The sequence below is a fragment of the Natrarchaeobius chitinivorans genome (genome assembly GCF_003841505.1).
GTDB classification, from domain to species: domain Archaea; phylum Halobacteriota; class Halobacteria; order Halobacteriales; family Natrialbaceae; genus Natrarchaeobius; species Natrarchaeobius chitinivorans.
Genome location: NZ_REGA01000007.1, coordinates 115,343 through 172,246, shown reverse-complemented (window position 1 = coordinate 172,246; position 56,904 = coordinate 115,343). Strand labels below are relative to the sequence as shown.

The following is a 56,904-nucleotide window of genomic DNA, read 5'->3' as shown; positions in this document are numbered from 1 at the left end:
ATCAGTCAAGGACTGCGGCCTCGGGCGAACGCACGCCCGAGGCCGCGTCCACGCACGAGCGCAGGTGTTCCTCGCGCTGTGCCTTCGCCTCGTCGTTGCAATTACCAACTACGAACGCGGAGACAATCCGGGAAGTACGATCATCACGGTGTGACAAGAGTTCTATGACACCCTCAGACTCGGCTCGATCTCTATTCGCGGAAGCGGTTCACGCTCCGGCAACACGTTGTCCTGCTCTGTCTCAAGGTGAAAAAGACAACCGCGTACCGCGACCTCGTCGATGAACTCATCGAGATGCCCAGCATTCGTGACGCCCTTGATCTCGACTCGATCCCTGCACCCTCGACACTCTGCAAAGCCTTCGACCGCTTAGGGATGACCGTCTGGCGAGTGTTACTGAACGTCTCGCTCGCGGACTTGCCGCTGAACGGTGTCACCGGCATCGATGCGTCCGGGTTTGAGCGGGCGCATGCCTCAACACACTACACGAAGCGAACGAACCTCACCATCCAGCAGTTGAAGACAACGCTATTGGTCGATACAGCTACCAACGCCGTTCTCGATATTCACGTGACGACAGCGCGAAAGCACGATATGTAAATTGGGCCACAGGTAGTGAAACGGAACGCAGAGTCCATCGCAGTCTTGACCGCTGATAAGGGATACGACGATCAGAAGCTTCGGCAGTTCGCCAGCGACCACAATATTCGACCACTAATCAAGCATCGTGAGTTTACCTCACTCCACAAAGCATGGAATGCACGGCTGGGCAGCGATCTCTACCATCGGCGGAACATGAACGAGACAGTCAACGCAGCGATCAAACAGAAATTCGGTGCATTCGTGCGGTCACGCCTCTGGCTGAAGCAGTTCCGGGAACTCGTCATCAAGTGTCGTTCACAACCTCGAACGAGTGCTCGCTATTGCATCCGAGGAGGGTGAATGCAAGTAATTCCGAGAGGGAGGGCTGCTGAATATAGAGGATGGATGCAGCAAACCGACTTCGTGGGCTGTGGGTTAGTGACGATAGTATCGATCCACCGACCCTCATGCCACGTCCCTTGAGTTCCGAAGCGTCGCCGAGTAGCATCGAGGCCGACATCACCGTATCAGGCCACGACAGGCGCTGGCGTGTGGCGGACGACAAACACAGCCCCACTGGCGTTCGTTCGCCAACGAACCGGTTCATTCGCCGGATTCGGACACAGATGCCGGTATCTCGTCGCTGACGACCGACCGACCAGGAAGCTCCGCAGTCGGTTTCCGGCCCAGCGTCAGAAGGCGCTCTGTGAGGGTGAGCTCTTCTACGGTGGGGTCGGCCTTGTGGATCTCTTCGTACTCAACTGCCACACCGTCTGGCTCCGAGGAGATGCGGACGACACACAGTTGGTAGGACGGGTAGAACACCGGCGGAAGCACCCCGGCGATGACGTCCCGGCGGTGCAGACGCTTCAGCCACGTCCCTGTGTTGATGATCAAGCGATCCCCGACCTCGGTCATCGTCGGGCGGTGGGTGTGGCCGTAGCAGAAAACTGCCGTCTTCGGGTGCTCCTCGAACACCTCTCGGGCGGCTTCCTCGTAGGGTTCGGCGGGGTCAACGGTGAGATCGGTCTCGAACACACCGAACCGGTCGACGGTTTTCCCGACGTCACGGAGAATGAGGTACAGAGGAATCGCCGCGAGGAGGAGCACGCCGGTGACTGCCGCAGTGACCACGAGGATGAAGTGAACTGCCTCGCCAACCAGACCAATCTGGGCGAAAATCGCATCCGCCGTCTCGACTGGCATCGTCCAGATGCCAGCCACGTCCAGCCCTGCCAGAACCGCGAGGATGACGCTGAAATTGAACAGCAACAGAAACGGGATCACCGCATAGCGCAAGAGAGGACTCATCTCGCGGTAGAAGTACTTCGAGACGAGCCAGCGCGGGACACGCTCGGTCGGCGTGACCGCCTGGACGTCCTTCAACCAGTTGTACCGCCCACGCCTGGACAGTTGGCCCGCACGGCTCGTCACGAGCGAGTTGTAGTAGTATCCAAGCGGTGTCTCGTAGGGGTTGCCGAAGTCTTCGAACCGGTTGTTGGAATCCTGCTGGTGACCGTGTTCGAACCAGATTGTGCGACCGCCGACTGGCCGGGTGATCGACTCGGACTGGACGAGGTCGACGTTGTACTCGGCTAATCGCTCGACGTACTCGTCGTACGCGGAAAGCTCGTGGTCGTGGTTGCCCGGCAACAGTGTAATCGGGATTGACTCGCCCGTCGCGCGCAGCTGATCGAATAGCGCTGGATACCGCTCGGTCAGGACGTCGAATTTCGCTAGCCCGTCGATGTCGGTGAACTCCCACAGCCCGAACGCGTCGCCGTTGATCAGTAGCTCCGCGTCTTCGTCGACCGTCTCCAGGCGTCCGAGAAAATCGAGTAGTTCGTCGAGAAAATCGATCTCACCCAGCTGTTCGTCGCCGCCCATGTGGAGATCACTGATCACGTAGTAGACAGGGCCATCGCCATCGTTGACCATAGCGTCCGACATCCAACTCCAGCATGTATAATGTTAATCCCGGCATCACCCGTGATGTGTCGCCTGCACGGTGAACAGCTACGCACCATCGTACCGATAGCAGTCGTGGGACGTGCTGCATTCGCGCTGTGTATTCAGCACAGCCTCTGAAAACGATCACCGTCAGAGGGTTTCAACAAGACCATTCGAACTGATCCCGTCGAGGGTCTCCGCTGCCGTAGATTCGATCCGTCGAAGCGTTCGTTCTATTTTTTCGATGAAATCCGTATCGGTGATGTACTCGAGATTTGTTCGAACGGTTAACACGGCGGCCTCGAGTGCAGCGTCGACAAATAAGATTCCAGCGATCGCATCTGTGAGGGCAGGGTCGCTGCCTTTCGCCGTCACCACGGTAGCCGACTCGAGAACGGTTAGACACGCCTGGGCGATTGTGAGCGGAACACCGATCGAGCGTTTCATTTTGCGCTGGCGATTCTCGCCAGGGGCCTCGAGTAGCTCCTCAACCACTGTGGCGTCCAGGTTGGCAAGCTGGAGCAGTTGCCCACGACACGTCGTGAGGGTAGAACGCGTCGATCTCAGTTCGGACTCGACATCGCTGTACCCGTCTTTTCCGATCGTGTGGATGCACGTCATCTCACAGAGCGACGTGCCGATGGCTCCGACGACGGCCGCACTCGATCCTCCGGCTGGTGCGACCTGTTGTGATGCGATCTCCGAAAGAAATGTATCGAGTGTCGTTGTTTCGTATGACATAGTTACCCGTAAGGGGGAAACGGCCATTATTACTTCCCGTCCGCAGGGCAATTCGTCACGGGCGTACGACACCGGCGTCCAGTACCGTCACCCTCTCTCGAGCACGATCGCGTCCTGACGGTGGACCAAACGGCGTCTCTCATACGGATTACTGTACCTGTGTACCGGCACACCCGTCGCCTGGGTCGCGGGTGCGCCGGTAATGATTTACAGCAAACCGTATCAGTCTTCGATCCGTAAGAGTACCAATTCCTTCGCAGTATCGTCGTCCGCAAACGGCGTCTCGCCGATCAGAATCTCCGAAACCCATTTGATGCTCTCCCAGTAATCGCGATCGTCCTCGAGCGGAACCAGCCGGGCCGGTCCGCCGTGTTCGACGGGCAACGGTTCGCCGTCGAGTTCGAGCGCGAGGACCGCATCAGCGAGTCGCTCGAGCGGGAACGAACAGGCGTACTCGCCGTCCATTGCGCGGACGAGCGCGTATTCGCTCCCGTCCGTCGGCCCAGCGCGCTCGAGAAGCGTTTCGACGCGGATACCACGCCACGAGAGACCCTCGGCGACCCACCCCTCGGCGCATGCGAAGTCTTCGGTCGCCGACTTGAGGGGATACGACACGAGGTCGTCCTGATCGACCCGAACCGACGTATCGACCGTACCACCGATGCGAAGCACCCATTCGTCGGGATCGCTGGATTTTCCCGAGGTCCAGGTCTCGAGACGGTCGCCAGATGCCTCGTACGGTCCGCTGTACGTCATTACCGGCACAACTGCAGACGGGTCGTGGCCCACCGACGGATCGGTACAGCAATCCGTATCACTCCGCACAGGCAGTGACGAAACAGCGCCCAGAATCCGGTCGAATCCGATCGCAGGCGTCGTCGCGTGGGTTCTCGACTCGGGTCTCTAACCGCTCGATCGCCTCGAGCGGGAGGCTGAACCCGATTCGGTAGGCGGTCCGTCCGTCGATCTCGTAGCCGAGGACGTGATCGAAAAACGCGACGACGACACACTGTCGCCACGCGAGCGATTCGGCGATCCGTACGCCTCGGGTCGTCGTCTCGACGCCGGCGTACTTTTCGTGATGGACGAGGTCATCCGTCGACAGCTTCCTCACCATCTCGGTGACGCTTCCCGGTTCGATATCGAGTTCGGCTGCGAGTTCTCCATTTCGGACGCGGGCGTCGTTCGGACTCGAGAGCCAGTAGACGGTAAGCAGGTACCAGCCTTCGGTCTCGTTCAGCGACTCGGGTAGGGGAGTTTTCCCACCGACATCCGTCGACGAATGTGTGGTAGCCATCGTTCGATACAACGTGGTGTGGGAAGCCGTGAGTCTCATTTCCCGAACACCTTCGCTGGCGTCGTCGGTCAACTACCCCGCACACGGCGGTACAGGGGTTGTCATTGAATCGGATGCTACAGAGTCACAGAGTCGCCGTTCGCGATACCGATACTCGACTGTCCCAGAGAAGGCCCGAAAAACCAGCTGCACCTCGTTCACTTCGTCATTTTTGCGGTTTCCGCGCTGGTTTACCTTGTATCAATCCAGCTCGAGTCAGGGCTGTAAGTGAGAGGATTCGGCGCCGGTCTGGGATTGCTTGCCGTCTCCCCTCACGGCGAATCGGTCGAAAAGGATTCCCAGAAGGGGTTGTGGACTGTGTCGCCGCACGACGAGAACCATGTTCGCGGCGAAAATCGCGGCTCCGGCGATCACGGCACCACCGCCGACGACAGAAACCGTCGTGGGGAGGGAAATGACGTCCGTCAGAACGACGATGCCGAGCCCGACGGTGAGCAACGCGAAGTCAGCCGCCGCCAGCCTGTCGTCGTAGAGGTCGTCGATCATCGGGACGTCCTCGAGGCCGAGGAGGTCGCTGTACCGGTGGACCCAGATAATAAACGGGATAATGTGATAGAGCGTTCCCAGAACGACGAACCCGATCAGCCCAAACGCCAGCAGGTGGACCGACCCGGGGGCGCCAAAGAGCGTCGTCGGATCGAGCGGATCGCGAACCCAGTAGACTCCAGTCCAGAGCGGCCAGAGCACCATTGCCGTCGCGACGACGACGTACCGGCTCAGCATCGGAGTCCACGGAACCTGCGCTTCGTACAGTCGTCGAGCGAGGAGGACGCCGAATCCGAGGACGCTCGCGAGGATCAAAATCCCACCGACGCGGGCGACCAGCCCGATCTCGAACAGCCGACCGCCGGCCAACGCGACCACGCCGATCGGAAAGCCGATCTCCTCGAGGCGCTGGATGGCGTGGTCGATACCGTGGAGATCCGATTGCGTGAACATCGTCGCCAGCTGATACAGCGCCCCGAAGACCGTCGTCAGGACGGCCCCGTAGACCGCGAGCGTCGCGTGGGCCAGCCGCACGCTCCCGTGTGAGACCGGCCAGCTGCGAAAGACCGGGGAGACGAATCCGATCGCCAGCGTCACGCCCAGCGTGGTCAACAGCACGAAGAAGCCGAGCGCAATCGCGAAGTGACGTTCCGTGACGTCCCACGGCCGGGCGGACGCGAGCGTTCGACCGACGTTGTAAACGAAGACCCAGAATCCGAGCAACATCACCACCCCTCCAACGGGGAGCCACCGGTACGTCCCCGTCAACAGAGCGATAGCGAACACCGCCAATCCGACGGTGACGATCCACAGCTGTGTTTTCGCGAGGCGTCTCGAGTGTAACTCGACGGCGGACCACACAGGAACGAACTGTGTCATCGCGCCCATGATCGTCACGCACACCCAGCCGGCGAGCAACAGGTGGACGTGTGCGAGCGAGAGGGTAGCAGAAAATACGCCAATCGCACTCAACGGTCCGACGACTGCACCGACGAGGAGGAATCCGATTCCGACGAGGAAATGTCGAAGCGGAACTGTCAGTGGCGGGCTCTGGTCAGCATCGATATTCCCCAGTATCGCGCCCATATTGATGTCCTTGGAGCGGGGTCTACGTCCCAGTACCTCCGAACATCTTCACTCGCGGTCGGAGAAACCGGGCCTAACCGGTTCGGACAGATACATACTGCCGGACAGAACTATTTGACGATCGGTCGCTTCCTTGCGGCCGTCTTCGACGTCGACGGCCACGAATTCGCGACCGACGTCTCACTGACTTCTGTCCGACGGTAACACTCAAAACGGCGCGTCCGGATTTCCGCGGCTTGGCCCCTCGCTTTGCATCGCCCGCTCCATGGGGTTCGATCCGACGTCTCCGTCGGGTTGGTGCTGGACGGAGCCGGTCTCGAGGTACGCCTCCTCGAGTTCCTCGAGTTGTTCGTTGATCGACTCGCTCTGGTGGTGCATCGGCGCGGTCCGAACGCGAACGAGGTCGTACTCGTGCTCTTCGGAGAGCCCGTTCCACGCGCGGAACGATCCGATGGTGAGAGTGTGTGCCTGGGGACAGAACGGCGTCGTCGGCGTGAACTCGGCCCGGAGGACGGACGAATCGTCCGTCGCTTCCGCGTAGCGGTATCCCGCACCCGGATGACGCGTATCGAGATTGAGCCGTGCCAGGTTGTAGTTGAACGTCATATCGTAGACTTTCCGCTCCTCGAAGAGGTCGCGGGTCCGCGTGTGGAACTCGGCGTGTTCGTCGTCCGTGAGGACGCGATGTGCCTCGAGGAACGGTCCGGGTTCCGGGAGGTGGTCCGGGACGAACTGGTCGTACTCGTCGAACAGTCCGCCCCCGTCGTCGCCCCCGAACGGCGATGAAAACGAAACCATACGTCGGGTTACGATCCGACCTGACCTATTATTGGTCCCGGAGATATTCGGCCGAACCCACAGCCGGGTCACGAGGAGTCGGTCTCTCTCACGCATAATTCGGCTCGAGGTCCGGCTCCGAGCGAGGTGGCACTCGATCCATGGATAGCCCCGAGAATTACCTCAGAGGGAGTACACCACCACGCATGGACGTACTGGTTACCGGATCCTACGGACGATGCGGGACGGCGCTCATCGACCACTTACACGGGACGGGCGGCTACGAGTTCACGTATCTCGATCGCTCCGATCCCGACGAGGACCACGAATACGGCGAGTACGAGACGGTCGTTGCCGACGTCGCGGACGAGGAGGCGGTCCGGGACGCAATGGACGGACAGGACGCCGTCGTCCACCTGGCTGGGTATCCACGGGTCGAAAGTAGTTTCGACGACGTCCTCGAGCCGAACGTCGTCGGGACGTACAACGTTCTCGAGGCGGCGCGTCGAGCCGAGGTCGAATCGGTCGTGTTCGCCTCGTCCAATCACGTCGTCGGCGGGTACGAGGCGAGTTTCGCGCCGGAAATCTACGAACCGGAGGCGGGAATCGTCGTCGACCACACGGACCCGGTCCGCCCGGACTCGTTTTACGGCGTTTCCAAGCGCTTCGGTGAAGACCTCGGACGGTTCTACGTGGAAAACTGCGAGTATCCAGAGCGGTTTTACGCCCTCCGGATCTGTAGTGTCCGCCACTCGGAGTACGATCACCCGTACGGCGATGCCGAAAGCGGGGTCGACGACGGGGAGTGGAGTCGTGACAGCGACGAGTACGAGGAGATGGTCGCGCGGATGAAGGCGATGTGGCAATCCAGACGCGACTTCGCCCACCAGGTCGAGTGTTGCTTACACGACCGATGCGTCGATTACGGTGTATTTTACGGCGTAAGCGACAACCGACGCCGGTGGTTCGACCTCGAACACGCCCGTGCGACGATCGGGTACGACCCGCAAGACGACGGGGAAGAGTGGGACGCACCGCCGGAGTGAAAGAGTGGGACGCACCGTTGGAGTGAGGGCGTGAGCCAGTTTCGGGGACGAGACGACGAACGACTACGCGGTCGACGGCGGACGATCGATGGCGCTCGAGGCGATCAGCAGTCGATACCTTTCGAGGCGATCAGCCGTCGGTGGATCCGATTTTCCACTGCGAACACTTCGATAGAGGGGTCCGTCGATGACTGATACGGATTGCTGTCACTGTGTATCGGAACGACCGGGTGCCATTCCGCGGTCGCTCCGGTACTGACTTGGAGTGAACTGTATGAGAGCAAAGACGATCCCGACAGAAGCGAAGCTACGTCAGGACTTCTGGCGAAGTCGGGATTTGACGACCGACTGGACCTCGCTCGAGGAGACCGAGTCGAGACGGGAGTCCTCCCGGAGCGTCTCGAGGATGGTCTCCGGTCGCTCGCCGAACTGAAACTCGAGGAACATTCCCGAACTCGGTCCGTGACTGCGGCGTTCGAAGTCGACCAGCGAGTATGTCGTGAGTTCTTTCATCTTGTTGACGTACGTCTCCTGGTGGTACTGATCCGCCCCGATCGTGTCGGTCAGGAACTCGTAGACGCGGTAGCCGGTCGTGCTTCGAGCCGTTCCGCCGTCGGTTTCACCGGCGACGGCCGCCGTGGCGTACAGACAGAGTTTTTTCTGGGTACTGATACCGCGAACGACCTCGAGAACGCGGTTCTTCTCGACTTTGTCCTGGGCCTGCCTGACGTGTATCTCGCGGACTCGTTCGTTCCCCTCTCGCTCCGCGAGTTCTCCGGCGACGCGCATCAGGTCGATCGCTTTTCGCGCGTCGCCGTGTGTCTGTGCGGCGAACGCAGCAGCCAGGGGGATGACGTCGTCGTCCAGTACGCCGTCGTAAAAGGCGTCCTGCCGTCGTCGGAGGATGGCTTGCAGTTGATTCGCATCGTAGTCGTCGAAGTGGACGTCTTCGGGCGTGAACGAACTCAACGCTCTGCTGCCGACCGACTCCATCATTTTCGTGTCGTTCGATATAGCGACAAGCGATATATGGGCGGTGAGGTCGTCGTTGGCTCCGGCGCGGGAAAGCTGATAGAGAAGGCGGGAGAACGCCGGTTCTTGTTTGTCTCGGCGTCCCACGAGCATGTCGAGTTCGTCGAGGACGAACACGATCGAATCGAAGTTCTCGTTTACGATTCGGTACAGTTCGTCCCACTTCTCTTTCGTTGCGACGCCGTGTTTCGGAACCTCGACGCCGACGCCGGCTTCCTCTGCAGCACGGCCGGCGAGTTCGTACACCGCAACGCCGAGTGTGTCGAGATCCTGGCAGTTGACCTCGATCGTTCCGAACCGGATGTTGCGGGACTCACAGATCTGGCTGATGTTCTTACAGACGGCTTTCGTGATGAGGGATTTCCCGGTCCCGGATGGTCCGTACAGAAAGAGGTTCGGCGGTCGGTTGTCCCCGAGCGCGACTCGGAGCATCTTCGTGACTTCCTGAAGCTGGTGGTCCCGACCGACGATCCGATCCTCCTTGACGATATAGTTCGGATCGAGCAGCGTCCGATCGCGAATCAACCCTTCCTGATCGTCGAACTCGAGGAGCATCTCCTCGATCGACTGGGAGTTGTCCCCGTGGCCGTCGAGAGCCGGTCTTCCGTCGGAGGACGAACTATCCGCTGTCGATGGCATCGACGATTCCGGCTCGGACGGTGTCTCACTCATCTGACCGAACTGCGGCGGCGGGACGTCCGATCGGCCGTCGCCGATCGACTCAGTTGCCTCGCTCGAGTTTTCCCCTTCGTTTTCCTCGGTAGGGCGCTCGTTCGAACGGCCCTCACTGGGTTTCTCAGTGGAGCGCTCGATCGGGTTTCCGCCCGCGGAGCGATCCGGAAGGTCGAGATCGGTGTACTGGTCCAGTGACCGTTCGTTACCGGACGAATCAGACGAAAAACTCGATTGTGTCGTACTCTCATCCTCCGAGTCCCTCTGTTCACCGCGAGAAATCTCGGAGTCGTCAGTACCCATAGTAGGGCCCACTCAGGGAGGGGTCAAAAAAGTTCCTCACCTCTATCGAAGTGAGATCCGTCACTTCAGTCGGTAAATAGAGACGAATCGGCGGTTTCGGTCGAATACGACCGATTCGGACGCTAAGCGGTGACGAAGTGTTAAAAGAACTAGTACCCTCCCAGGCGTCGACTGATGATCGAACTCCTGGGGAGGTATCCGATTTCGCTCAGCAGTTGACGGCTGGAACGGTGCTCCGACGGCTGGACCGGGACCAGCGAGAGAAGGGCTGTCCCTCGCCGGCGACACACCCCTGTATCGAAGTGTTCGAAGTGTTAGAGTGGGTGTGGATAAAAGGAGGACGAGGCGAGCGAGACGTCACCGACTGATAGATAGCAGGGAGTATATGGGCTAAAGCTGCGACTTTTGGGAGATCTGTACGGGAGATCGATCGACGACTAGCAGGCTGATCTGTCGTTTCAACGACCACACAATCCAGGTGGAGGCTGAACAGATCGAACACATCGATAGAGGTGTGTGTGTGAGTGTTCTAGCTAGAAGACTAGAAGAAGAGACATCGACCGACTCATCTGGACTCACTCGCATCGGGCTCAGCATCCCTATCGGAGCACATTCTTCCTGTTTCGACCTCGAGCCACTCTTTGAGGAACCGGTCGGTCGTTTCGACGTCGGGAATTACCCACCCGTTCTTGGGAGTTCGAACACATCGATAGGGGGGTGTCTGGGTCGGCCGAGTACGTGAATTGTACCGGGACATTTATGAAGGATCCGACAGCGGGGTTCGACTGGAACCTACATTCCCTCGGAGCTGGAAAACACTCCGATAGAGGTGTGTCCCGTTCACAGGGGGTGATGCGTTCGGTGGGTCGATGGAGCGTGTCCTGGCCAGTCACACTACGGTGATGGGCGAAACGAGTGACTCACTCCTCGAGGCTCCGGCGCGTTCGGTGCTGGCGTGGGATCGTGAGCGAGAGTGCAAGGAGTACGACCACTCTACCCCCTCCCAGTGCGTCGACCACTGAGCGAAATCGGACCACACCGGCTGGGGTCGCCTCTCAGTTCAGGTTTAGAACGCCGGAGAGTTCCGACAGGTTAGAACGCCGTTCCCTGTGATGGATCGTATTCGCCGACGATTTGTGTTGCAGCGAGGACCTCTCCTTCCATCAGACCTCTCAACTGGACGACCGCCTTTCGTGCTTCGGGTTCCAGGTCGAGTTCGGTGTCGAGTGCGACGAGTTTGAATCGGTAGCCGTGAGTGCCGTCCGGGGGCGAGGGCCCGTTGTACTCGTCCTGAACGAAGTCGTTGTAACCCACGGTTGCTTCGTCGCTCGACGGATTCCAACCCCGGGGAATCGTTTCGATGTCTGGATCGATGTTCCAGACCAACCAGTGATCGTACGTGAAGCCGACTGCCCCCCGTGCGTCTGGATCGTCACAGATGAGGATTAACGATTCGGCTTCCTTGGGGACGTTTTCGATCCGGAGCTCCGGGTTTTCGTCTTCGTTTACGAATCCGACGTAATCCGGCATCCGCTCCCCGTCGTCGAAATCAGGTGCTTCTATCGAGAGGTCTCCGAGCTGTTCGATATCGGGATCCAGTAACGATGTCATGTGTGCTGATCGCCGACTCTACAATCTTAGTCATCGCTGATAAACCTGTGCGAACCCCCTAATATCGTCGGAGAATAAACGGCAGGTGGACGAATTGCTAGGGAAGCCTACGCCGAGTCCGATCGGCCCAATTCTTCTAACACCATACGTCTGATGCCTTGCCACTGGCTTCGACCGGCGGTCTTCGGTGCACGTCCACCGAGACCTCGGGCTAGCGTCGCTTCGATACCGAGCTCTTCGGCGGCGTCGAAATCGGTTCCGCCGGGAACGCTAGCCAGGTCGACGATCACACAATCCCGTCGCATCTGCTCGAGGACGTCCCGCGACAGCAACTCGACCGGGACCGTGTTGAAGACGATCTGTGCATCGGAGAGCACCTCTTCCATGTGATCGAGGTGGACGGGCTGTGCGCCGATCTCCCGTGCACGGGCGAGTTGTGCAGGATCTCGTGCGAGGACCGTCGTGTTTGCGCCCAGCGCGACCGACGTCTGAGCCATCGTGAATCCCATTCGACCGAATCCGACGACGACGGTGTCCGACTTGTGGATCGAGACGTTCGTATCTTCGATCGCGATCTTGATCGCTCCTTCGGCAATAGTCGGCGCTCGCAGGAGCATGAGTTCGTCGTCGTCGCCGTACTCGATGACGTTGAAACCGTTTTCTTCCGCCGACGCGTCGATCCCGTCCGTACTGGTGCCGATAAACAGCGCACCGCCCTCCTTGATGTGATCGAACGCGGATTGGTAGATCTCACCGTCCCATCCCGGCGTGTAGATTTCGCCGTCCTCCGTGATGTAGACGACCGTGGTCAACACGATATCCGCACCGTCGATGGCCTCCTCGGCGGTCTCGGCCTGTGGGTGGCCCATAATCTCTTCTGCTTCCGGCAGACAGCCACAGGCACGAACCTCGGCCCCGTCGGCTTGTAGGCCCCGAATATACTCGAGTTCGCGACCGTCGCCCCCGATAACTGCCGCAGTGATATCGCTCAGGGTATCTGTCTCTTTGAATCCGTCACCACCAATCCCGTCGTCGTCTGGTCTATACATAGGTACTCACTCGAGTTCGAACTACGTGTATTCTGTGGTTGGTTCCGTTCATGAACGTACTCAGTCGTGACACTCGATCCGGTTGCCGTCCGGATCGAAGAAGTAGACGGACGTACCGTAAATCGTCTCTTTCGGTCCGTCGTCGATCTCGACGTCGTGTTCACGCAAGGACTCGACCAGTCCGTCGATATCCGAGATTTCGAACGCGATGTGTTCTACTGCCTGGCCCGAGTCGGCGCGTTCGTCCGGGAGCTCAGTGAGCCCCATCCCGACGTGGAGTTTGACGAGCGGCCGGCCGTCTCCGAAGTCGGTGCGCTCGGTCACGTCGAAGCCGACGATTTCGGAGTAAAACTCAACCGTCCGTTCGAGGTCCGACGCCTGCAGGAGCAGGTGTGATACCTGTTCCTCGTTCTCAGACATGGTTAGTCCTCGCGATGGATGCCGAGGAGTCCATCTCGACCCCAGTTTTCTTTCGGCACGTCGTGGATAATGACGTGCAACGTTTCCGGCGTCGCGTCGACGTGCTCGACCATCGCATCCGTAATGTCCTCTACCAGTTCTTGCTTTTGTTCATCCGAACGACCCTCGTACATCTCAACAGTTACAACAGGCATTGTTAGTCCTCTTTCTCCGTTTTTAATACTGCATTGGTGTTGTTGCAGTATTGGGATATAAAATTTTGGATGTCGCGGACAACGCCAGCAAGAGTGACGTTACTCGCCGTTTGACGTCGCACCCATTTTCGTCTCTCTCGGCGCCGAAGCCCGCTCGTCACTCGGTACCGCGACCTCGTGCCACGAGCGTGACCGCTAGCATACTGCCACAGAGAGCGATCCCCGCTAGAACGAGAAAGACGGCGAAGACCGAGGCGTACGTGAGACCGACGCCGACGATCGCCGCACCGAGCGCTCCGATACCGAAGATACTGAGGTACGTGTATCCGAAGGAGAGCCCCCGCGAGTTCGCTCGAGAGTACTTTGCGATCGTCGCCTGCGTGAGCGGTTGCATCGCAAACAGTGCGAACCCGAGAAGGATGCTCACGAGCGCGAGCGTCGCGAGGCCCACCTGGGCTGCCGGAACGAACAGTACCCCGATGACCGCAAGCGTCGCCAACATAACGGCGATGCCGCGTTCCGGTGGAATTCTGTCGGTGAGTTTCCCACCGACGTACTGGCCGACGATACCGACGGTCAACAGGCCGACGTAGACGTACTGTGCAACGTCGAACTCGTCGGCGAACGGGCTCTCGGGGTCGAAAATACCGAACCGAACCTCGCCCAGGAGTACCACGAGAAAGTCATCGAGTATCTCCGGCAGGAACGTAAGCGTTCCGCGATAGTACAGACCGTTGGAGATGACGACGAGGAAAACGAGTGTGAACCCGATCGTGAATATTCGTCGTGATTCGCGGACGAACTCCGAAAGGGAGTGAATCCCGGATTCACCGTTTCCGTCACCGGCGTCAACGTTCGCGGTCTCGTCAAATTCGGTCACTGTTCCGACAACTGCGACGATCAGTGCCGGGACGGCGAGCACCACGACGACGATCCGCCAGTCGAACACGAGTAACAACAGTGCCGTAACGAGCGGCCCGAAAGCGATACCGACGTTACCGGCCATTCCGTGGTAGGCGAACGCCGTTCCCCTGACGTCGCGTCGTACACCGTTGCTGATCAGTGCGAGTCCAGCCGGGTGATAGACGCTGGCAGCGATACCCCAGACGCCGAGTGCGACCGTCACGAGGAGTATATGTGGCGAGATGCTCAACAGGAGAAACGATGTCCCCATTCCGAAGAGACACCCGACGATCAGTAGACGGGATCCGTATCGGTCGACGAGCACACCGCCGGGGAGCGCGCCGACACCGAATAGCGCGTATCCGACCGTAACGACGAGACCGAGTACTGCGGCCGTAACGGAGAACTCGAGCAACCAGATCGTCATCAGAATCGGGATCGAGAGTTCGTACGTGTGGACCAGACCGTGGCTGGCCATTACGAACCCCGTGATAGACCGATCGTTCGCGTTCACGCGCCTTCCTCCAGACCGACGGTCGGTGGCGAGAAAACCGTTCTCTGTGGATACACTCGCGATCGGACGGGGTCGGGCCGATCCCTCTCCATATCCTGACTTGTTCCACTGTCGAAGTATAGGTTCCGGTCGCCGAGTGCGCCTGCGATGACTGACAGTAACGCGTATGACTTCTCACGGATTGTCGGTTCGACGTACAGCGGCGCGGCGAAAATCGCCCAAAACGGCCACAGAAGACGAAATTCGTCACCCTCTCCAGCGGAAGAGGTACTCCTCGAGTGGCTTCAAGACGGCGTACTCGATGATGAGCACGACCGCGACGAAAAGCATCAGATACCCGAGCATAACGACGAGCTCTCCCATCTGGAAGTAATATCGGAACATCGCACCGAAGCCGTTTTCGATTCCGAACACTTCGGCCAGGATGACGATTTTCCACACCATTCCGAGGATGTATCGGTAGCTACCGAACAGATACGGCAACAGGTGTGGAATGTAGATGTGGCGCCAGACCATCGCCGTCGAGGCGTCGAACGAGTGTGCCATCGTAATCAGATCGACGTCGATGTCCTTTGCACCCTGCCACATGTTGATGATACCGAACGGCGTCGCCGCGATGACCGTTGCGAAGATCACCGCTCGCTCGCCGAAATTGAACCAGATCATCGACAGCAGGATGATGACGACGGTCGGGACCGTCATCGCGAACGGCAAGACGTTCGAGAGCCCCTCTTCGAACGATTTGTTGGTCGTCATCAGGACGCCGAAAACCGTTGCTATCGAGAGTGCGATCACGCTCACCACGATCGCACGAACGAACGTGTACCGGAGGTGATCGAGCGCCGTCAACCCTCTGAAATCGGGTGTAGTTGCGAGCAGATACGTCTGTTCGAACGTTGCCATCGGGGTCGGCAGGGTCATCGGATCGCTGACGTACATGGCTGCCAGTTGCCACAGTACGATCATTCCGAGCAACGGCAACACGATCTGATGGATCTGCTTTCGAACTCGCTGTGAGATGTTCACGAGGATCGACCGAGCGGTAACGTCGGTCAACCGATCGAGGCTGGTGATTGATTTGGCACTCATACTCTCATCACTACTGGATCGCGGTCATGTGATCGAAGAACGTCTCCATGAGCTCCGCTTCCGTTTCTAGCAGCTCTGGATCGTCCGGTTCACGTGGCCGCTCGTGGGTGATCTCGGCTCGATTGAATATCTGTCCTCGCGTGTCGAAAAAGAAGACCCTGTCGGAGAGGAAGACGGCTTCGCTTACGTCGTGGGTAACGAATATGATGGTTTTATCCGTTTCTTGCCACAGTTCGAGTACGTCTTCACGGAGTTGCCTCGCCGTGAGTTCGTCGAGGGAGCTAAACGGTTCGTCCATGAGCAGGATCGATGGATCGACCGAGAGGGCGCGGGCGATTCCGACGCGCTGGCGCATTCCGCCCGACAGTCGAAGCGGGTAGTTGTCCCGTTCGTTTTCGAGGCCGACCATCTCGAGCGTGCTGGTAATCCTCTCTTCGTGTTCGGCTTCCGGAATCCCCTGTGCTTTCAGGGCGAACTTGATGTTTTCGCCGACCGTTCGCCAGTTTAACACCCGCGATTCCTGGAAGATGTATGCGCTCGGAAGATCCGCCGGCGAAACCGCCGAGCCTTGGTACCAGATTTCACCGCTGTCGACGGGAAGAATCCCGGCGAGCATGTTCAGGAACGTCGATTTTCCACAGCCCGACGGGCCCATGATCGAGACGAACTCGCCGTCGTTGACGTCGAATGATATATCGTCCAGTACGACGAACTCGTTGCCGTTTTCCTCAGTGAACGTCTTGCGAATGTTTTCGAATTTCAGTGACATTATCCTGATTGCACCTCCGAGGTGACGTCGTCGAGTTCCGGACGCCATTCGAAGTAGTTATTTTCTACACGTTTTAGCACACGCTCGATACCGAACATCAACAGCATAATCGGGACCGACCACGCGATGATCATGTCCGCGCGCACTGCCTCGTAGTAGATGTTGATGACGTAGCCGATACCGGACGACGCCCCGAAGATCTCCGCGACCAGCGAGAGCTTCCACGAGAGCGCGATCGCGAGTCGTCCCGACGAGAACAGAAACGGCATCAGAAACGGGATATAGATGTGTCGCCACTTCATCGCGGTGGAGGCGTCGAACGCGTCCGCCATCTCGAGCAGGTCGTGGTCGATCGATTCTGCTCCCTTCCAGACGTTGACGATGACGTAGGGAGCGACGATGACGACGATCACGAACACCATCACGAGGTAGGTCGTGAGTCCGAACCACATGACGGCGATAAAGGCCCAGACCACGGATGGGAACGTCAACACGACCATCACGGGTGTGGTCATGTATCGTTCGATGACGCCATATCCCATCGCAATGCCGACTGTCACCCCGATGACCATCGTAATGACGAACGCGATACCGATACGTTGGAACGTTATCCAGGCGTGCTCGGGGAAGTAGTACCGATCTCCACCGCTTACGACGGTGAACGTGAGTTCGGCGAGCTGTACCAGTCCGGGCAGGTCTCGGGGGGAAAACGACATCGCTGCGATCTCCCAGATAACCAGAAACCCGATGAGGGTCAGGATCGTCGGATTGAATATTGCAGTTACTATTCGCTGGCGGGGGCTTCCTCCAGCCAAATCATAAGTACTCATTGTTATCTGCGAGTAATTACTCGATCTCGTCGTGGGTGATAAATGCGTCACGGCCGGTGAAACCGGTTATGCCACCGACGTCTTCGACGACTTCGAGCATCTCAATGTTCGATTCGATGAGACTTTCGCTCCACTCGAGCGGGAATATCTCTTCGTTGTCGACCAGTTCCTGGATAACCGCGATTTCTTCTTCCTCGTCCAGGTCGACGCCGCTGATCGCTCCGTAATTCTGAATTGCGGTGTCGAATTCGTCTCTAAATATCTCGACTGCCTCGACCCATCCGTCCCAGAAGTTGAGGACGGCTTCCGGGTTCGACTCGAGGAATTCGTCGAACACTGCGTACAGCGTCACTTGTCCGGGATGACCTGTTCGGTCTTGCCATTCGTCGACGGGATAGAAAATCGAGCGCATGTTGTCGTCAGCGAGCGCGCTGACGGTGTATCCCGTGAACATAAGCGCCGCATCGATTTCGCCATCCTCGAGGAAACTGTACAACGAGGCTGATGAGGAGTCGACGACTTCAGCAGGATCGTTCTCCAGGTCGAAATCGTACATCTCGTCCCACATGCCCATGAACGTCCGCGTCGTTCCAGAACCGAGTCCCGCGACGCCGAGAACTTGACCTTCCAGGTCGGGGACGGATTCGATATCGGAATCGTCTCGGACGAAGACGTGGTTGATCTCGTTCATGTGGGGTGCGAATATACTAATGGGCACGTCTTCGTATATGTTCTCCGCGAGGCTGAGCCCGGAGTTTTGTCCCACACCGACGTTCAAATCGCCGGAAAATCCACGAACGTACTGACCAAAGCCCGTCACTTCGTACGAGATATTTATTCCCCGGTCGCTCCACACGTTGTGGTCGCGCCCGTAGAAGTGGGGGAGGTTGTACATGGCAGCCTCCGGCAAGAGGATGTGGATGTCGACAGGTTCGTCGGTACCGCCGTTTTCATCGTCGGTCCCATCGTCGGTTCCGTCGTCTACCCCATCGTCATCCCCGTTGACACCGTTTCCGTTACCGTTGTCTTCTTCCCCCATACACCCTGCTAACCCGGCCGCGACGGCTGCTCCACTGCCAGCGACGAACTGCCGTCTGGTTTGCGAATAGTCCTCTGGCCTGCCAATAACAAACATGGTTCGGGCTAACGATACGCTCCCACTGTAATATAACTTCCGCTCAAACGGATCCAACCGGTCAATAACACAACGAATCAATAGTTTCATCTTGTATATGTCCCCAAGGTGGATAGAAATAGTGTGGGTTTTGCCTGTCTGTATACACACACTGCCGTCTGAGGTGCGAGTGACACGGTAGCTTGTGGTATTCTTCGGTACCGACTCGAGACCCGGTCAAACGGAGAACTGACGGATCTGGTTTCAGGCGACTGTTTTCCTGAATACACCCCACCGGAGTCCAATCGACGTTCGTAGAGGTGATGGTTTCACAGCCTAGGGAAAGATCAGATGAACTTCGAGATTGTTCCAAATAATACTGCACTACACCAATATTCCTCTAAGCGATTAAAATATATGTGGACTTATCCATGCCTGAGTTCGAACTACTTCATATCACAGGATATTATCGTTAAAAACCAACTGAAATAATATCCACTCTGGGGAACGAAATTCGGATGCGGTCGGCACACGTCGAACACGTCTCTTCGAGTGACACCTGTTGTCAAACCACTATTCTCTTTTTGATTTCGACATTCGCTCGAACCTCACGCGGTAATCGGCTCACTCTTGACAGTATAGCACTCGGGTCGATGCGTATTAGATCATAAGAGGAATGTGCGGTTCGGAGTGGGCGCGGTTCGGAGTGAGCGACGCGAGCGAGAACCGCGGACCGGCGAACGAAGAGGACCGACCCGCGAGCAGAACGAAGTGAGCGAGTACCGTGACTGTGCGATCAGCGCGTGAATAGAGTCGGCATAGAAACTACGTACTCACCGTTCGCTCGAGGAGCCTGTATCGGGCGTGCTGGCCGTCAATACGTTCCAAATTGCGTATTCGTGGTCACCGTCGACTCTCGCTAGAGTCGGTCAGATGAATTTCGTCAGTGACACTGAGACCGCACCCGGGTGCGGTCCAACTGATGCAATAGTATAGACCGTATCAGGGGGCGTATCGTAGATGAGCAGTGTTTTCTTTCGACGAACCAGGATACAACGCTGAAAACCGACCCTCGGAATCACCGGTTGGCGGGGATGCTCCCCATCAGATTTCACATCGTCACTGACCGGATCTCGGTACAACCGACGACTGCTCCCGTTCGTCAACGAGTAACGTGGTTTTGATTCGCTAAACTCGTCTCCGTTTGGTCATTTTCCTTTCGTAACGGGGGGTCCCGTGAAATCGCTCTCTCCTCGAGTTCGGTATGATCGACAGCCATCATATTTTCCTATGGTGGGTAACGATATGTCCTGGCGTTTACGTAACCTGTGAATCTGACGGTACGAACGGGGTGAGAGAGCAGTCGATACAACTGTACTTCTTTGCGAATTAATTACAAGAGTACGTATGTAATGTATGGCCGGTACGTCGACGGGTGGAACGGTACTCAGGACTCGGCCTCGAGTTCGGCTTCCAACTCTCTGACGAACGGGCGAAGTTGTTTTGCAACTTCTTCGGGGTCGGAAAGTCGATACTGCGGGCCGGAGATGTCCAGTGACCCGAACACGGTGCCGTCCGGGTTGTTGACGACCATCGCGACTGAATAGAGCCCCTCCAGTTCCTCCTGTCGGTTAACCGCAAACCCTTGCTCGCGAATTTCCTCGAGTTCCTCGAACAGCTCCTCGAGTTCGGTGATCGTATTTTCGGTGTGCTGTGGGAGTCCCCGCTTTTCGACGATATCTTTGACCCGCTGTTTCGGAAATTCGGCGAGCATTGCTTTTCCGCTAGCTGAACTATGCATATAAAAGTATCTTCCAACCTGGAACCCGGTGCTAGATGCGGTGGGGGTTTCGTCGAAGAGGATGATAGACCGGCCGTGTTCTTCGACGGCGAAGCTCACTTCCTCGCTGACCTGATTTGCCAGTTCGAACGCTTTCTCCTTTGCTAGCTCGTAGCGGTCATCACGTCTGCGAGCACTTTCGCCGAGATAGAACAGTTTCAGGCCCAGTTGGTACTTTCCATCGTTGCGGGAAAGATACTCCGTTTCTTCCAACGTTTGTAGATGGGTATGAACTGTGCTGGTCGCTAGCCCAGTGTGTTCTGCGAGTTCCGAGAGCGTCGCTCCTCCGAGCTCGTCTATCGCTTCGAGTACAAGAAACGACGTGATAGTGGTTTTCCGAGTTGCCTTGCTCTCATTTCCGTCCATGGGAAGAACGTAGTGGACCAATACTATAAAATCACGTGGTTCACGTATTTCTATAGTAACAACTGAAACGACTGATACACCGATCGCTTGATTCGCGGTTCTCGCTCGCTCACGGGTCGTTCCCCTCTGACTCGTTGGCTCTTTTCGATCGGGGTGAACCTCCCCCGGAGAAGTGACTGATTTCGTCTCCTGTCTGTCGCTGCTGATTCAACCGGGCCTGATCAACAGTTATGTCGAGAAATTGCTATCGTAATCATTTGTTGGGATTTGTGCAGTGATTCGCTGGTGTCGTACTATCGATAGGATCCCGTTTGAATAGATAACACGTCTACAGGACGATCGCAGCCCGTTCGGTAATATAGAACGCTCCTCGGCTGGCGATTGCTCCGTTCCGTTCGCGTCTCTGGGGGTTCGAACGTTGACACGTCGATACGTCGACAAATCGACTCTCCAGAACTGGCTATTGATCCGTGGATCTGCAATCGACTACAGTTCGCGTCGGCGGGAACGAATCGCAGTCGCCTCCTATTGGGTCCAATCGCTTGCGCTCGGTTTCGCTTCCAGCTACCGCCTCACAGAATCGTTGTCGCGATTTACCGGTGGTTCCAGCGCCCGGCCCAGTTGTGCCGCTAGCGATGTCCATCGGGGGTCTCGGTCCGGGGGGAACTCACTGAAGGGTGTACGTGAAAACGGATCGTCGTGACCCGCCTCGAGTGCCGTTTCCAGTAATTCTGATACACATTCCCACATTCGGTCGGATCGATTACGAGTGCGTATGTAGTTCCAATACATCCGTACAGCTGTAATCCATACGGAATCTGCCCAGAGAGCCCGTGTACTCCTGTGTGTATTGGTACCATCTCTTGTTCGATATTATCGAACACACGGGGCTTAATTTCGAGTGGAATACGACCGATACAACGGAAAGCATTATCAACATCGTCCTTCATCTACAAATGATAACTAACACCATGTCGAAAAACGGCATCAAGTCGGCTACGAAGGCGTTCGAGATTATAGAACAAATTGCCGAACTCGACGGTGCGACCGTAACCGAACTGGCGACACACGTCGATTTGGCAAAGAGTACGGTACATGGCTACCTCGTGTCGATGGAAGAGGCGGGGTATCTGGTGAAAGAAAACGGCGAATACGATCTCAGTCTGCAGTTTCTGGAACACGGCACGTACAAACGCCAGCAGTATATGCCCTCGGAGGTCGTCAGAGGTCCGTTGAAGCATCTGGCCGAAAGTACCGCCGAAATCGCCTGGTATTCGGTGGCCGAACACGGTCTTTCGGTCGACATCTACAAGTCCGAGGGGGAACACGCTATCTCCGTCGAAAGTTGGCTGGGCCAGCCAAGGCCGATGCACGCGCTGGCTTCCGGAAAAATTCTCCTGGCACACATGCCCGACGAACGTATCGACGAAATCGTCCAAATGCACGGCCTCGAGGCCAGAACGCCGAACACGATAACGACGCGTGAGAGGCTGGACTCGGAACTCGAGAAGGTTCGGACGGAGGGGGTTGCGTTCAACGACGAGGAGTACCGGAAACGAATTCGGAGTGTCGGCGTCCCGGTCGTCTACCAGGGGACCGTGATCGGCGCTCTGACGGTATCCGGTCCAGCAAAGCGCATCCGGGGCGATACGTTTACCGAGGAGCTACCCGACGAGATTCTGGCAACGGCAAACGAGATCGAGCTCAGGTTACAGCGATTCTGGTAATTCGTTCCTGTTCGATATTGTCGAACGGGGGTGTGGTTCTGGTAGCGTGGACCACTCCCTGCGGACGTGTTACTCGGTGTCTTCGGCTCGAATCGAACGAATCACTCGAGGGAGGCGATCATGACGAGTTCCATGTTGGCTCCCTCGGGGAGGTTGGCGACTTCGATGACGTCTCTCGCTGGATACTCTCCATCGAAGTATTCCGCGTACGCTTCGTCCATCTCCTCGAAGTCGTCGATATCCGAGAAGTACGCGGTCACGCGAACGACGTCGTCGAAGGTTGCGCCCGCTTCCCGAAGGATCGCTTCCAGATTCTCCATGATCTGGTGAGTCTGTTCGGTTACGTTCCCGTCGATCATCTCTCCGTCTGGAGTTACGGGAACCTGGCCGGCGGTAAACACGAACCCTTGACTGGTCGCCGCGTGGGAATAGGCCTGTTCTTCAGGAGGGGCATTTGGACTAGAATACGTCTTTTGCATCGGTCTATCTATTGAGTAACTCTGTATATATTCTTTGTGTTTGGGAAAATATATCCGTTTCGACGCTCTCGAGTGCGACCCGCACGTCCGGATATTGCGATAGAGGTTGATACGGACTGCTGTCAGTCATTATCGGGGCGACCGCGGGACGGCGCCCGGTCTCAGGTACACAGTGACAGCAATCCGTATGAGTCGGTGTCCACAATTATCGTAGCCACTCCGAGCGGTGAACGCAGTGGCCCGTGAGCTGTGCGATCGGTGCAGTTGGTACTATACCGTCCTGGTTTCTCGGTGAGAGTGCGTCCCGTCCCTGCTCGCCCGCAACTCTTCGTTTTCCTCCCAATCCAGCGAGCGCCCGTGGGGAGGGGTGCACTCGAGGACATAGATTTTAGTACTCATGTTAACGAGTATCGAATGTTATGGCCGAAGAACCACCATACACGTCGGCGCTACTGGACGCAGGAGTCGCGTCGTTTATGGGTGCAGATCAGGTCGACCCGTTCGACGAAGACGAGCTGGAAGCAGCCGATATCGACGTCGGTATCGCAGGGTTCCCCTGGGATAGCACCTGTATCAGCCGAACCGGGACGAATCGGGGGCCGCGGGCGATCCGCGATGCGAGTACGCAGACGCGGTATTATCACTTCGAATACGATACCGATCTCCGGGATCACTACACGATAACCGACTGTGGCGACGTTCCGGTGATTCCGGGCAACGCGGCGGAGAGTTTACGTCGTGGGACCGAACTGTTGAGCAACGTCATCGGGGCGGGGGCGATTCCGGTCATGCTCGGTGGCGATCATACCACGACCGTCTCCGGCGTCCGGGCACTGGCTGAACACGCCGACGATCCGGCGCTCGTGCTCATCGACACGCACTTCGATACCGCCCAGGAGATCGCGGGCGAACGCTACAACCACTGCTGTCCGCTCGCTCGCGCGATCGACGAGGCGGACTTCGATCCGGAGAACATCTCGATTATCGGCCTGACGGGGCCGACCAACCCGCGTCACGAACTCGAGTTCTCGCTGGAGCAGGGGATCAACCTCTACACGCTCGACGAGGTCGTTCAGCGCGGGGCCGTGCCGGTCGCAGAGGACGCGGTCGAGGCAGCCACCGAGGGTAGCGATGCCGTCTACCTCACCGTCGATATCGACGTCCTCGACGCCGGTGCTGCCCCTGGAACCGGCGTGCCGACGAACGGTGGACTGCTCTCGCGTGAACTCCTACAGATTCTGGCCGTCGTCGCGAGCAACGGGATCGACGCGATGGACGTCGTGGAGACGTCACCGCAACTCGATCCTGCAGGCGTCACCCCACGGATGGCCGTCAGAACCGTCGTCGACTGTCTGGCGGCGAACGCGCTCGAGGAACCGAACGCGATCGGGATGGGAACGCGAGCGACCGCGAACTGCTCGCCGGACGACTGATACGGTCGATCGTCCCGATTTGTCGGCGAGATCGCGGACTGACTTCTCCGGCGGAGCAGCACGCAAGATATAATGCCCTCGGGCCGAACGAAGTAGATGATGCAGTTTCAAGACGAGGTAGTCATCGAAACCGATGCAGAGACGACCTGGGAACTGGTTTCCGACCCCGAAGTGCTGGTCGAGTCGGTACCCGGTGCGAAGGAAGTGACGCGCGTTTCCGACGACGAGTACAAGGGGACGATCGAACGCGGGATCGCTGGGATCACCGTGGCCCTCGAGGGCGAGGTTGCCATGACGGAACTCAATCCACCGTCACACCTGACCGCAGAGGCAAGCGGTGAAGACTCCAACACGGGGAGTCGGCTCGACGCGGACGCGGAGATGGACATGACCGACGAGGGCGATTCGACGACCCTGGCTTACGAGATCGACATGGAGTTCACCGGTCGACTCGCGACGGTCGGTTCCCGCCTGCTCAAGCGGATGATTCGCAAGGACATCAACACGTTCTTCGAGAACATTAAAAACCGAGCCGAAGAAGCCGAAGCACAGGCGACCGTCGAGGACTAAGACGATGGCCTGTATCACCGGTCCCCAGCGCATCGCCTGGGCTCGATGACGACCTCACGCTGATCCTTCCCGAATATTCGACTGCTGTGCTCTCGAGAGCGGTACCTAAAGCGTCACTGCCTGTCCCAGGCGCCCGTAGCGGTAACCGGTCTTTCCGGGCGCCAGTCCGTTCGGCGACCGCGAGGTGTAGTGTAGTAGCCACTGACCGTCGATGTACGCCTGCTCTCACGGTAGCTGTGCGATCAGTGTGTACACAGCCCCAGTCGTCACTGCAGGGCCTGGTCTCGAGTGGTGAGCGTGGCGTTTCGGACGGTTCGTTCGGGAGGTGGACGGCTCTGGGCGTTACTCCCGCCGCGCTTTCGTCGCGTCCCGGTCGATCTCCAGTTCTTCGGTGACGACGACGCCGTACTCCTCGCGTGCTCCCTCTCGGGAGACGTAACCGTCGACCACGTCCGCGAGTACGCGCTCGGGGTCGCGCTCGTAGGGATCGCCGTATCCCCCTCCGCCGGCCGACTGGTTCGAAAGCGCCTCGCCGGGCTGGAACGTCTCACGCATCATCCCCGTCCTGCGCTCGCGGTCGGTACCGGGATAGAGGACGACGGCGTTTTTCGCTCCCGGCTTCCCCCCGTCGAGTCCCCAGCCGTCGGTTTCGGTCTTTTGGATGATCGATAGCGCACCGATCTCGTCGGTAAACCGGAAATCGCGGCGGATACCGAGTCCGCCGCGGTTGCGTCCGGGTCCCCCGGAGTCCTGTCTGAGCGACAGGCGATCGATTTCGACCGGCGCTTTGTTCTCCAGAACCTCGATCGGGATGTTCTGGACCATCGTCTCGCTTATGTGCATCAGCGCCGACTCGCCGTCGCGTTCGGCGGTCGCCCCCCAGCCGACGCCCTGGTTAGTCGCCTCGACGATCTGCTTGCCGGTCTCGGGGTGTTCGCCGTAGATCGTGACCGAGAGGATGTCGCCGCCGGAACTGGCGGGGATCCGCTCGGGCATCCCTTTCGCGAGCGCCTTGTAGACCACGTCGACGGCCAACATCGCCGGCCAGACGGCGAACGTCGGGGCGGGATACGACGGATTGTAGAGGTTGTCTTCGGGGACCTCGACGGTAAGCGGCGCGTAGTGTCCCGCGTTCGACTCCTCGTCGGGGGTCGTAATCGTCTTCAGACAGAGTCGGGCGACCGTCCGCGTCATCCCGATTGGGACGTTAAACGGGGCGTCGATCTGGTCTGACGATCCCGCGAAATCGACGATCATCTCGTCGCCGTCGATCGTCACGGTCGTCTCGATCCGAAGCAGTTCGTCGTCGTCGACCGCCCCGTCGGCGTAGTCGACGGCGCTCCAGGTTCCGTCGGGAAGCTCCTCGACGGCGTCGTGGGCACTCTGTTCGCCGTACTCGAGGATGCGGTCGATGCTCGCCTCGACCGTCTCGGACCCGTACCGTTCGTAGAGTTCCTGAAACCGTTTCGTCCCGGTTCTCAGCGCGGCGACCTGTGCGTTGATGTCGCCGATGACTTTGTCCGGAACGCGGGTGTTGAACCGGAGCAGGTCGCGTATCTCTTCGTCGAGTTCTCCGGCCTCGTAGAGTTTCGTCCCGGGGAACAACAGCCCTTCCTGGTGAACGTCGGTTGAATCGAGGACGTACCCCGGATCCTTCTGGCCCATGTCGAGCAGGTGGGCCCGGCTCACGGCGTACCCTTTCAGTTCCGACGCGACGAAGATCGGCATGATGACACAGACGTCGAGCGTGTGGCCCGAACTCCAGTAAGGGTAGTTCATGATGACGACGTCCCCTTCTTCGAAGTTGTCCTCGCCGACGTGCTCGACGCCCTTCTCGAGGCTGTAATCGTTCGCGCCGAGAAACAGCGTCAGTCCCGGGGAGTCGGCCACGAGGTTGAGATCGGCGTCGTAAAGCGACAGCCCGAAATCCTTGATCTCGTAGATGATCGTGTTGTATGCGGTTCGAATCAACGTCCGTTGCATCTCGCTCGCCGCGGACGTGAGGTAGTTGCGGATCACTTCGACCGTCGCCGGATCGACATCGGTCTCCGTCATCGCCCGTCACCTCCGTCGACAACGATGTTTCCGAACTCGTCGAGTACGGCGGTCTGGTCGGAGTGGACGACAGTGGTCGTCGTCGGTTGTTCGACGACCGCCGGCCCCGAAACCGTCTCGCCCGGGGCGAGTCGAGAGCGCTCGTAGACGTCGAATCCGATCATTTCCCCGGCCGCGAAGCAGTACGCATCGCGACGGTCGACGGGCTCGGCGTCCGGTTCGGGGGCGTCGGGGGTCTCGAGGGTCGGTTTGTCGTTCCTCCCGGTCGCGCGAACCCGCAGGCTGACCACTTCGGCGGGGTCGTCCATCGTGTGTCCGTAGCGATCGCGGTGGACGCGCTCGAAGCGTTCGCTCAATTCGCTCGGGCCGACGACGCCGTCGGCCGGCACGTCGACGGTGTGTTCCTGGCCGAAGTAGCGCATTTCGAGGGTACGCTCGAGACGACCGTCCTCGCGATCGAATCCTTCCCTCTCGAGGGCGTCCAGCGCCTCCGCCTCGAGCGTCTCGAACTTCGAGTCGAGCACGCTCTCCTCGAGTTCGTCGACGACTTCGATGTACATCTCCGAGACGTCGTAGACGACGTCCGCCATCAACATTCCCCACGCGGAAAACACGGAAGGTGCGCGGGGAACCATCACCTCGGGAATGTCGAGTTCGCGAGCGAACAGCGCACCGAGAAGCGGTCCCGCGCCGCCGAACGGTGCGAGCGTAAACTCTCGCGGGTCGAGGCCGCGCTCGACGGTAATCTCCCGAATGGCACCGACGGCTTTCGCGGTCGTCACCTCGAGTACTCCCGTCGCCGCTTCCCGAACCGACGTCCCGAGTGGGTCTGCGAGTTCGCGTTCGATTCCGTCGACTGCGCTCGAGGCGTCGAGGCGCATCTCGCCGCCTAGAAGCCCGTCGGGATTGATGTACCCGAGCGCGAGTGCGGCGTCGGTCACCGTCGGCCGGTCGCCACCGCGGTCGTAACAGATCGGCCCGGGGTCTGCGCCCGCCGAGTTCGGCCCGACCTTCAACAGCCCGCTGTCGACCCAGGCGATGGAGCCGCCGCCCGCACCGATGGTCCGGATGTCGTAGACCGGAATCATCATCGGCAGGTGTTCGAGGCCGGCCTCGTACTGGATTGCCGGCGTCCCGTCTTCGATGACGCAGGCGTCGGTGCTGGTTCCCCCGATGTCGACGGCGATGAGGTTCGATCGACCGGTTGCATCACCGACGGCCGATGCGCCGATGATACCGCCGGCGGGACCGGACAGGATCGTCTGGACCGGCGTCCGCGTCGCGCTGGCAGCCGAGAGCGTCCCGCCGCCGGAGCGGGTGACGTAAAACGCCTCGTCGAACCCCCTCTCTCCCAACCTGCGGTCGAGTTCGTCGACGTAGTTCTCGAATATCGGCTTGATGTAGGCGTCGAACACGGCGGTACTCGTCCGTTCGTACTCGCGGTACTCGGCGGCGATATCGCTCGAGATCGAGACCGACACGTCGGGATAGGCCTCGCGAACCAGTTCCGCCGCACGCCGTTCGTGGGACTGGTTCCGGTAGGCGTGCAGGAAACACACGGCGATCGACTCGGCTCCTCGCTCTTCGACGAGATCGCGTGCCGCCTCGACGACCGCTTGCTCGTCGAGGGGTTCGGTGACCTCGCCGTCGACGTCGATACGCCCGGGAACGCCCTTTCGGCGACGACGGGGCACGAGGGGATCGGGTTTCCGGTAGTGAAGGTCGTACATCGACCCCGGCTCGAGGTTCGTTCGCCCGATCTCGTACACGTCGCGAAAGCCCTCGTTCGTGATGATTCCCGTGGTCGCTCCCTCCCGTTCGAGAAACGCGTTCAGGCCGAGGGTCGTTCCGTGGACGAACGCTTCGACGGCCTCGAGGTCGAGGTCCAGTTGGTCTATGGAGTCCATGACACCTTCCGTCGGGTCGCTTGGTGTCGTCGACGTCTTTTCGATCTCGAGTTCACCCGATACCCGGTCGAACGTTATCGCGTCGACGAAGGTACCGCCGATGTCGACTGCTAGGCGTTTCATATGTTCCCAAGAGATGTTGGCCCAGAGACTAATACTTTTCTCGAGGAGCGATGTTTCTCGTGGGGTGATAGTCGTCTCCGGACGTCGATACACGCTGATCACCGTCGAGAAATTGATTGCCGTCGATACACGCTGACCGTCATCGAGACACTGACTGCCGTCGGCACACTGATCGCTCGAGACCGCGTGATCGGCGTGAAAACCGTACCAGGGCGAACCGTCGAGGAAACGGGGAGGGAACTCTCTTCGCTTCAGATCTCTCGTAATCCGGCCTCGTCGAGCGCCGGCAACACGTAGTGTGGTGCGAGGGGCAACTCCGTAAACCGGATACCGGTCGCGTCGTAGACCGCGTTGGCCAGCGCCGCAGGCGTCGGAACGAGTGGACACTCGCCGACGCCTTTCTGCCCGTGGGAGGTCGTCGGATCGGGGTTTTCCAGTTCCTCGATTTTGGTGACCAGGGGGACGTCGGCGGCGGTCGGGAGGTGGTAGTCGATCATCGATCCGTTCATCAGGTTTCCGTTCCGGTCGTAGACGTACTCCTCGTAGAGCGCTTCGCCGAGTCCCTGGATGATCGCGCCCTGGACCTGTCCTTCGACCAGCGTCGGGTTGATGACGTTTCCGACGTCTTCGCAGATGGCAACGTCGACGACGTCGATTTCCCCAGTACCGGGGTCGACGTCGACGACGATCGCAAGCGCGCCGAACGTGTAGCTGTGTGCGACGTTCCCGCGTCCGGTCTCGGGGTCGACGAACTCGACTTCCTGGCTCTGGTACTTGCCGCGACCGACCAGCGAGATACCACCGCGAAGTTCCTCTGGCCGTTCCGCTTCCGTGCCGAGGGTCTCGGGGTTCCCGAGCATGGCGACGTTGGCAAGCTCGTCCAGTTCCATCCCCGTTTCGGGGTCATCGGCGACGAACGCCCGTCCGCCTTCGAGTCGGAGGTCGTCGGGATCGACCTCGAGCATGTGTCCGGCCACCGCCTTCAGGGTGTCCGCGAGTTCCTCGGCAGCGCGTGCAGCGGCGCTGCCGCCGATGATGGTTCCGCGGTCGGCCCAGACGCCGAGCCCCTCTGGGGTCGCGTCGGTGTCACCGCGGACCGCATCGACGCGGTCGATGGGAACGCCGAGCGTGTCCGCGACCATCTGGTTGATGCCGGTCTCCGTTCCCTGTCCGATGCTCGCGATGGCGGTCAACACCGTCACGTCACCGTGGCGGTTCATCTTCACCACCGCCTCGTCGAAGTCACCACCCGAAGCGGACTTGTTGCCGCCGCGTTTCATGATGGTCCCCATCCCGACGCCCCGGAGCTTCCCGTCGCGGGTCTTGCTGCCACCGCGGTGTTCGTCCCAGTTGATCATCTCGCGGGTCTTCTCGAGACACGTTATCTGGTCGGCGTTGCGCCAGATGTGGCCCGCGTCCGAGCGCATCGGCATGTCCTCCTGTCGCGGGGAGTTCTGCAAGCGCAACTCGACGGCGTCCATACCGATCTCCTCGGCCGCCATTTCGATGAGTTGCTCGCGCATGAACGTGACCTGCGGATCCCCGAACCCGCGGACCGCCGTCGTCGGCATCTCGTTGGTGTAGACGACCTTCGTCCGCCAGTGCTGGTTCGGGATCAGGTACGGCCCCTGCCCACAGTTGGCCGAGGAGTAGGCGACCGCGACGCCGTAGGCCGCGGCGGCACCCGTGTTCTGTAACAGATCGACGTCCAGGCCGACGATGTCGCCGTCTTCGGTGACGCCGATTTTCCCCTCGAGCGTCTCGGGAGCACGACCCCGCCCGGCGGTAAACTCCTCGAGACGGTCGAGGACGTGTTTGACCGGCCGCTGGGTGGCCTTCGACAGCAGGACCGAACAGATTTCGAACGGATACGGGTCGAGTTTGATGCCGAAGCCGCCGCCGACGTCCGGCAGTTTGCAGGTAATGTCTCGTTGTTCGAACTCCGTTAGCACCTCCGAGAGTTCGACCGACAGCAGGTGTGGCATCTGCGTCGAGGAGACGAGTTCGACCTTCCCGGTCGCCGGGTTGTAGTCGGCGATACACCCGTGGGGCTCCATCGGTGCGGGCGTGGTTTTGTTCGTGTCGAACGTCTCTTCGACGACGACGTCCGCATCTGCCAGCGGATCCTCGTAGTTGCCGACCTCAACCTGGCCGGTCCAGGCGACGTTACCGTCGGTGTCGTTCTCGGGATCCGCGTCGAGGTCGGGGTGGACCAGCGGGGCGTCGTCCTCGAGGGCTTCCTCGACGGTCGTCACCGTGTCGAGTCGCTCGTACTCGACGTCGACGAGGTCGGCGGCGTCCTGTGCGGTGTCTCGGTCGTCCGCCACGACGACGGCGATCTCCTGCCCGGCGTATGTGACCCGATCGGAGGCCAGTACCTCCTCGTCGTTGAGCATGTAGCCGAACGGCTCGTTCACCTGGTCGGCGATGTCGTCGTGTGTCCAGACGAGTTCGACGCCCGGCTGTGCTTCGGCTTCGCTCGTGTCCACGTCGAGAACTTTCGCGTGGCTGAACTGGCTGCGGACGAAGTAGGCGTGGAGCATGTCGGGTCGCTGGATGTCGTCGACGTACCGACCGTGACCGGAGACGAACCGGCTCCCGTCGTAGCTGTTGACGCGTTCGCCGACCCATTCGGTCGAACGATCCTCGCTCGCCGTCTCCTGTTTTCCACGCTGTTGCTGTTTGCTCATTTCCCATCACCGTCCATCCGGGCCGCGGCTTCCTGGACGCTTTCGATGATCTTCGTGTAGCCGGTACACCGGCAGATGTTCCCCGTGAGGTGGCTGCGGATCTCCTCGACGCTCGGGTCCGGATTGTCTTCGAGAAGCGCCACGACGTTCGTCACGAACCCGGGCGTACAGTAGCCACACTGGCTCCCGTGGCAGTCCCAGAACGCCTGCTGAACGGGGTGGAGGTCCTCGCCGTCGGCGAGGCCCTCGACGGTCGTAACGGTAGCACCGTCTACCTGCGCGGCGAGCATGTTACACGATTTGACTGGATCGCCGTCGACCAGCACCGTACAGGCACCACACTTTGCCGTCTCGCAGCCGCGGTGGGTGCCGGTGAGATATTCGTGGTTCCGGAGGAACGCCGACAGCAGCGTTCCGGCCGGAACCGTCTGTTCCACTTCGGTCCCGTTGAGCGTCGTCTCGACGGTAACCCGTTCGCTCGGTTTGGTTTCCGTACTCATCGTTTAGTGTTCATCGTTCGTTCTCCGCGCGATCGAGCGCCGTCTGGAGTGCATCTTTCGCGAGTTTTTTGCTGATATTCGTCTTGAACGCGGCGGATCCCTCGAAGTCGTCGACCGGCATCGTATCCTCGCCGAGTTGCTCCGCCGCTTCGGTCAGTACGTCGTCGGTCGGCTCTCGATCCTCGAGGACCTCGGCGGCGTCGTCCATCGGCGTCGGACCCGCCTCGAGTGCGCCCGTCACGAGCGTCGCGTTTTCGATCCGCCCGTCGTCGGCCAGCGAGAGATACGCTCCGACCGTCGCAACCGGGTACGCACCCTCTGTGGGTTCGTACTTCTCGAATCCGGCTCCCTCTCCTGCGGAGAGGACGGGGAACCGAACTTCGGTCACGAGTTCGTCTTTCGACAGGTCGGTCTCGTAGAAGCCGTGATAGAACGAACTCCCGGAGAGCGTTCGCTTTTCGTCGGCGTTGCGTGCCACGATCGTCGCGTCGAGGAGGGTGGCGACGACCGGCGGATCTCCGGAGGGATCAGCGTGTGCGACGGCCCCGCAGAACGTTCCGCGGTTTCTGACCTGAACGTCGCCGATCTCCGCTGCAACGTCCGCCAGAATCGGGCAGTGTTCCTCGACGACGCTCGAGGAAGCGACGTCGACGTGTCTGCTCAGACACCCGATCCGGATCTCCCCGTCCGTCTCGCGAACGTACTCCAGATCCGGCAGGCCGTTTATGTCGATGACCTTATCGTAGGACCCGACTCGCTGTCGCAACATCGGCAGAAGCGACTGTCCACCCGACAGGATCGCTGCGTCTTCGCCGTGGTCCCGTAACAGGGTACACGCCTCTTCGACCGTCTCGGGGTTTGCATATTTTAGTCCTTGCACATCGGTTTCCCATTGTGGTGCAACCGGTATTAACATTTCCACGTCCGGCGAGCAAACTCGTGTGACCTGATCCCATCTGAACGCTCGAGATAGGTTCGTCTCTCCCGGTTTCCTGCTCCCGACTGGACCGTCGAATCGGTCGACTACCTCCTCGGAGCTATCCCTGCCCGTCGGCGGGCTCGCAAGGGCGCTTTCACAGGCTGGCTGGCTACGGACCCCGTCCGAACTGTCCCGGTGGGAACAGTGTAGTTTGGACTGATATAGGGGGTCCCGGTAGACGGTTGAACGTACAGATCCCGAGTTTTCGTCCCATCTGCGGCGTCGACTGTAACACAGCTAGGAAATCGATAAAAAAGTTTAAGTAATACGTGCTCGAGTGTGTTATCAGGTGACGTGACATGCATACACGAAGATCAGTACTCAAATCAGGTGCAGTGGGTGCGGTGGGAATGGCTGGCCTGGCTGGTTGTATGGGCGATGATAATGGAAACGGCAACGGGAACGGCAACGGAAACGGTAACGGGAACGGGAACGGGGACGACGACGTAGTCCGTGTGGCGTACGTTCACAACGAACCGCTCGCCGACATCGGCTGGGTGAACACCCACGAAGAAACCCGGCAAGAACTCGAGGACGAGTTCGGCGATCAGATAGAAACCACCGTCGTCGAAGACATCGCTGCGGGCGAGGCCAGAGAGACGTTCGACGACCTCGCCGCACAGGGATACGACATAATCGAGGCAGCCACGTTCGACTACGGGACTCCCGCGACGGCAACTATCGAAGAACACGACGACGTCTTCATCGAAACCCCCCGACTCGCGCCCGTCGAGGGGTACGAACAACACCCACAGAAAGGGTATTATCTCGGCAAACTCGAGGACCCCTGTTACGTCCTCGGGCGCGCGGCCGGGATGTTAACCGAGACGAACACGATCGGGATCGTCCAGTCGTTCAACATCCCGAGTACGATGACCGAACTGAACGCCATCATACAGGGTGCGAGATCCGTCAATCCGGACGTCGAGATGGAAGTTCGAACGGTCAACACGTGGTTCGACCCGCCCCTGGAGATCGACGCTGCCGAGGCGCTCGTCGCAGAGGGTGCAGACGTCCTCGGATATCGAGTCAGTTCGCCAAACGCACTCGAAGTCGCACAGGACGAAGACATCTGGGGCTTCGGGTACGCCGACGACTTCAAAGGAACGGACATCGACTACGATCGGTACGTGTCGAGTCGGGTCTGGAACTGGACCCCGTTCCACAGGCTGGCGGTCGAGCACGCTCTCGAAGGTACGCTCTTCGACGACACCGACCGGTTCGGACTGGACGAAATTCACGGAAACTACTGGGGCTTCGAGGAAGGCGGCGTCGAACTGGGCGAAATCGGGGACAACGTGCCGGACGACGTCGCCGACGACATGCTCGAGACGGTCGAAGCGATCGAAACCGGGGAGATCACCGACGAGGACATCTTCGAGGGGACGCAGTACGAAGACTGGGGGGCGTACGAACGCGTCTCGGCTACCGACGAGTACGTCGCAGGCATCGACGTCGAAGAAGAAGACTAATCCCGCCGGCGTTTCGCTCGGGATCTTTTTTGAACGCTACGATCCAGTTGCCACGCAGAACGTACCAGTCCTGTCGGTGCTGTTGGACGGAACTGTTAGATGGCCGATCCCCCTCCTCCGTCGCCTCGAGGGCGTGACGTTCGCAGTTGCGTTCAGACTCGTCACGAACGGCCGATGAGGGACGTTCGAATACGGGCGACAGACACGGCTGACACAACGTTTATAGGCGTATGCGCGGAACCTCTCTGTGAATGGAACGCATACTTATCGAGAACGGTATCGTCGTCACCCAGAACGACGACCGTGAGATCATTCACGACGGCGCGGTCGCCATAGAGGACGATACGATAGCAGCAGTCGGCCCGACCGACGAGGTCGCCGGTGCAGTCGACGCCGATCGGGTCGTCGACGCGTCGGATCACCTCGTCATTCCAGGGCTCATCAACGCCCACACCCACGTCACGGACATCCTCCTCCGGGGAAGTTGTGGCACGGATCGGGGTCTCTACGACTGGCTGTACAACGTCAAACAACCAGGGACGTCGGTCATGACTCCAGACGACCACGAAACCGCCGCGGCCCTGTACTGCTGGGAGGCGATTCGGTCCGGCATCACGACCTTCGTCGAGAACGACGCCGAAATGCGCTACGGCGCGACCGAGATGCTCGAGTCGAAGTTCCGGGCGTTCGAACGCTCCGGCATTCGGAGCATCTACGCTCGCGGCGTCCGGGACCTCCCCCCCGACGAGGGGTTCGAAGCGCTCATCGAGACGATCACTGCGAAGGAACCGACCGTCGACCACCCCGACCAACACGAGTACACGGCGGAGACCGACGAGTGGGTCGCCGAGGTAGAATCGCTCATCGACGACTATCACGGAAGCGCCGACGGTCGTCACGAAGTCTGGATCGCACCGGTCGTCATCGAGGCGATGACGACCGAGGGACTCCAGGAGTCCTACCGGCTCGCGGAGGAACACGACGTGATGACGACGATACACACCGCCGAGGCTCCCGAGCAGGAGGCCGGAGCGATCTCGAGCATCGAGAAGCTCTCAAACATCGGCTGTCTCGGTGAACACGCGCTGCTGGGCCACTGCGTTCAGGTGACCGATCGAGACCTCCGACTTCTGGCCAAGACAGATACGCGAGTCGCTCACAACGTCGGCTCGAACATGGCACTCGGAAACGGATTCGCACCGATTCCGTCGATGCGCGATCGGGGCGTCACCGTCGGCGTCGGCACCGACAACTCCATCCTCAGCGATCAAGTCAACATGCTCGGTGACCTCCGGCTGGCTGCGCTCGCACACAAGGGCCACCACCGTGATCCCGGCGTCCTCCCTGCCCAGGAAGTGTTCGACATGGCAACGATCGAAGCCGCCCGGTCGATCCGAAAGGAGGACACGCTCGGCTCGCTCGAGGTCGGCAAGCGCGCCGACGTCGCGCTTCTGGACGTGGACCACCCACAGTTTACGCCGCTCCCGGACGTGATCCGAGCGCTCGTCTACCAGGCCAGGGGGACAGAGTTCGACACCGTCATCTGTGACGGCAGTTTCGTCATGGAAGACGGCGAGGTGAGTTTGACCGAGGAGTATCCCGACCTCCGACAGCAAGCGATCGACGCAGCCTCGAGAATCGTCGAGGAGTCGGGACTCGCGGAAAGCGATCACAGCTGATACTGCCGGCTGTAACTGTGTCACGACTCTCGCCACACCGGTGCGGCGAGAATTTTGAACGACTTACAGCCGGTAGTATGAGCCTCCGTATAACGCGAGAATACTGTCGAGATAATCGGCATCGCGTGTCCGTGAAAATTCGCCACGTTTCGCCGGTACCCGTGACTCGAGGACACCCTGTTCGGCCGTTACCGATCGTAAATCGGGTGTTCGTCGGCGAGTCGGTCCACTTCGGCGTCGATTTCGTCGGCGAGCGTCTCGTCGTCGGGGTTGTCCAGCCGATCCACCATGAGATGTGCGATCTCTTCGATCGTCGATTCGTCGATCCCGCGGGTCGTAAGTGCGGGCGTTCCAACGCGGATTCCGCTGGTAACGAACGGGGACCGTTCTTCGCCGGGGACGGTGTTTTTGTTGACGGTGATACCGACGTCGTCGAGCAGCCCTTCGGCGTCAGTCCCGGTAAGGTCGGGGTGTGATTCGCTGAAATCCACCAGAACGAGGTGCTTGTCGGTCCCGTCGCTGACCAGCGAGAGTCCGCGGTCGATAAACACGTCTGCGAGCGCTTTGGCGTTTGCGACCGTTCGTTCGGCGTACTCCGTGAATTCGGGTTGCAGGGCTTCGCCGAAACCGACGGCCTTGCCGGCGACGTTGTGCATCAGCGGTCCCCCCTGTGCGCCGGGGAAGATCGCGCTGTCGATATCCTCGGCGTACTCCTCGCCGGTCAGTATCATCCCGCCGCGACCGGCCCGGATGCTCTTGTGGGTCGACCCGGTCACGAAATCGGCGACGTCGACGGGATTCGCGTGGACGCCCGCAGCGACCAGCCCCGTGACGTGGGCGATGTCGGCCAGATGGTACGCATCGACGTCGTCGGCGATTTCTCCGATTCGGTCGAAGTCGAACTCTCGAGGATACGCCGACGATCCGCTCACGATGAGCGCCGGTTCGAAGTCGTTCGCCATCGACTCGAGTTCGTCGTAATCCACGTAGCCCGTCTCGGGGTCGACGCCGTACTGCTCGACCTCGTACAGTTGGCCGGAGAAGTTCACGTGGTGGCCGTGGCTGAGGTGGCCGCCGTGGGTGAGATCGAGCGACAGTATCCTGTCGCCGGGCTCGAGGATCGCGAAGTAGACGCCCATGTTTGCCTGCGTTCCCGAGTGGGGCTGGACGTTCGCGTGGTCGGCCCCGAACAGTTCCGTTGCACGGTCTCTGGCGAGCGTTTCGATCGTATCGACGTGTTCGCACCCGCCGTAGTACCGTGAACCGGGGTACCCCTCTGCGTACTTGTTCGTCAGCACGCTTCCTTGCGCTTCGATAACCGCCTCCGAGAGGTGGTTCTCGGATGCGATCATGTTCAGGTTCGACTCCTGGCGCGTCCGCTCGGCCGTTATCGCGTCGGCGACGTCCGGATCGGTTTCAGCTAGACTATCGCTACTAGGCACGACGAGAACGTCACGTGCCAGTTCTATAGGTGTTACTATGGTCTCACTACAGATCACTGCATTCCTGGTCGTCCCACTGCACACCTGGGCGTCTGGAGCCTGGTCGTCCCACTGCACACCTGGGGGTACGGGGTCTGTGTAACTCGTTTCGGCCGTTTCTGTCCGACACTGCCCAATCGCAGGGGGGTCTGTATCTCCGCAGTCTCATCCCGGAGCCGCTGATTCTCGTCGCCTGTGTCCCCCTATCGGGGGAACTGTCACCATTGAATACTATAATTACGACGGTACTAGTGTAAATATAAACCTCGTGATCTATATGCGTGTATTATATTTGATAACCTCTCGAGTGAGATCGCAGTGGGGGACTGATTACCGTGAACGATCCGGTCGAACGAAAGCGAGACGGCGAGTCGAGAAGGAAGCGCTACGGTGAGAGCCGCGAAATCAGGTGGTGATCGTCGCGTTCGGACACCTCGGTGTCGTGCAGGGTGCCACAGTCGGGACAGAGGAACTCACGCAGGCAGTAATCCTCCGGTCCCTCGGTGTGGACACCGGTCCGGGCGACTGGACTTTCGAGGACGGCGGCCCCCTCTTTCCAGTCTTCGTCGGCTCGAGCGAGAAGCGTTCCACAGTCGCCACAGGACGCATACGGCGTCCCGTCGTCACCGGTGACGACTCGCAGGTCCGCACTCAGGTAGTTGTCAGTCGGCGTCGTTTCGACGTCTTCGATCGTCTCCGACGGGGAATCCGCTTTCTCGAGTCGCTCCTCGCGGCTGCTGTTGCGGTTGTCCTCGACGATCTCGCCGCTGTCGACGTCGACGTCGAGGCCGTACACCGTCGATGCGGTCTCCTGGTCGATCACTCCGTCGGCGACGTCGCTGCCGACGTCGTCCGGATCGCGTTTGAGCGGGTCGCCGTAGCCGCCACTTCCCGCGAACCGGAGGTAGAACACGTCGTCTTCCTCGAGCGGGGTAACGCCCCACTGCATCCCCCTCGACTCTGGCATCTCGTCTCGTTCAGGTGGGAACGACTCGTCGCTGTCTCTTCCCCAGAGTTCCGCGTCCTCGTGGAGCGCGTATTCGATGTTGCTGCCGGGATACCCACCGAAGACGCCGGTCGAATGCGGGAGGTCGACTCCGCGTCCCATCGTTACGACGTCGATGTGTTCGAAGTCGGCGCTGGGGACCGGCGTCACGGCGTATTCGTGTCCGACGCCGCCGCGGTACTCGCCGGGGCCGCCCGAGTCCGAGACGTACTGGCGGTTCAAGTAACAAAGCGGGAGCACCGCCTCGTGTCGTTCGACGTTCCCCCACCGGGCGACGATGTTGACCACCTCGCCACCGAGATCGACGCCGTCGTCGAACGCTCGTGCCCCGCCGGAACCCGCGAACGTGTCCGTCAGCGCTTCGACGTGGGTTCCCTCTTCGCGACCGATCTCGATCGAGACGTGGGCGTGTGCGCCGTGCCAGACGCCGGTTGCCCGGTCGGCGTAGGAGTCGTGGGAGCCGAGCAGTTTCGAGACGGCCAGCGTCGATAGCGAGTTACACATCTGTAACGTTCCGACGGTGGCGATCGAGATCGGTGCCGGCCGTTCGGCGTTGACGATCGTCCCGCTCGGCGCGTCGACGTCGACGACTTTGATGATGCCGTCGTTCCAGGTCATGTCGTGACACATGAGCGGGAACAGCGGAGCCATCACCCCGCCGACCGTCGCGATGTACGTACAGTTCATGCCGTACTTGCTCTCGCCGCTGGTTCCCTCGAAGTCGAACGTCAGCGAGTCACCCTCCTTCTCGAGGGCGAGTTGCACGGTGTACATCTCGTCTTCCGCCTGCGAGTCGAGATACTGCCGTTCCTCCCAGCGTCCGTCGGGCAACTCGAGCAAGCGCTTTCTGAACTTCTTTTCGGACTGGTCGATCAGCTCTCGACCGACCCGCTCGACGGTGTCGGCGCTGTACTCCTCCATAAGTTCGGTGAGACGGTCTTTCGCGACGTTGTTCGCCGCAATCTCCGAACGGAGGTCCAGTTCGACCATCCCCGGGTCCCGGCTCATGTTGAGGATCGTATCGAGGACGTCCTGGCGCATCTCGCCGCCCTCGATGAGCTTCATTCCGGGCGTCTGGAACCCTTCGTGGTAGACGGACGTCGAGTTGGGCGAGAATCCGCCCGGATCGATCGCACCGATGTCGGCGACGTGGACGAAACTCGCGGAGAACGCCTGCAGTTCGCCGTCGAAGAAGATCGGGCTGATGATGTAGACGTCCGGCGGGTGCAACGCCGCGGTGTACGGGTCGTTCAGGATGAACACGTCACCCTCCTGAATGTCGCCTTCGAACCGGTCGATGATCTTCTTCGTCGCTTCGGAGGCACCCAGATAGTGATGGAGGAACCCGACCCCGCCGGTCAGTAACGCACCGTCTCGCGTGTACAGCGCGACCATCAGGTCGTGACCCTCGTTCGTGTTCGGCGCACCCGAGACGCGTTTGAGCGCCTCGACAGCCTCGTCGGTCACCTGCTCGAGGCGGTGCTTGATGATCTGGAACGTTATGGGGTCGATTCCCTCGACCGAGAGGTCGATGTCTGTTTCGGGGGTTTCTGTCGTATCACTCATAGTCGATTGCGTCGATTTCGATTCGGATGTTGCGATAGCGGTCCATTCGCGCCACGTCACCGGGGTTGAGGACGATCGTCGTCACCGGGGTCAGGATGACGCCCGGTTCGGTAATCTCGTCACCGGGAGAGAGCGCCTCGAAGTCGTAGAGGTTGGCTTCGATCCGGCCATCCGTCTCGTGGAACTGCATCTCTTCGGTCCCGATTTTGGCGTCTGCGACGTTCGAGTCGGTACGCGATTGTTCTTCTAGCTCCGGGGTCGTCAGCGGGCCGACGCCACGGACTCGGAACTCGGTCATCTCGATGCCACCCTCCTTGAACGCCGACCCTTCGCCGTAGCGCTGTTCGTACAGCGTCTCGAAGCGATCGATCGTCTCTTCCAGATCCGACTGGCTCAACTCGCCGGTGGTTTCGACGGGCGTGAGCAGTTCGTGGACCTGGCGCTGGTAGCGCATGCTGATCGAGCGCTCGAGTTTCGTTTCCGACTCGTCGAAGCCTTCCTCGGCGAGTTTGCCCCGTGCGTCCTCCTCGAGGGGGGCGAAAATCTCGTTTATCTCCTCGCTTTCGAACGGCGGCTTGACCTGCCGAGTGTCGATGTGTTCGTGGGTGACGTCCGTCGAGAGCAACCCGAGTGCGCTGTTGACCGACGCCGTGTACGGAACGAGCACCTCGGGAATGTTCAGCTGCCGCGAGTACGAAGCGGCGTGCATTCCGGCGGCACCGCCGATGGAAACGAGCGTGAACGTGCGCGGGTCGATACCCTTCTCGACGGTCACTTCGCGCAGTAGGTCCGCGATGATCGAGTTCGTGAGTTTGTAGATGTCCGCCGCGGCTTCGTCGACGCTTTTCCCCAGCGGGTCGGCGATCTGTTCTTCGAACACGTCGTACGCACGGTCGGGATTCATCTCCTTTTCGCCGCCGAGGAAGTACTCCGGCGAGAAGTAGCCCTGGATGAGGTCGACGTCGGTCACGGTCGGTTTGTTTCCTCCGCGGCCGTAGCAGACGGGACCGGGATCGGATCCGGCGCTTTCGGGCCCGACCTGTGGAACGTTCGTCCCCTCCTCGAGCGAGATGACGCTGCCGCCGGCGACGGCGATCGAGTGGATGTCACGCTTGGGGAACTGGTAGTGGTGGCGACCCACCATCGGTTCGTCGGCGTACTCGATGCGGTTGTCGTTGATGACGCCGACTTTGAACGTGGTTCCACCCATGTCAGTCGAGATGATGTCGGTGACGTCGTGCTGGGAGGCGACGAATTTGCTTCCCAGCAACCCGCCCACGGGGCCGGACTCCATGAGTCCGACCGGGCGCTCGACCGCGTCCTCGCGGCTGACGAGCCCGCCGTGAGAGAACATCAACAGGAGCAGTCCGTCGAAGCCGTATTCCGTCAACGTCGTTCGCAGGTTCGTCAGGTACTGCTGGGTCGCCGGACCGAGATACGCGTTCAACACCGTCGTCGATATCCGCTCGTACTCGCCCATCGTCGGCGACACCTCGTGGGAGACGGAGACGTACAGGTCCGGGTAGCGCTCCTCGATGAGTTCTTTGATCCGCTGTTCGTGGGCCGGTTGGGTAAACGACCAGAGCAAACAGCCGGCGATCGATTCGACGCCGTCCTCGACCAGCGTGTCGATCGCGTCGATGACTTCCTCCTCGTCGAGGTCTTTCAGCACTTCGTCCCGGTAGGTTCGTTCCGACAGCCCTTTGATTCGCTTTCGGGGAATAACGGGCTCGGGTTTGTCGGAGTTGATAATGTCTTTGACCTGTTCGAACGGGAGTCCCGACCACCGGCCGTAACCCCCGCGGGTCGCGTGGAGCGTCTCCTCGAAGCCAGCTGTCGTCAACAGCCCGGTGTCTGCCCCCTCTCGTTCGAACAACGCGTTTTCGCCGACGGACGTCGCGTGCAAAAACAGGTCGGTGTTACCGAGTAGTCCCTCGAGGTCGACGTCCATCTCTTCGGTCGCGTCGGTAAGCGAGTCGAAGATGCCGCCCGAGAAGTCCGGATACGTCGTCAGGTCTTTGCCGATGTGGACGGCACCGTCGTCGGTCATCACGGTCGAGTCGGTACAAGTTCCGCCGATGTCAGTTCCTATTCTGAAACCCATCTGATCACCTCTAACGTTCGCCCTAACCAACAGAACGCAGTTAAATCTATGGGTGAGGACTCGCAGTACGCCGGTCCGAAAGAATTTCTTGACTGTTATGAAGTCGTGATCGATTCACGATCCGCCTCGACCGAATCACCTCTACCTGTCTCTCCAACTGGACGTTTGGACTGGTTTCATCCCGACTCAGTCCGGCAATGAACGAAGATTTAAGTATGCGAATTGTGTACGCCTTTCACATTGATGAATGTCAGATTAGATCTGACCCCGAGACAGAACGTACCACGGTGGATGACGGTACTGATCCCGGTCAGTACCGTTCTCCTTGCGCTTCTCGTTTCGTCGGTCGCACTCATCGCTGTGGGAGTCAACCCGATCGTAGCGTACCTGGAAATATTCCTCAACCCGTTTTTCGAGGCCGCACACATGCGTCGGGTCCTCAACCGGGGTGCACCGCTGATCCTCGCGGGGCTCGCGGTCTACATCCCGCTTCGTAGTGGCCTCTACAACATCGGTGCAGAGGGACAACTGATCCTGGGCGGCATCGTGACGATCTGGATCGGCGTCAACCTTCCAGATTACCTGGGAATCTCGACGAACGCGCTTTCCCTGGTCGTCATCATGTTCTTCGTCTCGATCGTCGTCGGGGCAGCCTGGATCTTCGTCCCGTACTACCTCTACACCGAGTACGAGGTAAACGAGATTTTGACGACGTTGATGCTGGTGTTCACGGCCGAACAACTGAGCAATTACCTGACTGCAGGTCCGATGTCGACGGAAGTCGGAGCGTTCCCGCGGACGGATACGATTCAGGCGACGTTGCCGACGTTCCCCGGAAGTCGACTCAACATCGGGATCGTGATCGCGGTGATCATGGTCGTCGCCACGTGGTTCCTGATCAACAAGACGCGACTCGGATACGAGATCATCCTGTCGGGATCGAACGAGGAGGTCGCACGACAGACCGGTATCAGCGCCGCCAAGATCACGTTCGTCGTGTTCATGCTGGCGGGTGCGTTCGCCGGCCTGGCCGGTTTCATCGACATGGCCGGTAACCAGCAAACGATGACCATCGACTGGTTCCCCGAGTACGGGTGGACCGCGATTCCGATCGCGTTGCTCGGTCGACGGGGCGCGTTCCAGACGATGCTGGCCGCACTCCTGTTTAGCGTCCTGATCACCGGTGGCATCGTCATCGAAGCGCGGTTCGGTGTCCCCTCGGCGATCGCACAGATCATCGAGGCACTCGTGATCCTGTTTCTGATCACCGGGGAGTTCGTCAGAACGTACAAATTCGACATCGTCATCGGAGAGAGATCCATGCGAGGGATAGTATACGGTATGGCTGGATTCGGCGGATCGGGGGGTAACTAACATGGTGCCTGGAATCGGTGTTTCCGAGGCGTTTCTCGCGGGGCTATTGGGAGCGACCCTCACCGCGGCGACGCCCTTGATACTCGCAGGCCTCGGAGAACTCGTCGCGGAACGAAGCGGCGTGTTGAACCTCGGGGTCGAAGGGATCATGCTGATGAGCGCACTGCTCTCGCTCGTCGTCACCGTCTGGACCGGCAGCGTGGCCGCCGGATTCGTCGCGGGAGCGCTCGTCGGGGCGCTGGCCGGCTGGCTCCACGCCTTCCTCTGTATCTCGCTGAAGGCGGATCAGGTCATCAGCGGCCTGATGATCACGTTCATCGGCATTGCACTGACCGTGTTTTTCGGAAGCGGATGGGTCGGTCGAAGCGTCGACGGTCTCCCGACGGTCTACTTCCCGGTCATCGGCGAACCGCTCTCGAACATCCCCATTATCGGATCGGCGATCTTCTACGCGACGCCGACTGACTTTCTGGCACTGTTGCTCGTTCCGATATTCTGGTACGGCATCTTCCACACGAACGTCGGCCTCGAACTCATCGCGGTCGGCGAGAGCGCAGGAACGGCGGACACGCTCGGCGTTCCGGTCTTCCGGGTGCGGTACCTGGCGACGATACTCGGCGGAACGATGGCCGGTCTCGCGGGGGCACACCTCCTCCTGGCCTGGATCAACCAGTGGTCGCCGATGATGACCGCGGGAATGGGATGGATCGCGATCGCGCTCTGTATCGTCGGTCGATGGCGTCCGTTCTACGTCCTCGGTGTCGCGATGGTCTTCGGCTTCTTCAAAGCGATGCAGATCCGGATCCAGGGCTTCGACGTCGGTGGCGGTACGGTCGGTGCCGTCCTGTCCGACCCCGCGTTCTTCGCGATGTATCCGTATCTCGCGACGGTCGTCGTCCTCTGGTGGGCGGCGGCCCGCGAGTCCGAAGGATCGCTGGGAATGCCAAGCGAGATGGTCGTTCCCTATAAACGCGAGGAGTGATCCACCTCGTCCCGTAACGGATTGTGGATTTCGAACGGATCGAACGATAATTCGCCCCACTCCTCCCACGTCACACTCATGTCGCTCTCTCACGCCATCGAAGCGACGCTCGAGGAATACTCCGACGCGCTCGTCGAGCTGATCGGTATCGTCGGAATGGTCATGCTCGTCGTCGGATCGACTCTCGAGGAGGGGACGCTCGTCCAACGGCTACTCTTTCTCGTCGGTCCGATCGTCCTCTTGCTGGTCGCCTACCACAACCGTGAGATGATGCTGACGGTTCTGCAAGTAGTCATCATTCTCGGCTCGGCGATGGCCTTCTTCCCGACGGTTCCACTCGCCGGTCGCCTTCCCGTCCTGATGGGGGCGGCGATACTGAGCGTGGGCTACCTCGTCTGGATCGACTACCGTCGCAAAGATCGATTCTGGCCCATCGGCGGTGCTGGTCTCCTGATGCTGGCAGCAGGATTCACCATCTCGAGTGCCCATCTGGTCGCGTTCAACGCGTTGTTAGCGGTCGGATCGGTTCTGATGGCGGTCTACTCGACGCTCGGATTGATCTTCCTTCGAGTCAGGATCATGGCGATCTGGATCGTGCTCAACGTCGCGTTCGCGATCGCCCCGGGAATCAGACTCGTAGCCCTGTTGAACTGATCGTCGCCGACGGCGTCTGCTACGGATTCCTGTACCGGCCTCTCGGTGGGGCCCGAAACCGGTCACCCGGAGGACTAGATGTTTGGTCGCGCTCGCAAACACCGCTGGATAGCAGACTGCAAGAGACGCCATCCAGCTCCGCGGATTCGATCTGTGTCTCCAGTTTCGACCTGGGTAGCCGGCTCCGTGTCTCGAGTCGGCTGGCGTCACCGCTCTGATCGGCGGCGGTTTTTGGTGAAAAACGACGGTACGATCGTCGAGTCGTTCGATTCAGTCGACTCTGGCCTGCTCTTTTTGCTCTTCGTCGACTCCGGCCGCGCCACCGGTCATGTAGAGGCCGATCTCTTCGATGTCGGCGGAGTCGGCGTCTGTTCGATGGATGATCTCTCCCTCGTAGACGACGGCGACTCGATCGCTCATCTCGATGATTTCGGAGAGTTCCTCGGAGATCAGTAACACGCCGGTACCGTCTTTGCGCTGCTCGAGGATCTGTTCGCGGACGAACTCGATGGCACCGACGTCCAGGCCGCGGGTCGGCTGGTTCGCGACGAGAAGCTTCGGATCGCGGATCAACTCGCGGCCGAGAATCATCTTCTGGAGGTTTCCGCCGGAGAGGTCTTCGGCGTCCGAATCCACGCTGGGGACCCTGACGTCGTAGGTATCGACGATCTCCTCTGCGTGTTCCCGAGCGCGTCCGTAATCCAGCCCGAGTTCGGCCGGACCGGTGACGTACTCTTCACCCCGATAGTCTTTGATGATGCTGTTGCGGACCAGGTTCAGTCCCGGTGCGCTCCCTTCGTGGTTACGATCCGGCGGGACGTAGGAGACGCCGTTCTCGATGTACTCTTTCGTCGACGCGTCCGTCACGTCCGTTCCGTCGAGTTCGATCGTTCCCCCGGCGATGTCGCGAACGCCGACGAGACACTCGGCGATTTCGCGCATCCCGTTGCCAGCGACGCCGGCCAGCCCCAGGATCTCTCCCTCCCGAATATCCAGATCGACGCCGGAGACGCTCTCGACCCCCCGATCGTTGTACGCCCGCAGGTCGGAGACGGTGATAACCGGTTCGCCGCGTTCGACGGTGTCCTTCTCGATGTCGAAGACGACGTCCCGTCCGACCATCATCCGGGCGAGATCCGCCTCGGTGACGTCCGCAGTTTCGACGGTGTCGACTTTCTTTCCCTCCCGAAGCACGCTCACCCGGTCGGTGATCTGTTTGACCTCGTCGAGTTTGTGGGTGATGATGACGACGGTCAGGCCCTTCTCGACGAGCTTCTCCAGGGTGTTGAACAGCCGCTCGATGAGGTTGGGCGTGAGAACCGCCGTCGGCTCGTCTAAGATCAACAGGTCGACGTCCCGGTACAGCGCTTTCAGGATCTCGACGCGCTGTTGCTCCCCGATCTCGAGTTGCCACACGTCGAGGTCGGGATCGATGTCGATGTCGTACTCCTCTGCAACCCTGCGGACGCGTTCGGACTCGAGATCGTGATTGTAGGAGAACAGACGCCCGAGCCGGCTGAGCGGTCCCTTGCTCAAAAGACCCGATTCTTTCTCGGCGTCGCCCTGAAACGCGACGCGATCCGAGTCTGCGTGGAACGAGGGGTAGGTTTCCCGGAGGCCGAGGACCACGTTCTCGGTGACGCTCAACTTGGGAATGAGTTTGAAGTGCTGGTGAACCATTCCGATGCCGGCGTCGATCGCATCGTCGGGTGATCTGATGTCCAGTGGCTTGCCTTTGTACCGGATCGTTCCCTTGTCGGGCGTGTACAACCCGAAAAGGACTTTCATCAGCGTACTTTTCCCAGCCCCGTTTTCCCCGAGCAGTCCGTGGATTTCACCTTCCCTGACTGTGAAATCGATGTGATCGTTCGCGACGACCCCTGGAAACGTTTTGTGGATGTTTTCCATTTCCAGAATCGGCTCTCTTCGACTCATACGTCTTTGATCAGGATGCACTATCAAAAGGTTGGCGGTCGATTGTGGGCATATGACACACTATCAACCGCCACATTCAGATAATTTGACGCGTTAGTCCTCGAAACAGCGTCCTCAAAAATCGAAATATCCGCGCTACGATCGCACGACTCGTAGTTCTCACACGGTTTGGTGGCTGTCGATGCCGTGCGAACGCAGACGGACTGCGGTTGCACCAGTTCGTCGTTCCAGCAATCCGTCTCGCTATCTGCACTCGAATCGAACCGCCCCCGCTTCGAACTGCCATCTGCCGTGCGATCAGGCCGATCTCTGGACAGGCGTGATCGGGTTCTGTCTGGCAATCGTGTCACCTACTAACTATTTCCATACAACCAAATAGCTGCAGGACGATACGTACGCAAAGCCATGTTAGTGAAACTCCCACATCGATTGTCAGTTAGCAACCGAACCGACGCCACACCAGAGCGAGCAGGCAAGCAGACGGCTCGAAGTTACGATATCGACGTCCGGGTGCGATAACGATGTACCGCGTACTCATTCCGGTGGACGAACGCGAGTCGACCGCCGTGGCCGTCGTCGACACCCTTCTCGCTATGCCGGGCGATCCCGCCGACTACCGGGCAGTCGTTATGAACGTGCACACGGAAGCCAGTGGCGGCCTATCGACCGATCAAAAGGTGGGCACTAGCGCCGACGACGGTGGCCGTGGCGACACCGAGTTCTTCGACGAGGTCGACCTCCCCGCGAGCGTCACGACGGCGGTCGACCGTCTCGAGGACGCCGGAGTCGACGCGACGGTGCGCCGAGAACAGGGCGATGTAGCCAAACAGATCGTCAGCGTCGCCAGGGAGATCGACACCGACCTCGTCGTGATGAGCGGCCGGAAGCGAAGCCCGAGCGGAAAGGTGCTGTTCGGTAGCGTGACCCAGTCGGTGCTGTTGTCCGCGGATGTGCCGGTCACCGTCGTCATGCACGATTCGTAGACGGACGAATCATGCGCATTTCGTAGACGGACGAATCATGCGCATTTCGTAGACGGACGAATCATGCGCATTTCGTAGACGGACGACTCGTGGCGACCGAAGGGACGTATCGTGACGATCCGAACGGACGATTCGTGGGGAGCCGAACGGACGACTTGTGGCGACCCGAACGGGCGATTCCTGACGACCTGGCCGATTCACAATCACCGATCTGTTCGGTCCGGGACCCGAGGGAACTTCCGGTCCGTCGAGATGGGGGCGGCTGTACTCCGCGAGAATGAATCCTCGAGGACCCTATCGGTCTTCGGTCATCTCGCACTCGAGGGCGTAACAGCCGTCGAGTACGGTCGCGTCGTCGAAGTGAGACCCGACCAGCATGAGACCGACCGGGAGGCCATCGACGTCCTCGACGGGAACGCTCGCAGCGGGGTGGCCGGTCGCGTTGAACTGACAGGCGTTGGCCAGGCTGCCCCACGCGTCGTCGATGAACTCGAAGATGTCCTGGTCGGGGACGTACTCGTTCGGAAGCTGTGGCGCGGTCGGCATCGCGAGCACGTCGTACTCCGCGAGCACTTCGTCGTAGGCCTCCTCGAGTTCGTTTCGGAGATTCATCGCCCGGGCGTAGTATGCCGAGTGGAACTGCTCGCTCGCGTACGCGCCGAGCAGGAGGTTGTACTTGAAACTCGGCGGGAAGCTGCCGCCCTGTGCGCGACGGAACTTTCCGAACGACTCGACCCAGGACGTGTTGTACCACCCACGCCAGTTTCGGCCGACGTTCTCGCCCCGAAAGCTCGCGACGGTCCCTTCCGCGAGTGCGACCGAGTAGATGTCGACGGCGTCGTCGTGGATCGGCAGCGAGACGTCGTCGACGGTCGCTCCCGCCTCCTCGAGCGTCTCGAGGCCCGCTCGAACGCGCTCGTTCACCCGTTCGTCGGCTTCCGGTCGCTCGAACCCCTCCTCGACGACGGCGATCGAGAGCTCGGAGGCGTCGCCCTCGAGTGCGTCCTCGTACCGTTCGGTCGGCACCTCGTCGGGCTGGCGAGGATCGTCCGGATCCGCGCCGGCCAGTACGGTCAACGCCCGCGCCGTCGTGGTGACGTCGGCCGCCATCGGACCGACGTAGTCGATCGTGTTCTCGATACCCGCGATTCCGGTGTACGGAACGAGGCCGTGGGTCGGTTTGTGACCGACGATCCCCGACCACGCCGCGGGGACGCGGATGCTCCCGCCCTGATCGGTGCCGATGGCGACGTCCGCCTCGCCGGTCACGATGGCGATGGCGCTCCCGCCGCTCGAGCCCCCGGCCAGCCGGCTATCGTCGTGTGGATTCAGCGTCGGACCGAACGCGCTCGAGTGGCCGTTTCCGGTAAACGCCATGTCGTCCATGTTCGTCTTGCCGACGATCCGGCCGCCGGCCTCGAGCAGCCGCGTGACGATCGTCGCGTCGACGTCCGGCACGTAGCCTTCCATCACCTGAGAGCCACAGGTCATCTCCACGCCCGCGACGGCCACGCTGTCTTTCAGCGCGACGTCGGAGCCCGCCAGCGGACCGTCGTCCGCGCCCGAAATCTCACACCGTGTAATCCAGGCGTTGTACGGATCGTCGGTCCGGGCGCGCTCACCCGGATCGAGCTCGCGGTCGGGCTGGCGCTTTCCCCGCTGGCTGTAGCGACGAACCGTCTCGTAGGCATCGAGATTGTCGCTGATCAACTCGCGAAACGCCTCCACCTCGTCGTCCGTGAGATCGAGGTGAAGGTCGTCGCCGAGCGATCGAATCTCTTCGCTGGTCGGTTCACGGAGTGCCATACGTGACGTTTCGCTCAAACGATAATATTCGTTTGGGTCGATACCCCGCCGGACGCCATCCCCGCGTCGTCACGTCCCGGCCGCCGTCCCCGCGTCGTCACGTCCCGGCCGCCGTCCCCGCGTCGTCACGCCCTGGCCGCCGTCCCCGCGTCGTCACGTCCCGACCGTCGCGTTCTTCCCAAGAGCCGGCGCCTACACCCCAGGACTCCGCCAATCGTACTGGAGTGTCTCCATCGACGCGTACAGCGACATTACGTCTACGAACTGCTCGACGTCGAGTTCGCAGCTCGTGACGGTTCCGTCTTCGTGTTCGACCTCGAGAATTGGGCTCAGGTCCTCGAGGTGGAGCGCGTCCACTCCCGGCTCGTCGCTTCCGGACCGGTCGGTGATCGTGATCTCGGTGTCCGCCGTGAACGTAATTCGGTCGGCTGGCACGGTCAGTCACCCCCTCGCGCGAACTCCTCGGGGTTTTCGAACGCGTATCTCATCCCGTCGCGGATCGCCTCGTACTTCTGCTGGGCGATCTCCGCCATCCGGTCGTGATCGTCCGGCGACCCGAATCGCTTGGCGATCAGTCCGCCGAGGTGGTTGTGATCGCCCTCGTCGGCGGCGATGTCCTTCAGCGAGTTCGCGATGTTCGGATACTCCGACTCGAGGTAGGACGCGAGGTTGCGGACCTGGAAGGCGGCACCGACCTCCGTCGAGCACTGAAAGCCCGCTGCGACGTGGTGAGGTTCCTCGTGGTCGGCCCCCGCGTACCCGGCTGCGACAAGTTTGTCGTAGTAGCCTTCCGGGTGATACGGCGCGTCCCAGGTGACCATGTCGGCGTCGGCGTCGAACCGTTCGGCGAAGTTCGAGAATATCCGGGCGTGTTTGATCTCGTCGCGGATCTGTTTGCCAAGCCCCACGATTATGTCGCGGTCGTCGTAGTACGGATCGCCCCGCCGGTAGATCAGGTCACACTGTCGAACCGGTGGCAGGAGGCCGTAGTAAAACTCCTTCCAGGCGAACGCCGGAAACTCCGTCCTGATGGTGGCTTCCGGGCCGCCCAGCCGCTCGAAGTATTCCTCGTCGTAGTACGTGTTGGCCAACTCCTTTGCTTTCCGCCGATGCTCGTCCATCAACTCCTCGACGAACTCGTCCGTGCCTTTGTGCACCTCACTCATACGAACGTATTTTGTCATGATGGTATATAATACTGCTCCCTCCTCTATGGGTGATCGGTTCGGGCCGTCGTCGGCTCTTACGAGCCGTCGAGGAACGACACCACGACAGAAACGGGAGAACGACACCACGGCAGAAACGGGAAGCCGTTCTCGAGGACGTGACGAACCGTTGGAAATCGGTACTGGTGTAACAGAGACAGTTCGCGCTCGTCCTAATAAATCGTTACAATATCTCGGGGTATCCTACACGGACTGGATCGTAGCCATATGATCGAAGAAGGTCTTCATCAACGCCGCCTCCGTCTCGAGGAGCGCTGGATCGTCGGGTTCTCGTGGTCGATCGTGTTCGATCTCCGATTGGTGGAAGATCCGTCCTCGAGTATCGAGAAACGTGACTGATTCCGACAAATAGACCGCTTCGCTGATGTCGTGGGTAACGAAGATAATCGTTTTCTCCGTTGACTTCCAGAGGTCGAGCAGGTCGTCCCGAAGGTTTCGGGCTGTGAGTTCGTCGAGAGAACTGAAGGGTTCGTCCATGAGCAGGATCGACGGATCGACCGCCAGGGCGCGGGCGATGCCGACGCGCTGGCGCATTCCGCCGGACAGCCGGAGCGGATAACTTTCTCGTTCGTCGTGCAGTCCGACCATCTCGAGGACGTCGACGATTCGCTCTTCCCGTTGAGACTTCGAGAGGTCGCGTTCCCGTAACACCAAATCGACGTTTTCACCGACCGTTCGCCAGTTCAACAACCGAGGTTCCTGAAACACGTATCCGACCGGGAGATCCGTCGGCGAAATCGGTGATCCGGCGTATTCGATCTCGCCGCGGTCCATAGGGATCGTTCCAGCGAGAATATTCAGCAACGTCGATTTCCCACACCCTGAGGGTCCCATAACCGTATAGAATTCCCCATCGCCGACGGTGACGTCGATGTCGTCGAGTACGACCAGTTCCTCTCCCTCGTCTTCCGTGAACGTTTTCGAGAGATTCGTTACGTGGATGGACATCAGGTCATCACCTTCGCTCGCGATCGTCCTGTTGACCACCGTTTTCTGTCACTTGTCCTCTTCCAGAAACCGGCCGTCGTGCGGGATTGACTGACTGTGAGTTCGATCTCGATTTCTAGTGGACCGCTACCGGATTTATCTGTACCGTTGAGAGCGTCTGTATCGCACCTTTGCACCCCGTTTTCCGCCGGTCGCGTTTCGTTTCGGGCACTCATGATTATCACGTCCTCCACCTGAACAGGTGATCCTCCAGCGGTTTCAAGAAGACGTACTCTATTATCAGCACGATTCCGACGAACAGCATCAGATATCCAAGCACGATTTCGATGTTTCCGAACTGGAAGTGCGTTCGCAACATCGCGCCTAACCCATCTGAGAGGCCGAATACCTCCCCTAATACGGTGACCTTCCAGACCATCCCGAGGATATACCGGTAGCTACCGAACAGGTAGGGTAGCAGATGTGGAATGTAGATATGTCTCCAGATCATCCGATTACTGGCGTCGAAGGAGTGGGCCATCTCCAGTAACCCGATATTGACGTCCCGTGCTCCTTGCCACATGTTTATCACTCCGAAAGGAGTCGCCGCGACGATCACAGCGAATATCAACCCGGATTCGTGGAACCCGAACCACACTAACGAGAGCAGGATGATGACCACTGCCGGCACGGTCATTCCGAGCGGCAGGAAGTTGACCAAGGAGTCCCCGACTGGCTTGACGACAGCCATCAAAATTCCGAAAACAACTGACAGCAAAAGCACGAGGACGCTAGCGACTATCGCTCTCACGAACGTAACGCGGACGTGATCGAGCGCGGTCAGCCCGTACGGATCCTCGGTAAACGTGAGGTAATACGTCTGCTCGAAGGTTATCAGCGGTCCCGGAAGGGTGCCGGGATCGCTAATGTAACTGGCGACGCCACCCCAGATCACCAACAACACAGTGATCGGAAGGACGGTCTGGAGGAGGTTTTCACGAACTCGCCGCAACACGGGTTCTACGACATCGTCTCGAATCACGCCGCCAAGGGATTCGTTTTTCAACGCCATTATGCCGTTTTCACCTCGCTATGGACGTCGTCGACTTCAGGTCGCCACGCGAAGGATCGTTTTTCGACGATTTTGAGCGCCCGCTCGATCCCGAACATCGCCAGCATCATGGGGATCGACCACGCGATAATCATGTCCGCCCTCACGGCACCGAAGTAGTAGTGAACGACGAACCCGATTCCAACGCTGGACCCGAATATCTCGGCAACCAGTGACAGTTTCCAAGCTAACGCGAACGCGAGCCGGCCAGAGGAGTAGAGAAACGGCATCAACGCCGGAACGAAGATGTGGCGCCATATCGCCGTAGTCGATAGATCGAACGAGTGTGCCATCTCGAGCAGATCGTCGTCGATCGATTCGGCCCCTTTCCAGATATTCACGGCCACGTACGGTGTCACTGCGAGAACGGTCACTGTCACCACGACGAAGTACGTCGTGAGTGCTCCGAACCACATTACGAGGATAAACGCCCACACGACCGCCGGAAAGGTCAAGAATATCATGACAGGGACGGTCAAAAATTCCTTGTACTTCGAAACGCCCATCGTAATCCCGAGAACCGTCCCAATCACCATTATGAAGACAAACGAAACGAGTATTCGTTGGGTCGTGATCCAGGCGTGTTCGACGAATGAGAACTGATCTGCGCCGCTCACCACGCTGTATGTGATTTCGGCGAGATGAACCAACCCTGGCAGATCTCTGGGAGAGAAGAACAGAGACAGCAGTTGCCAGAGACCGAGGAAGGCGATCAACGTGTACAGCGTCGGCTGGTACAACCTCGAATCGTACCCCACGTTCACGCGCTTACCGAGATATCCGTACATGACGATCACTCCAATTCGTCGTGTAACAAGAACGAGTCGCGACCGGGCGCGCTATCGATGGCATCGTTTCGCTCGAGCATGTCGTAAAATTCGACGTGCGAGTCGATCCACCCCTCTCCCCAATCGGTCGGAAAGAGCGGTGCCTCTTCGACCAATCGTTCGACCTCTGCCATCTCCGCATCGTCCTCGAGATCCAGTCCAGCGAGAACGCCGTACTGTGCGATCGCGTCCTCGAAGTTGCTCTCGAATAGTTCGACCGCTTCGACCCATCCCTCCCAGAAAGAGAGCACCGCGTCTGGACTGGACGTCACGAAGTTCTCGAACGCACCGTGCATCGTCACCTGTGGTGGATACCCGGTTTGATCCGTCCATTCGTCGGCCAGATACGAGATCGATCTGAATCGGTCGTCGGCTAACGCGTCGATCGTAAAGCCTGTGAACATGATTGCGGCATCGATCTCTTCGTCTTCGACCAGCATGTCGTACAGCGACGCCGACGAGGCGTCTACGATTTCGTCGGTGTCCTCCATCAAGTCGAACCCGTGCTCTTCTATCCAGTAGGCTCGGAACGATTGGGTCGTCCCGGAGGAAAGCTGATCGGCTCCCATCACCCGTCCCTCGAGGTCGGCGGGTCCCTCGATGTCGGAGTCGGCTCGAACGAAGGCATGATTTATCTCCGTCATACTTGGGGAGAAGATCTGCACAGGAACTCCATCTGCGACGTCTTGTGGGAAATCGAACGTCGTCGCAACGCCAGCCCCGGTACACTGGTCGCCGGAGAAACAGCGAATAAACTGCCCGTAACCGGTCACCTCGAAACTAAAGTCGATGCCCCGATCGAGCCAAACGTTGTTCTCCTGGCCGTAGAGAAAAACGGGGATAGTCATTCCGCCTTCGGGCCCCAATACGTGAACTTCGTGTGACCCGTTTTCCCCGTTTTCGTCGTCGCTCGTGAGACACCCTGCAACTCCGCCACCGATCACAACGGCTCCGCTTTGTAGTGCTTTCCGTCGGGTTATCCCTCCGAATCGGTTGGTGTTATGTGACACCATGGCACGTCCAACCACGAAGCTACATTTCAATGTTCTGGATATAGTCGAACAGCAATAATTCGAAATAATCGTGTTGTTTACTATCTGTTGACTGACCGGTCGTATTGCCAATCGCCCTTTACCGCCCGTCTGAAAGCCGACTGGTGATGCGGTTCCGGCGGCTGCGATGAACCAATCGGAGTCAATGGTCGCCACAGCGGTGTGGACTCGTTCCCGTTTTTATCCGCCACTCGAGTCGGTAGCGGAAGATTTAATAGCTCGATCCGAACACCTCCTGTATGACACATTTGCCACCAGTTGTCAGACCGCCGTCTCGCGACGAACTCGTCGACATCGCCGAGTCGTACTACTTCGACCTGAGCGAGGACGAGGTCGACGACTTCATGGAACTCATCGAGGCCAAGATGGGCTTTTGTTCGCGGATCGACGAACTCTCCGACCGGACGGGTTCACAGCGGGAGGCTCGCCGGGATCCTGGGTACAGAGCCACTAGCGACGAGGATCCGCTGAACGCGATCGTCACGTACTGCGACGTCGAAACCGACGCGAACGGCCCCCTCTCCGGCTACGAGGTCGGGATCAAGGACAACATCTCCGTCGCCGGCGTCGAGATGACGTGTGCCTCGAAGGTGATGGCGGGCCATCACCCGAAGTACGACGCGCCGGTCGTCGACCGCCTGCTCGAGGCGGGTGCACAGATTACCGCGAAGACGAACATGGACGAGATGGCGGTGTCGGGAAGCGGCGAGATGTCGGCGTTTGGGCCGATCCTCAACCCCTTCGACGACGACTATCTGGCCGGCGGCTCTTCGGGCGGATCCGCGGTCGCCGTCGTCACCGGTCAGGTCGACGTCGCGATCGGCACCGACCAGGCTGGATCGCTACGCACGCCCGCCGCGTGGAGCGGCTGCGTCGGGTTCAAGCCGACGCACGGACTCGTCCCGTTCCGGGGGGCCGCCCCGCTCGGGCACTCGTTCGATCACATCGGGCCGATGGCGACGTCGGTCGAAGACGCCACTCGCGTTCTCGACGTGATCGCCGGCAAAGACCCACGAGATCCCCGCCAGGGGGTCGTCGAGACCGGTGACTACCTCGAGGCGCTCGAGACCGACATCGAAGGGTGTCGGATCGGGGTCGTCTCCGAAGGGTTCGGGTTCGACGGCGGCGAGGAAGGCGTCAACGACGGCGTCCGTGCTGCCGTCGACCAGCTCGAGGAACTCGGTGCCGAGGCCGAGGAGGTCTCTATTCCGTGGCACGTCGACGGCTTTTTCGTCTGGCTCGCGGTCGAAAACGAGGAAGCGGCGGCGGTCTGGGACGCGGACGGCACGGGGTACTTCGTCGACGGTCATTACGACACCGACCTCGCCGAAGCGTTCGGCAAGTCCCGCCGGTCTCAGGCCGACGAGTTCGCGCCGACTGTCAAACTCAAGTGCATCCTCGGGAAGTACCTCAAGGACAAGTACTACGGTCGCTATCACGGAAAAGCCCAGAACCTCCGAGAGGACCTGACGGCGGCCTACGACGAGGAGTTCTCCGAGTTCGACGTCCTCGCGATGCCGACGAC

General features: G+C 59.8%; 46 protein-coding genes and 2 pseudogenes (1 of these 48 running past the window's edge). 14 read left to right on the top strand and 34 right to left on the bottom strand.

The features are described from left to right. Both EA473_RS10380 and EA473_RS22765 read left to right on the top strand, forming a co-directional pair. Positions 1 to 154: pseudogene (locus tag EA473_RS10380) on the top strand (IS5/IS1182 family transposase); the annotation flags it as partial. Between the two features lie 38 nt (positions 155 to 192). After that, a pseudogene (locus tag EA473_RS22765) lies at positions 193 to 952 on the top strand (IS5 family transposase); the annotation flags it as partial. Positions 953 to 1,185: 233 nt separating this feature from the next. On the opposite strand, the gene EA473_RS10370 reads toward EA473_RS22765, so the two are convergent. From EA473_RS10370 to EA473_RS10345, 6 genes are all read right to left on the bottom strand, one after another. Beyond that, positions 1,186 to 2,520, bottom strand: a complete 1,335-nt coding sequence (locus EA473_RS10370) for a metallophosphoesterase (protein ID WP_124195589.1) — start codon at positions 2,518 to 2,520, stop codon at positions 1,186 to 1,188. 162 nt (positions 2,521 to 2,682) lie between these two features. Continuing rightward, positions 2,683 to 3,273 carry a cyclodeaminase/cyclohydrolase family protein gene (locus EA473_RS10365; protein WP_165875259.1) on the bottom strand — a complete coding sequence of 197 codons (591 nt, stop codon included), beginning with the start codon at positions 3,271 to 3,273 and terminating at the stop codon, positions 2,683 to 2,685. A 222-nt stretch (positions 3,274 to 3,495) separates the two neighbouring features. After that, entirely contained in the window at positions 3,496 to 4,029 is a 534-nt protein-coding gene (locus tag EA473_RS10360) for a molybdopterin-dependent oxidoreductase (protein ID WP_124195587.1), read from the bottom strand. Between the two features lie 58 nt (positions 4,030 to 4,087). After that, the gene (locus EA473_RS10355; protein WP_124195586.1) at positions 4,088 to 4,570 is read right to left on the bottom strand and encodes a metal-dependent transcriptional regulator; all 483 of its coding nucleotides are present in this window, start codon (positions 4,568 to 4,570) and stop codon (positions 4,088 to 4,090) included. 255 nt (positions 4,571 to 4,825) lie between these two features. Then, positions 4,826 to 6,202 carry a hypothetical protein gene (locus EA473_RS10350; protein ID WP_124195585.1) on the bottom strand — a complete coding sequence of 459 codons (1,377 nt, stop codon included), beginning with the start codon at positions 6,200 to 6,202 and terminating at the stop codon, positions 4,826 to 4,828. A gap of 207 nt (positions 6,203 to 6,409) precedes the next feature. Further along, positions 6,410 to 7,000: a hypothetical protein gene (locus EA473_RS10345; RefSeq protein ID WP_124195584.1), complete on the bottom strand. Its 591-nt coding sequence runs from the start codon at positions 6,998 to 7,000 to the stop codon at positions 6,410 to 6,412. Positions 7,001 to 7,185: 185 nt separating this feature from the next. Between EA473_RS10345 and EA473_RS10340 the strand changes: the two genes are divergently transcribed. Beyond that, on the top strand, positions 7,186 to 8,025 hold the full coding sequence (locus EA473_RS10340) for an NAD-dependent epimerase/dehydratase family protein (protein ID WP_124195583.1): 840 nt from the start codon (positions 7,186 to 7,188) through the stop codon (positions 8,023 to 8,025). 312 nt (positions 8,026 to 8,337) lie between these two features. Here EA473_RS10340 and EA473_RS10335 read toward each other — a convergent pair whose 3' ends face one another. Continuing rightward, entirely contained in the window at positions 8,338 to 9,696 is a 1,359-nt protein-coding gene (locus tag EA473_RS10335) for an orc1/cdc6 family replication initiation protein (protein ID WP_394341305.1), read from the bottom strand. Positions 9,697 to 10,901: 1,205 nt separating this feature from the next. Here EA473_RS10335 and EA473_RS22260 point away from each other — a divergent pair. Then, a complete protein-coding gene (locus tag EA473_RS22260) occupies positions 10,902 to 11,054 on the top strand; it encodes a hypothetical protein (protein WP_165875258.1) in 153 nt (50 codons plus the stop codon). Positions 11,055 to 11,124: 70 nt separating this feature from the next. Here the strand turns inward: EA473_RS22260 and EA473_RS10330 are convergent, their stop codons facing one another. The 10 genes from EA473_RS10330 to EA473_RS10285 all read right to left on the bottom strand — a co-directional run bounded on the left by EA473_RS10330 (position 11,125) and on the right by EA473_RS10285 (position 20,731). Beyond that, a complete protein-coding gene (locus tag EA473_RS10330) occupies positions 11,125 to 11,643 on the bottom strand; it encodes a YbhB/YbcL family Raf kinase inhibitor-like protein (RefSeq protein WP_124195582.1) in 519 nt (172 codons plus the stop codon). A gap of 107 nt (positions 11,644 to 11,750) precedes the next feature. Then, a complete protein-coding gene (locus EA473_RS10325) occupies positions 11,751 to 12,692 on the bottom strand; it encodes a dipicolinate synthase subunit DpsA (protein ID WP_124195581.1) in 942 nt (313 codons plus the stop codon). 60 nt (positions 12,693 to 12,752) lie between these two features. After that, positions 12,753 to 13,112, bottom strand: a complete 360-nt coding sequence (locus EA473_RS10320) for a VOC family protein (protein ID WP_124195580.1) — start codon at positions 13,110 to 13,112, stop codon at positions 12,753 to 12,755. Positions 13,113 to 13,114: 2 nt separating this feature from the next. Continuing rightward, on the bottom strand, positions 13,115 to 13,333 hold the full coding sequence (locus EA473_RS10315) for a 2-hydroxymuconate tautomerase (RefSeq protein ID WP_279387656.1): 219 nt from the start codon (positions 13,331 to 13,333) through the stop codon (positions 13,115 to 13,117). A gap of 130 nt (positions 13,334 to 13,463) precedes the next feature. After that, positions 13,464 to 14,687 carry an MFS transporter gene (locus tag EA473_RS10310; RefSeq protein ID WP_124195578.1) on the bottom strand — a complete coding sequence of 408 codons (1,224 nt, stop codon included), beginning with the start codon at positions 14,685 to 14,687 and terminating at the stop codon, positions 13,464 to 13,466. Between the two features lie 282 nt (positions 14,688 to 14,969). Further along, complete coding sequence (locus EA473_RS10305) at positions 14,970 to 15,812, bottom strand: ABC transporter permease (RefSeq protein ID WP_124195577.1); 843 nt, start codon at positions 15,810 to 15,812, stop codon at positions 14,970 to 14,972. 10 nt (positions 15,813 to 15,822) lie between these two features. Then, a complete protein-coding gene (locus EA473_RS10300; RefSeq protein WP_165875257.1) occupies positions 15,823 to 16,581 on the bottom strand; it encodes an ABC transporter ATP-binding protein in 759 nt (252 codons plus the stop codon). After that, complete coding sequence (locus EA473_RS10295) at positions 16,581 to 17,411, bottom strand: ABC transporter permease (RefSeq protein ID WP_124195575.1); 831 nt, start codon at positions 17,409 to 17,411, stop codon at positions 16,581 to 16,583. Before EA473_RS10295 ends, EA473_RS10300 begins: the two co-directional genes overlap by 1 nt. 16 nt (positions 17,412 to 17,427) lie before the next feature. Then, positions 17,428 to 18,450: an ABC transporter substrate-binding protein gene (locus EA473_RS10290; RefSeq protein WP_165875256.1), complete on the bottom strand. Its 1,023-nt coding sequence runs from the start codon at positions 18,448 to 18,450 to the stop codon at positions 17,428 to 17,430. Between the two features lie 1,522 nt (positions 18,451 to 19,972). Continuing rightward, positions 19,973 to 20,731: an IclR family transcriptional regulator gene (locus EA473_RS10285; RefSeq protein ID WP_124195597.1), complete on the bottom strand. Its 759-nt coding sequence runs from the start codon at positions 20,729 to 20,731 to the stop codon at positions 19,973 to 19,975. A gap of 956 nt (positions 20,732 to 21,687) precedes the next feature. Here EA473_RS10285 and EA473_RS10280 point away from each other — a divergent pair. Next, positions 21,688 to 22,458, top strand: a complete 771-nt coding sequence (locus EA473_RS10280; protein ID WP_124195573.1) for an IclR family transcriptional regulator — start codon at positions 21,688 to 21,690, stop codon at positions 22,456 to 22,458. Positions 22,459 to 22,559: 101 nt separating this feature from the next. Here the strand turns inward: EA473_RS10280 and EA473_RS10275 are convergent, their stop codons facing one another. After that, positions 22,560 to 22,937: a RidA family protein gene (locus tag EA473_RS10275; protein WP_124195572.1), complete on the bottom strand. Its 378-nt coding sequence runs from the start codon at positions 22,935 to 22,937 to the stop codon at positions 22,560 to 22,562. Positions 22,938 to 23,356: 419 nt separating this feature from the next. On the opposite strand from EA473_RS10275, the gene EA473_RS10270 reads away from it, so the two are divergent. After that, a complete protein-coding gene (locus EA473_RS10270; RefSeq protein ID WP_124195571.1) occupies positions 23,357 to 24,370 on the top strand; it encodes an agmatinase family protein in 1,014 nt (337 codons plus the stop codon). Positions 24,371 to 24,469: 99 nt separating this feature from the next. After that, positions 24,470 to 24,940 (top strand): CoxG family protein, encoded by a 471-nt coding sequence (locus tag EA473_RS10265; protein ID WP_165875255.1) that lies wholly within the window; start codon positions 24,470 to 24,472, stop codon positions 24,938 to 24,940. A gap of 342 nt (positions 24,941 to 25,282) precedes the next feature. Here the strand turns inward: EA473_RS10265 and EA473_RS10260 are convergent, their stop codons facing one another. The 5 genes from EA473_RS10260 to EA473_RS10240 form a co-directional block, all read right to left on the bottom strand. Beyond that, the gene (locus tag EA473_RS10260) at positions 25,283 to 26,995 is read right to left on the bottom strand and encodes a hydantoinase B/oxoprolinase family protein (RefSeq protein WP_124195569.1); all 1,713 of its coding nucleotides are present in this window, start codon (positions 26,993 to 26,995) and stop codon (positions 25,283 to 25,285) included. Next, a complete protein-coding gene (locus EA473_RS10255; protein WP_124195568.1) occupies positions 26,992 to 29,025 on the bottom strand; it encodes a hydantoinase/oxoprolinase family protein in 2,034 nt (677 codons plus the stop codon). The genes EA473_RS10260 and EA473_RS10255 overlap by 4 nt, the downstream gene beginning before the upstream one ends. 251 nt (positions 29,026 to 29,276) lie before the next feature. Then, positions 29,277 to 31,715, bottom strand: coding sequence for a xanthine dehydrogenase family protein molybdopterin-binding subunit (locus tag EA473_RS10250; RefSeq protein WP_124195567.1), 2,439 nt, complete (start codon positions 31,713 to 31,715; stop codon positions 29,277 to 29,279). Continuing rightward, positions 31,712 to 32,215: a (2Fe-2S)-binding protein gene (locus EA473_RS10245; RefSeq protein ID WP_124195566.1), complete on the bottom strand. Its 504-nt coding sequence runs from the start codon at positions 32,213 to 32,215 to the stop codon at positions 31,712 to 31,714. The genes EA473_RS10250 and EA473_RS10245 overlap by 4 nt, the downstream gene beginning before the upstream one ends. Positions 32,216 to 32,225: 10 nt before the next feature. Next, positions 32,226 to 33,095: an FAD binding domain-containing protein gene (locus tag EA473_RS10240; protein ID WP_165875254.1), complete on the bottom strand. Its 870-nt coding sequence runs from the start codon at positions 33,093 to 33,095 to the stop codon at positions 32,226 to 32,228. A 470-nt stretch (positions 33,096 to 33,565) separates the two neighbouring features. On the opposite strand from EA473_RS10240, the gene EA473_RS10235 reads away from it, so the two are divergent. Both EA473_RS10235 and EA473_RS10230 read left to right on the top strand, forming a co-directional pair. Continuing rightward, on the top strand, positions 33,566 to 34,666 hold the full coding sequence (locus EA473_RS10235) for a BMP family ABC transporter substrate-binding protein (protein ID WP_165875253.1): 1,101 nt from the start codon (positions 33,566 to 33,568) through the stop codon (positions 34,664 to 34,666). A gap of 251 nt (positions 34,667 to 34,917) precedes the next feature. Further along, positions 34,918 to 36,345: an amidohydrolase family protein gene (locus EA473_RS10230; RefSeq protein ID WP_124195563.1), complete on the top strand. Its 1,428-nt coding sequence runs from the start codon at positions 34,918 to 34,920 to the stop codon at positions 36,343 to 36,345. Positions 36,346 to 36,533: 188 nt separating this feature from the next. Here EA473_RS10230 and glyA read toward each other — a convergent pair whose 3' ends face one another. From glyA to EA473_RS10215, 3 genes are all read right to left on the bottom strand, one after another. Further along, positions 36,534 to 37,787 carry a serine hydroxymethyltransferase gene (gene glyA, locus EA473_RS10225; RefSeq protein WP_124195562.1) on the bottom strand — a complete coding sequence of 418 codons (1,254 nt, stop codon included), beginning with the start codon at positions 37,785 to 37,787 and terminating at the stop codon, positions 36,534 to 36,536. Positions 37,788 to 38,211: 424 nt separating this feature from the next. Continuing rightward, positions 38,212 to 40,398, bottom strand: coding sequence for a hydantoinase B/oxoprolinase family protein (locus EA473_RS10220; RefSeq protein ID WP_124195561.1), 2,187 nt, complete (start codon positions 40,396 to 40,398; stop codon positions 38,212 to 38,214). Next, positions 40,391 to 42,502, bottom strand: a complete 2,112-nt coding sequence (locus tag EA473_RS10215) for a hydantoinase/oxoprolinase family protein (RefSeq protein ID WP_124195560.1) — start codon at positions 42,500 to 42,502, stop codon at positions 40,391 to 40,393. Before EA473_RS10215 ends, EA473_RS10220 begins: the two co-directional genes overlap by 8 nt. Before the next feature lie 291 nt (positions 42,503 to 42,793). Here EA473_RS10215 and EA473_RS10210 point away from each other — a divergent pair, with 291 nt between their 5' ends. From EA473_RS10210 to EA473_RS10200, 3 genes are all read left to right on the top strand, one after another. Continuing rightward, entirely contained in the window at positions 42,794 to 43,876 is a 1,083-nt protein-coding gene (locus tag EA473_RS10210; protein ID WP_165875252.1) for an ABC transporter permease, read from the top strand. Position 43,877: 1 nt separating this feature from the next. Beyond that, the gene (locus EA473_RS10205; RefSeq protein ID WP_124195558.1) at positions 43,878 to 44,858 is read left to right on the top strand and encodes an ABC transporter permease; all 981 of its coding nucleotides are present in this window, start codon (positions 43,878 to 43,880) and stop codon (positions 44,856 to 44,858) included. Positions 44,859 to 44,936: 78 nt separating this feature from the next. Beyond that, positions 44,937 to 45,512 (top strand): hypothetical protein, encoded by a 576-nt coding sequence (locus EA473_RS10200; protein WP_124195557.1) that lies wholly within the window; start codon positions 44,937 to 44,939, stop codon positions 45,510 to 45,512. A gap of 270 nt (positions 45,513 to 45,782) precedes the next feature. On the opposite strand, the gene EA473_RS10195 is transcribed toward EA473_RS10200, so the two are convergent. Continuing rightward, on the bottom strand, positions 45,783 to 47,447 hold the full coding sequence (locus tag EA473_RS10195) for an ABC transporter ATP-binding protein (protein WP_207890168.1): 1,665 nt from the start codon (positions 47,445 to 47,447) through the stop codon (positions 45,783 to 45,785). A gap of 521 nt (positions 47,448 to 47,968) precedes the next feature. On the opposite strand from EA473_RS10195, the gene EA473_RS10190 reads away from it, so the two are divergent. Then, positions 47,969 to 48,430 (top strand): universal stress protein, encoded by a 462-nt coding sequence (locus tag EA473_RS10190; protein ID WP_124195556.1) that lies wholly within the window; start codon positions 47,969 to 47,971, stop codon positions 48,428 to 48,430. A 294-nt stretch (positions 48,431 to 48,724) separates the two neighbouring features. Here EA473_RS10190 and EA473_RS10185 read toward each other — a convergent pair whose 3' ends face one another. From EA473_RS10185 to EA473_RS10155, 7 genes are all read right to left on the bottom strand, one after another. Then, positions 48,725 to 50,236, bottom strand: coding sequence for an amidase (locus EA473_RS10185; RefSeq protein ID WP_124195555.1), 1,512 nt, complete (start codon positions 50,234 to 50,236; stop codon positions 48,725 to 48,727). Between the two features lie 192 nt (positions 50,237 to 50,428). Next, positions 50,429 to 50,671, bottom strand: a complete 243-nt coding sequence (locus EA473_RS10180; RefSeq protein WP_124195554.1) for a hypothetical protein — start codon at positions 50,669 to 50,671, stop codon at positions 50,429 to 50,431. Between the two features lie 2 nt (positions 50,672 to 50,673). After that, a complete protein-coding gene (locus EA473_RS10175) occupies positions 50,674 to 51,402 on the bottom strand; it encodes a hypothetical protein (protein WP_124195553.1) in 729 nt (242 codons plus the stop codon). Positions 51,403 to 51,645: 243 nt separating this feature from the next. Then, the gene (locus tag EA473_RS10170) at positions 51,646 to 52,410 is read right to left on the bottom strand and encodes an ABC transporter ATP-binding protein (RefSeq protein ID WP_124195552.1); all 765 of its coding nucleotides are present in this window, start codon (positions 52,408 to 52,410) and stop codon (positions 51,646 to 51,648) included. 220 nt (positions 52,411 to 52,630) lie between these two features. Beyond that, entirely contained in the window at positions 52,631 to 53,461 is an 831-nt protein-coding gene (locus tag EA473_RS10165) for an ABC transporter permease (RefSeq protein WP_124195551.1), read from the bottom strand. Beyond that, positions 53,461 to 54,288, bottom strand: coding sequence for an ABC transporter permease (locus EA473_RS10160; protein ID WP_124195550.1), 828 nt, complete (start codon positions 54,286 to 54,288; stop codon positions 53,461 to 53,463). The genes EA473_RS10165 and EA473_RS10160 overlap by 1 nt, the downstream gene beginning before the upstream one ends. Positions 54,289 to 54,293: 5 nt before the next feature. Beyond that, the gene (locus EA473_RS10155; RefSeq protein WP_165875251.1) at positions 54,294 to 55,175 is read right to left on the bottom strand and encodes an ABC transporter substrate-binding protein; all 882 of its coding nucleotides are present in this window, start codon (positions 55,173 to 55,175) and stop codon (positions 54,294 to 54,296) included. Between the two features lie 443 nt (positions 55,176 to 55,618). Between EA473_RS10155 and EA473_RS10150 the strand changes: the two genes are divergently transcribed. After that, on the top strand, positions 55,619 to 56,904 hold the 5' portion of the coding sequence (locus tag EA473_RS10150; protein WP_124195548.1) for an amidase. 259 nt of this gene lie beyond the right edge of the window; only the first 1,286 of its 1,545 coding nucleotides appear in the window; its start codon is at positions 55,619 to 55,621; its stop codon lies off the right edge, out of view.

Coding starts and splice junctions, on each gene's coding strand:
- EA473_RS10165 (WP_124195551.1), bottom strand. CDS start 53,461: ATGGCGTTGAAAAACGAATCCCTTGGCGGCGTGATTCGAGACGATGTC.
- EA473_RS10360 (WP_124195587.1), bottom strand. CDS start 4,029: ATGACGTACAGCGGACCGTACGAGGCATCTGGCGACCGTCTCGAGACC.
- EA473_RS10245 (WP_124195566.1), bottom strand. CDS start 32,215: ATGAGTACGGAAACCAAACCGAGCGAACGGGTTACCGTCGAGACGACG.
- EA473_RS10255 (WP_124195568.1), bottom strand. CDS start 29,025: ATGAAACGCCTAGCAGTCGACATCGGCGGTACCTTCGTCGACGCGATA.
- EA473_RS10275 (WP_124195572.1), bottom strand. CDS start 22,937: ATGCAAAAGACGTATTCTAGTCCAAATGCCCCTCCTGAAGAACAGGCC.
- EA473_RS10285 (WP_124195597.1), bottom strand. CDS start 20,731: ATGGACGGAAATGAGAGCAAGGCAACTCGGAAAACCACTATCACGTCG.
- EA473_RS10330 (WP_124195582.1), bottom strand. CDS start 11,643: ATGACATCGTTACTGGATCCCGATATCGAACAGCTCGGAGACCTCTCG.
- EA473_RS10215 (WP_124195560.1), bottom strand. CDS start 42,502: ATGGGTTTCAGAATAGGAACTGACATCGGCGGAACTTGTACCGACTCG.
- EA473_RS10210 (WP_165875252.1), top strand. CDS start 42,794: ATGACGGTACTGATCCCGGTCAGTACCGTTCTCCTTGCGCTTCTCGTT.
- EA473_RS10220 (WP_124195561.1), bottom strand. CDS start 40,398: ATGAGTGATACGACAGAAACCCCCGAAACAGACATCGACCTCTCGGTC.
- EA473_RS10200 (WP_124195557.1), top strand. CDS start 44,937: ATGTCGCTCTCTCACGCCATCGAAGCGACGCTCGAGGAATACTCCGAC.
- EA473_RS10345 (WP_124195584.1), bottom strand. CDS start 7,000: ATGGTTTCGTTTTCATCGCCGTTCGGGGGCGACGACGGGGGCGGACTG.
- EA473_RS10270 (WP_124195571.1), top strand. CDS start 23,357: ATGGCCGAAGAACCACCATACACGTCGGCGCTACTGGACGCAGGAGTC.
- EA473_RS10170 (WP_124195552.1), bottom strand. CDS start 52,410: ATGTCCATCCACGTAACGAATCTCTCGAAAACGTTCACGGAAGACGAG.
- EA473_RS22260 (WP_165875258.1), top strand. CDS start 10,902: ATGGAGCGTGTCCTGGCCAGTCACACTACGGTGATGGGCGAAACGAGT.
- EA473_RS10235 (WP_165875253.1), top strand. CDS start 33,566: ATGGGCGATGATAATGGAAACGGCAACGGGAACGGCAACGGAAACGGT.
- EA473_RS10365 (WP_165875259.1), bottom strand. CDS start 3,273: ATGTCATACGAAACAACGACACTCGATACATTTCTTTCGGAGATCGCA.
- EA473_RS10350 (WP_124195585.1), bottom strand. CDS start 6,202: ATGGGCGCGATACTGGGGAATATCGATGCTGACCAGAGCCCGCCACTG.
- EA473_RS10160 (WP_124195550.1), bottom strand. CDS start 54,288: ATGTACGGATATCTCGGTAAGCGCGTGAACGTGGGGTACGATTCGAGG.
- EA473_RS10340 (WP_124195583.1), top strand. CDS start 7,186: ATGGACGTACTGGTTACCGGATCCTACGGACGATGCGGGACGGCGCTC.
- EA473_RS10175 (WP_124195553.1), bottom strand. CDS start 51,402: ATGAGTGAGGTGCACAAAGGCACGGACGAGTTCGTCGAGGAGTTGATG.
- EA473_RS10355 (WP_124195586.1), bottom strand. CDS start 4,570: ATGGCTACCACACATTCGTCGACGGATGTCGGTGGGAAAACTCCCCTA.
- EA473_RS10325 (WP_124195581.1), bottom strand. CDS start 12,692: ATGTATAGACCAGACGACGACGGGATTGGTGGTGACGGATTCAAAGAG.
- EA473_RS10250 (WP_124195567.1), bottom strand. CDS start 31,715: ATGAGCAAACAGCAACAGCGTGGAAAACAGGAGACGGCGAGCGAGGAT.
- EA473_RS10280 (WP_124195573.1), top strand. CDS start 21,688: ATGATAACTAACACCATGTCGAAAAACGGCATCAAGTCGGCTACGAAG.
- EA473_RS10185 (WP_124195555.1), bottom strand. CDS start 50,236: ATGGCACTCCGTGAACCGACCAGCGAAGAGATTCGATCGCTCGGCGAC.
- EA473_RS10195 (WP_207890168.1), bottom strand. CDS start 47,447: ATGAGTCGAAGAGAGCCGATTCTGGAAATGGAAAACATCCACAAAACG.
- EA473_RS10260 (WP_124195569.1), bottom strand. CDS start 26,995: ATGACGGAGACCGATGTCGATCCGGCGACGGTCGAAGTGATCCGCAAC.
- EA473_RS10265 (WP_165875255.1), top strand. CDS start 24,470: ATGCAGTTTCAAGACGAGGTAGTCATCGAAACCGATGCAGAGACGACC.
- EA473_RS10205 (WP_124195558.1), top strand. CDS start 43,878: ATGGTGCCTGGAATCGGTGTTTCCGAGGCGTTTCTCGCGGGGCTATTG.
- EA473_RS10305 (WP_124195577.1), bottom strand. CDS start 15,812: ATGAGTGCCAAATCAATCACCAGCCTCGATCGGTTGACCGACGTTACC.
- EA473_RS10155 (WP_165875251.1), bottom strand. CDS start 55,175: ATGACTATCCCCGTTTTTCTCTACGGCCAGGAGAACAACGTTTGGCTC.
- EA473_RS10300 (WP_165875257.1), bottom strand. CDS start 16,581: ATGTCACTGAAATTCGAAAACATTCGCAAGACGTTCACTGAGGAAAAC.
- EA473_RS10335 (WP_394341305.1), bottom strand. CDS start 9,696: ATGCCATCGACAGCGGATAGTTCGTCCTCCGACGGAAGACCGGCTCTC.
- EA473_RS10230 (WP_124195563.1), top strand. CDS start 34,918: ATGGAACGCATACTTATCGAGAACGGTATCGTCGTCACCCAGAACGAC.
- EA473_RS10310 (WP_124195578.1), bottom strand. CDS start 14,687: ATGGCCAGCCACGGTCTGGTCCACACGTACGAACTCTCGATCCCGATT.
- EA473_RS10190 (WP_124195556.1), top strand. CDS start 47,969: ATGTACCGCGTACTCATTCCGGTGGACGAACGCGAGTCGACCGCCGTG.
- EA473_RS10320 (WP_124195580.1), bottom strand. CDS start 13,112: ATGTCTGAGAACGAGGAACAGGTATCACACCTGCTCCTGCAGGCGTCG.
- EA473_RS10370 (WP_124195589.1), bottom strand. CDS start 2,520: ATGGTCAACGATGGCGATGGCCCTGTCTACTACGTGATCAGTGATCTC.
- EA473_RS10295 (WP_124195575.1), bottom strand. CDS start 17,411: ATGAGTACTTATGATTTGGCTGGAGGAAGCCCCCGCCAGCGAATAGTA.
- EA473_RS10290 (WP_165875256.1), bottom strand. CDS start 18,450: ATGGGGGAAGAAGACAACGGTAACGGAAACGGTGTCAACGGGGATGAC.